76 protein-coding genes and 4 pseudogenes (2 of these 80 only partly in view) are annotated in these 51621 nt (G+C 53.9%); 44 read left to right on the forward strand and 36 right to left on the reverse strand.

Features of this window, described 5'->3' with window-relative positions:
* Positions 1-953 carry the 5' portion of an MFS transporter gene (locus G0034_RS09845; protein ID WP_179120770.1) on the reverse strand. 247 nt of this gene lie to the left of the window's left edge, so the window shows 953 of its 1200 coding nt (coding positions 1-953); its start codon is at positions 951-953; its stop codon lies off the left edge, out of view.
* Positions 954-1003: 50 nt separating this feature from the next.
* Positions 1004-2131 (reverse strand): alpha/beta hydrolase, encoded by a 1128-nt coding sequence (locus tag G0034_RS09850; RefSeq protein WP_179120771.1) that lies wholly within the window; start codon positions 2129-2131, stop codon positions 1004-1006.
* A 153-nt stretch (positions 2132-2284) separates the two neighbouring features.
* Here G0034_RS09850 and G0034_RS23625 point away from each other — a divergent pair.
* From G0034_RS23625 to catA, 3 genes and pseudogenes are all read left to right on the forward strand, one after another.
* Positions 2285-2383: pseudogene (locus tag G0034_RS23625) on the forward strand (LysR family transcriptional regulator); the annotation flags it as partial.
* A gap of 150 nt (positions 2384-2533) precedes the next feature.
* Positions 2534-3129: pseudogene (locus G0034_RS09855) on the forward strand (LysR substrate-binding domain-containing protein).
* A 112-nt stretch (positions 3130-3241) separates the two neighbouring features.
* The gene (gene catA, locus G0034_RS09860) at positions 3242-3916 is read left to right on the forward strand and encodes a type A chloramphenicol O-acetyltransferase (protein ID WP_179120772.1); all 675 of its coding nucleotides are present in this window, start codon (positions 3242-3244) and stop codon (positions 3914-3916) included.
* Positions 3917-3927: 11 nt separating this feature from the next.
* Here catA and G0034_RS09865 read toward each other — a convergent pair whose 3' ends face one another.
* Entirely contained in the window at positions 3928-4242 is a 315-nt protein-coding gene (locus G0034_RS09865; RefSeq protein ID WP_014883646.1) for a YebG family protein, read from the reverse strand.
* Between the two features lie 69 nt (positions 4243-4311).
* Positions 4312-4665: a helix-turn-helix domain-containing protein gene (locus G0034_RS09870; protein WP_014883647.1), complete on the reverse strand. Its 354-nt coding sequence runs from the start codon at positions 4663-4665 to the stop codon at positions 4312-4314.
* A gap of 336 nt (positions 4666-5001) precedes the next feature.
* Here G0034_RS09870 and oqxA point away from each other — a divergent pair, with 336 nt between their 5' ends.
* Together oqxA and oqxB are read left to right on the forward strand one after the other, a co-directional pair.
* Positions 5002-6177, forward strand: a complete 1176-nt coding sequence (gene oqxA / locus G0034_RS09875) for a multidrug efflux RND transporter periplasmic adaptor subunit OqxA (protein ID WP_047344089.1) — start codon at positions 5002-5004, stop codon at positions 6175-6177.
* A 24-nt stretch (positions 6178-6201) separates the two neighbouring features.
* Positions 6202-9354, forward strand: a complete 3153-nt coding sequence (gene oqxB, locus G0034_RS09880) for a multidrug efflux RND transporter permease subunit OqxB (RefSeq protein WP_179120773.1) — start codon at positions 6202-6204, stop codon at positions 9352-9354.
* Positions 9355-9420: 66 nt separating this feature from the next.
* Here the strand turns inward: oqxB and oqxR are convergent, their stop codons facing one another.
* Together oqxR and G0034_RS23630 are read right to left on the reverse strand one after the other, a co-directional pair.
* Positions 9421-9900 carry an efflux pump transcriptional repressor OqxR gene (oqxR, locus tag G0034_RS09885; RefSeq protein ID WP_023330297.1) on the reverse strand — a complete coding sequence of 160 codons (480 nt, stop codon included), beginning with the start codon at positions 9898-9900 and terminating at the stop codon, positions 9421-9423.
* Positions 9901-10115: 215 nt separating this feature from the next.
* A pseudogene (locus tag G0034_RS23630) lies at positions 10116-10301 on the reverse strand (sensor histidine kinase); the annotation flags it as partial.
* Between the two features lie 56 nt (positions 10302-10357).
* Between G0034_RS23630 and G0034_RS09890 the strand changes: the two are divergent.
* A pseudogene (locus G0034_RS09890) lies at positions 10358-10627 on the forward strand (MipA/OmpV family protein); the annotation flags it as partial.
* Position 10628: 1 nt separating this feature from the next.
* Here the strand turns inward: G0034_RS09890 and G0034_RS23535 are convergent.
* From G0034_RS23535 to G0034_RS09910, 5 genes are all read right to left on the reverse strand, one after another.
* Entirely contained in the window at positions 10629-10853 is a 225-nt protein-coding gene (locus tag G0034_RS23535) for a hypothetical protein (protein WP_332908912.1), read from the reverse strand.
* Between the two features lie 149 nt (positions 10854-11002).
* Positions 11003-12121 (reverse strand): aspartate-semialdehyde dehydrogenase, encoded by a 1119-nt coding sequence (gene asd / locus G0034_RS09895; RefSeq protein ID WP_179120774.1) that lies wholly within the window; start codon positions 12119-12121, stop codon positions 11003-11005.
* A gap of 439 nt (positions 12122-12560) precedes the next feature.
* A complete protein-coding gene (gene dmsD / locus G0034_RS09900; protein ID WP_179120775.1) occupies positions 12561-13175 on the reverse strand; it encodes a Tat proofreading chaperone DmsD in 615 nt (204 codons plus the stop codon).
* Positions 13176-13268: 93 nt separating this feature from the next.
* Complete coding sequence (gene ynfE, locus G0034_RS09905; RefSeq protein ID WP_179120776.1) at positions 13269-15707, reverse strand: selenate/tellurate reductase subunit YnfE; 2439 nt, start codon at positions 15705-15707, stop codon at positions 13269-13271.
* A gap of 131 nt (positions 15708-15838) precedes the next feature.
* Positions 15839-16132 (reverse strand): DUF1161 domain-containing protein, encoded by a 294-nt coding sequence (locus G0034_RS09910; protein ID WP_023330302.1) that lies wholly within the window; start codon positions 16130-16132, stop codon positions 15839-15841.
* Positions 16133-16238: 106 nt separating this feature from the next.
* Between G0034_RS09910 and G0034_RS09915 the strand changes: the two genes are divergently transcribed.
* Positions 16239-16949 carry a YnfC family lipoprotein gene (locus G0034_RS09915; protein ID WP_023330303.1) on the forward strand — a complete coding sequence of 237 codons (711 nt, stop codon included), beginning with the start codon at positions 16239-16241 and terminating at the stop codon, positions 16947-16949.
* Positions 16950-17049: 100 nt separating this feature from the next.
* On the opposite strand, the gene speG is transcribed toward G0034_RS09915, so the two are convergent.
* Together speG and G0034_RS09925 are read right to left on the reverse strand one after the other, a co-directional pair.
* Complete coding sequence (gene speG, locus G0034_RS09920) at positions 17050-17610, reverse strand: spermidine N1-acetyltransferase (RefSeq protein ID WP_014883673.1); 561 nt, start codon at positions 17608-17610, stop codon at positions 17050-17052.
* Positions 17610-17948, reverse strand: a complete 339-nt coding sequence (locus G0034_RS09925; RefSeq protein WP_032636712.1) for a DUF1283 family protein — start codon at positions 17946-17948, stop codon at positions 17610-17612. The genes speG and G0034_RS09925 overlap by 1 nt, the downstream gene beginning before the upstream one ends.
* 152 nt (positions 17949-18100) lie before the next feature.
* Between G0034_RS09925 and G0034_RS09930 the strand changes: the two genes are divergently transcribed.
* The 3 genes from G0034_RS09930 to G0034_RS09940 all read left to right on the forward strand — a co-directional run bounded on the left by G0034_RS09930 (position 18101) and on the right by G0034_RS09940 (position 20789).
* Entirely contained in the window at positions 18101-18427 is a 327-nt protein-coding gene (locus tag G0034_RS09930) for a YnfA family protein (protein ID WP_047626287.1), read from the forward strand.
* A 110-nt stretch (positions 18428-18537) separates the two neighbouring features.
* The gene (rspA, locus tag G0034_RS09935; RefSeq protein WP_014883675.1) at positions 18538-19752 is read left to right on the forward strand and encodes a starvation-sensing protein RspA; all 1215 of its coding nucleotides are present in this window, start codon (positions 18538-18540) and stop codon (positions 19750-19752) included.
* A 14-nt stretch (positions 19753-19766) separates the two neighbouring features.
* Positions 19767-20789 (forward strand): Zn-dependent oxidoreductase, encoded by a 1023-nt coding sequence (locus tag G0034_RS09940; RefSeq protein ID WP_179120777.1) that lies wholly within the window; start codon positions 19767-19769, stop codon positions 20787-20789.
* 201 nt (positions 20790-20990) lie between these two features.
* On the opposite strand, the gene G0034_RS09950 is transcribed toward G0034_RS09940, so the two are convergent.
* The 16 genes from G0034_RS09950 to G0034_RS10020 all read right to left on the reverse strand — a co-directional run bounded on the left by G0034_RS09950 (position 20991) and on the right by G0034_RS10020 (position 28555).
* Positions 20991-22271, reverse strand: a complete 1281-nt coding sequence (locus G0034_RS09950; RefSeq protein WP_179120778.1) for a site-specific integrase — start codon at positions 22269-22271, stop codon at positions 20991-20993.
* A gap of 32 nt (positions 22272-22303) precedes the next feature.
* Entirely contained in the window at positions 22304-22552 is a 249-nt protein-coding gene (gene xisR, locus G0034_RS09955) for an excisionase family protein (RefSeq protein ID WP_179120779.1), read from the reverse strand.
* A 108-nt stretch (positions 22553-22660) separates the two neighbouring features.
* On the reverse strand, positions 22661-22933 hold the full coding sequence (locus G0034_RS09960) for a hypothetical protein (protein ID WP_039023866.1): 273 nt from the start codon (positions 22931-22933) through the stop codon (positions 22661-22663).
* Positions 22934-22942: 9 nt separating this feature from the next.
* Positions 22943-23182 (reverse strand): DUF4222 domain-containing protein, encoded by a 240-nt coding sequence (locus G0034_RS09965; RefSeq protein ID WP_179120780.1) that lies wholly within the window; start codon positions 23180-23182, stop codon positions 22943-22945.
* Complete coding sequence (locus G0034_RS09970; RefSeq protein ID WP_116328773.1) at positions 23145-23600, reverse strand: hypothetical protein; 456 nt, start codon at positions 23598-23600, stop codon at positions 23145-23147. Before G0034_RS09970 ends, G0034_RS09965 begins: the two co-directional genes overlap by 38 nt.
* Positions 23600-23818 carry a TraR/DksA family transcriptional regulator gene (locus G0034_RS09975; RefSeq protein WP_179120781.1) on the reverse strand — a complete coding sequence of 73 codons (219 nt, stop codon included), beginning with the start codon at positions 23816-23818 and terminating at the stop codon, positions 23600-23602. Before G0034_RS09975 ends, G0034_RS09970 begins: the two co-directional genes overlap by 1 nt.
* Position 23819: 1 nt before the next feature.
* A complete protein-coding gene (locus G0034_RS09980; protein WP_063308742.1) occupies positions 23820-24245 on the reverse strand; it encodes a hypothetical protein in 426 nt (141 codons plus the stop codon).
* A gap of 91 nt (positions 24246-24336) precedes the next feature.
* Positions 24337-24948: a hypothetical protein gene (locus tag G0034_RS09985; RefSeq protein ID WP_179120782.1), complete on the reverse strand. Its 612-nt coding sequence runs from the start codon at positions 24946-24948 to the stop codon at positions 24337-24339.
* Entirely contained in the window at positions 24945-25163 is a 219-nt protein-coding gene (locus G0034_RS09990) for a hypothetical protein (protein ID WP_179120783.1), read from the reverse strand. The genes G0034_RS09985 and G0034_RS09990 overlap by 4 nt, the downstream gene beginning before the upstream one ends.
* Positions 25160-25819 carry an MT-A70 family methyltransferase gene (locus G0034_RS09995; RefSeq protein ID WP_179120784.1) on the reverse strand — a complete coding sequence of 220 codons (660 nt, stop codon included), beginning with the start codon at positions 25817-25819 and terminating at the stop codon, positions 25160-25162. Before G0034_RS09995 ends, G0034_RS09990 begins: the two co-directional genes overlap by 4 nt.
* On the reverse strand, positions 25816-25968 hold the full coding sequence (locus tag G0034_RS10000) for a DUF1317 family protein (RefSeq protein WP_006809793.1): 153 nt from the start codon (positions 25966-25968) through the stop codon (positions 25816-25818). Before G0034_RS10000 ends, G0034_RS09995 begins: the two co-directional genes overlap by 4 nt.
* An 11-nt stretch (positions 25969-25979) precedes the next feature.
* Entirely contained in the window at positions 25980-26690 is a 711-nt protein-coding gene (locus tag G0034_RS10005; RefSeq protein ID WP_152049096.1) for a single stranded DNA-binding domain-containing protein, read from the reverse strand.
* 11 nt (positions 26691-26701) lie between these two features.
* Positions 26702-27367: an ATP-binding protein gene (locus G0034_RS10010; RefSeq protein ID WP_095907984.1), complete on the reverse strand. Its 666-nt coding sequence runs from the start codon at positions 27365-27367 to the stop codon at positions 26702-26704.
* Positions 27368-27370: 3 nt separating this feature from the next.
* The gene (gene exoX, locus G0034_RS10015; RefSeq protein ID WP_152049095.1) at positions 27371-28027 is read right to left on the reverse strand and encodes an exodeoxyribonuclease X; all 657 of its coding nucleotides are present in this window, start codon (positions 28025-28027) and stop codon (positions 27371-27373) included.
* Positions 28011-28166, reverse strand: coding sequence for a hypothetical protein (locus G0034_RS23320; protein WP_162876078.1), 156 nt, complete (start codon positions 28164-28166; stop codon positions 28011-28013). Before G0034_RS23320 ends, exoX begins: the two co-directional genes overlap by 17 nt.
* Entirely contained in the window at positions 28160-28555 is a 396-nt protein-coding gene (locus tag G0034_RS10020) for a hypothetical protein (protein ID WP_126811183.1), read from the reverse strand. Before G0034_RS10020 ends, G0034_RS23320 begins: the two co-directional genes overlap by 7 nt.
* Positions 28556-28685: 130 nt before the next feature.
* Here G0034_RS10020 and G0034_RS10025 point away from each other — a divergent pair, with 130 nt between their 5' ends.
* A complete protein-coding gene (locus tag G0034_RS10025; protein WP_126811179.1) occupies positions 28686-29000 on the forward strand; it encodes a hypothetical protein in 315 nt (104 codons plus the stop codon).
* A 4-nt stretch (positions 29001-29004) separates the two neighbouring features.
* Here the strand turns inward: G0034_RS10025 and G0034_RS10030 are convergent, their stop codons facing one another.
* The 4 genes from G0034_RS10030 to G0034_RS10040 all read right to left on the reverse strand — a co-directional run bounded on the left by G0034_RS10030 (position 29005) and on the right by G0034_RS10040 (position 30306).
* On the reverse strand, positions 29005-29208 hold the full coding sequence (locus G0034_RS10030; RefSeq protein ID WP_170227485.1) for a cell division inhibitor protein: 204 nt from the start codon (positions 29206-29208) through the stop codon (positions 29005-29007).
* Entirely contained in the window at positions 29205-29369 is a 165-nt protein-coding gene (locus tag G0034_RS23325; protein ID WP_185855120.1) for a hypothetical protein, read from the reverse strand. Before G0034_RS23325 ends, G0034_RS10030 begins: the two co-directional genes overlap by 4 nt.
* A 158-nt stretch (positions 29370-29527) precedes the next feature.
* Positions 29528-29734, reverse strand: a complete 207-nt coding sequence (locus tag G0034_RS10035; RefSeq protein ID WP_045911081.1) for a hypothetical protein — start codon at positions 29732-29734, stop codon at positions 29528-29530.
* Positions 29731-30306 (reverse strand): BRO-N domain-containing protein, encoded by a 576-nt coding sequence (locus G0034_RS10040; RefSeq protein WP_179120785.1) that lies wholly within the window; start codon positions 30304-30306, stop codon positions 29731-29733. Before G0034_RS10040 ends, G0034_RS10035 begins: the two co-directional genes overlap by 4 nt.
* 423 nt (positions 30307-30729) lie before the next feature.
* On the opposite strand from G0034_RS10040, the gene G0034_RS10045 reads away from it, so the two are divergent.
* Complete coding sequence (locus tag G0034_RS10045) at positions 30730-30927, forward strand: hypothetical protein (protein WP_063840716.1); 198 nt, start codon at positions 30730-30732, stop codon at positions 30925-30927.
* A 141-nt stretch (positions 30928-31068) separates the two neighbouring features.
* Here G0034_RS10045 and G0034_RS10050 read toward each other — a convergent pair whose 3' ends face one another.
* The 3 genes from G0034_RS10050 to G0034_RS10060 all read right to left on the reverse strand — a co-directional run bounded on the left by G0034_RS10050 (position 31069) and on the right by G0034_RS10060 (position 33071).
* Positions 31069-31443: a hypothetical protein gene (locus tag G0034_RS10050; protein WP_047345146.1), complete on the reverse strand. Its 375-nt coding sequence runs from the start codon at positions 31441-31443 to the stop codon at positions 31069-31071.
* Positions 31440-32066 (reverse strand): Panacea domain-containing protein, encoded by a 627-nt coding sequence (locus G0034_RS10055; RefSeq protein ID WP_063851988.1) that lies wholly within the window; start codon positions 32064-32066, stop codon positions 31440-31442. Before G0034_RS10055 ends, G0034_RS10050 begins: the two co-directional genes overlap by 4 nt.
* Positions 32067-32381: 315 nt before the next feature.
* A complete protein-coding gene (locus G0034_RS10060; RefSeq protein WP_016042178.1) occupies positions 32382-33071 on the reverse strand; it encodes an XRE family transcriptional regulator in 690 nt (229 codons plus the stop codon).
* A gap of 110 nt (positions 33072-33181) precedes the next feature.
* Here G0034_RS10060 and G0034_RS10065 point away from each other — a divergent pair, with 110 nt between their 5' ends.
* From G0034_RS10065 to G0034_RS10220, 32 genes are all read left to right on the forward strand, one after another.
* The gene (locus G0034_RS10065) at positions 33182-33409 is read left to right on the forward strand and encodes a transcriptional regulator (protein WP_016042179.1); all 228 of its coding nucleotides are present in this window, start codon (positions 33182-33184) and stop codon (positions 33407-33409) included.
* Positions 33410-33438: 29 nt separating this feature from the next.
* On the forward strand, positions 33439-33984 hold the full coding sequence (locus G0034_RS10070; protein ID WP_179120786.1) for a toxin YdaT family protein: 546 nt from the start codon (positions 33439-33441) through the stop codon (positions 33982-33984).
* Positions 33985-34169: 185 nt separating this feature from the next.
* The gene (locus tag G0034_RS10075) at positions 34170-35135 is read left to right on the forward strand and encodes a phage replication protein O (protein ID WP_179120787.1); all 966 of its coding nucleotides are present in this window, start codon (positions 34170-34172) and stop codon (positions 35133-35135) included.
* On the forward strand, positions 35132-35821 hold the full coding sequence (locus G0034_RS10080; protein WP_179120788.1) for a replication protein P: 690 nt from the start codon (positions 35132-35134) through the stop codon (positions 35819-35821). Before G0034_RS10075 ends, G0034_RS10080 begins: the two co-directional genes overlap by 4 nt.
* A gap of 1 nt (position 35822) precedes the next feature.
* Complete coding sequence (locus G0034_RS10085) at positions 35823-36167, forward strand: winged helix-turn-helix transcriptional regulator (protein WP_179120789.1); 345 nt, start codon at positions 35823-35825, stop codon at positions 36165-36167.
* The gene (locus G0034_RS10090) at positions 36164-36361 is read left to right on the forward strand and encodes a hypothetical protein (protein WP_001752692.1); all 198 of its coding nucleotides are present in this window, start codon (positions 36164-36166) and stop codon (positions 36359-36361) included. The genes G0034_RS10085 and G0034_RS10090 overlap by 4 nt, the downstream gene beginning before the upstream one ends.
* The gene (locus tag G0034_RS23330; RefSeq protein ID WP_286079237.1) at positions 36358-37017 is read left to right on the forward strand and encodes a hypothetical protein; all 660 of its coding nucleotides are present in this window, start codon (positions 36358-36360) and stop codon (positions 37015-37017) included. Before G0034_RS10090 ends, G0034_RS23330 begins: the two co-directional genes overlap by 4 nt.
* Positions 37014-37349, forward strand: a complete 336-nt coding sequence (locus G0034_RS10105; protein ID WP_179120790.1) for a hypothetical protein — start codon at positions 37014-37016, stop codon at positions 37347-37349. The genes G0034_RS23330 and G0034_RS10105 overlap by 4 nt, the downstream gene beginning before the upstream one ends.
* Positions 37350-37560: 211 nt before the next feature.
* Positions 37561-38010, forward strand: a complete 450-nt coding sequence (locus tag G0034_RS10110; protein WP_023330681.1) for a recombination protein NinB — start codon at positions 37561-37563, stop codon at positions 38008-38010.
* Positions 38003-38173, forward strand: coding sequence for a NinE family protein (locus G0034_RS10115; protein WP_179120791.1), 171 nt, complete (start codon positions 38003-38005; stop codon positions 38171-38173). Before G0034_RS10110 ends, G0034_RS10115 begins: the two co-directional genes overlap by 8 nt.
* A complete protein-coding gene (locus G0034_RS10120; RefSeq protein ID WP_179120792.1) occupies positions 38166-38456 on the forward strand; it encodes a DUF1364 domain-containing protein in 291 nt (96 codons plus the stop codon). The genes G0034_RS10115 and G0034_RS10120 overlap by 8 nt, the downstream gene beginning before the upstream one ends.
* Positions 38453-38815: a crossover junction endodeoxyribonuclease RusA gene (gene rusA / locus G0034_RS10125; protein ID WP_179120793.1), complete on the forward strand. Its 363-nt coding sequence runs from the start codon at positions 38453-38455 to the stop codon at positions 38813-38815. Before G0034_RS10120 ends, rusA begins: the two co-directional genes overlap by 4 nt.
* Positions 38812-38928, forward strand: coding sequence for a PPVAKH motif-containing phage-derived small protein (locus G0034_RS23335; RefSeq protein ID WP_286079238.1), 117 nt, complete (start codon positions 38812-38814; stop codon positions 38926-38928). Before rusA ends, G0034_RS23335 begins: the two co-directional genes overlap by 4 nt.
* Positions 38925-39614, forward strand: a complete 690-nt coding sequence (locus tag G0034_RS10130) for a bacteriophage antitermination protein Q (RefSeq protein WP_179120794.1) — start codon at positions 38925-38927, stop codon at positions 39612-39614. The genes G0034_RS23335 and G0034_RS10130 overlap by 4 nt, the downstream gene beginning before the upstream one ends.
* 441 nt (positions 39615-40055) lie before the next feature.
* On the forward strand, positions 40056-40457 hold the full coding sequence (locus tag G0034_RS10135) for a putative holin (RefSeq protein ID WP_001514183.1): 402 nt from the start codon (positions 40056-40058) through the stop codon (positions 40455-40457).
* Complete coding sequence (locus tag G0034_RS10140; RefSeq protein ID WP_045259826.1) at positions 40454-40729, forward strand: phage holin family protein; 276 nt, start codon at positions 40454-40456, stop codon at positions 40727-40729. Before G0034_RS10135 ends, G0034_RS10140 begins: the two co-directional genes overlap by 4 nt.
* Positions 40730-40732: 3 nt before the next feature.
* Positions 40733-41173 carry a lysozyme gene (locus G0034_RS10145; protein WP_179120795.1) on the forward strand — a complete coding sequence of 147 codons (441 nt, stop codon included), beginning with the start codon at positions 40733-40735 and terminating at the stop codon, positions 41171-41173.
* Complete coding sequence (locus tag G0034_RS10150; RefSeq protein WP_179120796.1) at positions 41170-41640, forward strand: lysis protein; 471 nt, start codon at positions 41170-41172, stop codon at positions 41638-41640. Before G0034_RS10145 ends, G0034_RS10150 begins: the two co-directional genes overlap by 4 nt.
* 40 nt (positions 41641-41680) lie before the next feature.
* Complete coding sequence (locus G0034_RS10155; RefSeq protein WP_179120797.1) at positions 41681-42208, forward strand: hypothetical protein; 528 nt, start codon at positions 41681-41683, stop codon at positions 42206-42208.
* A 93-nt stretch (positions 42209-42301) separates the two neighbouring features.
* Positions 42302-42520, forward strand: coding sequence for a hypothetical protein (locus G0034_RS10160; protein ID WP_045336322.1), 219 nt, complete (start codon positions 42302-42304; stop codon positions 42518-42520).
* A 3-nt stretch (positions 42521-42523) separates the two neighbouring features.
* Positions 42524-43174 (forward strand): hypothetical protein, encoded by a 651-nt coding sequence (locus G0034_RS10165; protein ID WP_112032432.1) that lies wholly within the window; start codon positions 42524-42526, stop codon positions 43172-43174.
* On the forward strand, positions 43171-44742 hold the full coding sequence (locus tag G0034_RS10170; protein WP_179120798.1) for a terminase large subunit domain-containing protein: 1572 nt from the start codon (positions 43171-43173) through the stop codon (positions 44740-44742). The genes G0034_RS10165 and G0034_RS10170 overlap by 4 nt, the downstream gene beginning before the upstream one ends.
* Positions 44743-44746: 4 nt before the next feature.
* Positions 44747-46150, forward strand: a complete 1404-nt coding sequence (locus G0034_RS10175; RefSeq protein WP_179120799.1) for a DUF4055 domain-containing protein — start codon at positions 44747-44749, stop codon at positions 46148-46150.
* A gap of 1 nt (position 46151) precedes the next feature.
* Positions 46152-47255 carry a phage minor head protein gene (locus G0034_RS10180; protein ID WP_179120800.1) on the forward strand — a complete coding sequence of 368 codons (1104 nt, stop codon included), beginning with the start codon at positions 46152-46154 and terminating at the stop codon, positions 47253-47255.
* A gap of 125 nt (positions 47256-47380) precedes the next feature.
* Positions 47381-48133: a DUF6651 domain-containing protein gene (locus G0034_RS10185; RefSeq protein ID WP_179120801.1), complete on the forward strand. Its 753-nt coding sequence runs from the start codon at positions 47381-47383 to the stop codon at positions 48131-48133.
* A gap of 16 nt (positions 48134-48149) precedes the next feature.
* Positions 48150-49286 carry a major capsid protein gene (locus tag G0034_RS10190; RefSeq protein WP_179120802.1) on the forward strand — a complete coding sequence of 379 codons (1137 nt, stop codon included), beginning with the start codon at positions 48150-48152 and terminating at the stop codon, positions 49284-49286.
* 39 nt (positions 49287-49325) lie between these two features.
* Positions 49326-49619: a hypothetical protein gene (locus G0034_RS10195; protein ID WP_179120392.1), complete on the forward strand. Its 294-nt coding sequence runs from the start codon at positions 49326-49328 to the stop codon at positions 49617-49619.
* Positions 49620-49621: 2 nt separating this feature from the next.
* The gene (locus tag G0034_RS10200; protein ID WP_179120803.1) at positions 49622-50104 is read left to right on the forward strand and encodes a DnaT-like ssDNA-binding protein; all 483 of its coding nucleotides are present in this window, start codon (positions 49622-49624) and stop codon (positions 50102-50104) included.
* Between the two features lies 1 nt (position 50105).
* On the forward strand, positions 50106-50360 hold the full coding sequence (locus tag G0034_RS10205) for a hypothetical protein (protein WP_179120804.1): 255 nt from the start codon (positions 50106-50108) through the stop codon (positions 50358-50360).
* A 1-nt stretch (position 50361) separates the two neighbouring features.
* Positions 50362-50715 (forward strand): hypothetical protein, encoded by a 354-nt coding sequence (locus G0034_RS10210; protein ID WP_179120805.1) that lies wholly within the window; start codon positions 50362-50364, stop codon positions 50713-50715.
* A 2-nt stretch (positions 50716-50717) separates the two neighbouring features.
* Entirely contained in the window at positions 50718-51317 is a 600-nt protein-coding gene (locus G0034_RS10215) for a hypothetical protein (protein ID WP_179120806.1), read from the forward strand.
* Positions 51318-51324: 7 nt separating this feature from the next.
* A protein-coding gene (locus G0034_RS10220; protein WP_286079239.1) for a DUF4128 domain-containing protein crosses the window boundary here: on the forward strand, positions 51325-51621 show its 5' portion. Its footprint extends 132 nt past the window's final position; 297 of the gene's 429 nt are visible here — the first part of the coding sequence; the start codon lies at positions 51325-51327; its stop codon lies beyond the right edge, outside the window.

The following is a 51621-nucleotide window of genomic DNA, read 5'->3' on the forward strand; positions in this document are numbered from 1 at the left end:
GCCAGCATTCCCCACAAGCCTGACAGCAGGGCAACAATCCACACGTTATGCCCGGTCAAAATCAACGCGCCAGCGATGGCGGCCATCAGCAGTGGAATCGCTATTAACGTCAGGTAAAACGCCGCGTTCAGAACCAGAGTAACGAGAAGGGTGCCAACAAATCCGGCAATGCCGATGGCGAGCAAAATCAGCGATAGCCCGGAGGCGCTGACGTGCGTGACGGTCTCGAGAAATGGGCGCACATAGGTAAACAGCGCAAACTGTCCCATAAAGAACAGGCTGCAGGCTATCAGACCGACGGATACGACAGGCTGGCGAAATAGCCGAAAGACGCCTTCACCTGACGCACCGTTTTTACGCCCGCTCATATTTGGCAGGCTAACGTACTGCCACAGGAATGCGGCGATTGCCACGGGCACCAGACAAAGGAAGGCACCGCGCCAGCCAATGGTTGCACCCAGGTAGCTGCCTAGCGGGGCGGCCACGACCGTTGCCAGCGCGTTACCACCGTTGAAAATAGCCAGCGCGCGCGTGACCTGATGATGGGGAACCAGGCGAATAGCCGTTGCCGCCGACATGGACCAGAACCCGCCGATGGCGATACCGATCAGCGCGCGACCGGTCATATACGTCTGATAGTTCTGGGCGAAGGCAATAATGAGCCCCGAGAGCGCCATCAGTATCGTCATGCCCAGCAGAAGGTGTTTACGATTCATATTCCCGGCAAGCCGGGAGAGGAAGAGGCTGGTCAGTACCGCCAGCGCGCCGGAGATAGCAATGCCCTGGCCTGCAAGCCCCTCCGTCACGCCTAAATCTGCGGCAAGCGGGGTGAGCAGGCTCACGGGCATAAATTCCGAGGCAATCAGGACGAATACGCAAAGGGTCATGGCAAAAATGCCTCCCCAGTACGCATGTTCCTCATGCTGTGAAGTGGTGTGGTTTAATGTGGACATCGTCTGATTTCGCTAAGAGCGCCGCCCGTCGAAACGGGCAGCAGGGAGGTTTATTTCAGGCTGTTTTTAAAGAATTGTTCAAACTGAGCGAATGGGATCTTCCCGGCAGCATTGTCGTAGAGATCGACATGGTTTGCGCCCGAGACAATCACCAGTTCTTTCTGCTTGCTGCCGACCGCGTTAAACGCATCTTCGGCGAAATAACGGGAGTGCGCCTTTTCGCCGGTCACGATAAGCGTCGGGATAGCGATCTCTCCGGCATAGCTCAGCAGCGGCATGTTCATGAACGAGAGCGGCATAGTTGCCGTCCATGCGCCGGTTGAGTTGACGGAACGCGCGTGGAAGCCACGCGGCATGCGGTAGTAGTCATAAAACTCTTTCAGCACCGGATTCGGGTTGGCGGGCAAGGCTTCTGGCAGAATACGTTCTGACGCGGTCACTTTGCCGTTCTCGTCAACATAAATGTCATGGCCGCCCTGTGCAAAGGTGCCGTTCCCGGCATCCTTCCAGCGCTGTTCATTCAGGTACTGCAGCACAGCATGGCGATCTGCCGAAGAATAACGATCTTTGCCGTCGCCTACGCCGTGACCCATCGCCCGGCTCATGTCATACATTACGCTGGTGGCGACAGCTTTGATGCGCGTATCCATGGATGCCGCATTCAGCGCCATACCGCCCCAGCCGCAGATCCCAAGGATGCCAATGCGGTTACGGTCGACCTCTTTCTGCACGCCCAGGAAATCAACCGCGGCGCTAAAGTCTTCGGTGTTGACGTCCGGTGACGCGACGTTGCGCGGCTGACCGCCACTTTCGCCCGTCCAGGAAGGGTCGAACGCCAGGGTTACAAACCCTTTTTCCGCCAGGGTCTGCGCGTAGAGACCGCTGGACTGCTCTTTGACCGCGCCAAATGGCCCGCTGACGGCAATCGCTGCCAGCTTACGGTCGCCACGGTTTTTAGGAAGATAGAGATCGCCTACCAGGGTAATACCGTAACGGTTCTGGAAGGAGACCTTACGGTGGTCAACCCGGTCACTTTTGGCAAAGGTTTTGTCCCAGGTTGTGACCATCGAGACGGGGGCGTTAGGATTGGTGGCTTCTGCATAACTCATGGTTGTCACTCCACTTAATGATGCGCATAGCAGCATCGCAACAGACAGTTTTTGGGTGAATGTTTTCATGTATCGATACCCTGCGGTGTTGTGTTGCGGCCATTATAGTTAGCAGAATGAGTGCTGATTAGAGGCCATAATCTGCTAGAATTAATATCAAATTGTTATGAATTGCGGGGCGTAATGGCGAAGCGAGAAAACTACAATGAGCTGTATCTGTTTATGCAGGTGGTGCGGGAGGGAAGTTTCACCGCGGCTGCGCAGCGGCTTGGGCTGGCGCAATCCGGGGTGAGCCGCTCGGTGCGCGAGCTGGAGGAGCGGTTGGGCGTCCAGCTTCTCGTTCGCACCACGCGTAAGCTGTCGTTAACCCACGCCGGAGAGCAGCTCTATCAGACAGCCGAATCCGCGTTCGATGCACTTGATTCGGGTCTGGCGACCCTCGCACATTATCGTCAGACACCGTCCGGCACGGTGCGCATTAACGCCAGTCAGCACGCCATCGACAAATGCCTGCTGCCAAAGCTCGCCATTTTTAAACAGCGTTACCCGGATATCAGGCTGGAACTCATAAATGAAAGCCGCTTCGTCGACATCATTACCGAGCGGTTTGATGCGGGTGTCAGGCTGGGAGCTGAGGTCAGTCAGGGAATGATTGCGGTGCGCATCACGCCCGATATGGAAATGGCCGTAGTGGCTGCACCGGGGCACTTCAGGCGTTACGGCTTTCCCCAGACGCCAGCTGATTTAGTGGCCCATCCCTGTATTGCCTATCAGTTTGCTGATGGAAATGATTATCAGTGGGAACTGGTCGAGGACGGGAAAAAAATCACCCATCGGCCAGAGGGCAGTGGGCATTGTCAGACAGCTATATGGAAGCCCAAGCCGCCCGTCTTGGGCTTGGGCTGGCTTATGTTCCGCTTGAGCTGGTGGCTGATGATCTTGAAAAAGGAACGCTTATCCGGGTATTGCAGCGCTATAGCCTGCGCATGGACGGGCTGTATCTTTATTATCCGCACCGCAACGTATCGCCGGCTTTGAGGGCCGTTATTGATACGCTGAAAATGTAATTTCTGTGAACGTGTTTTTCTTCGACATGTGAACTGCAGGCCCCTGCTTGCTTAAGTCAGGAAAAAAACTTAGGCTAACGTCAAGATCTGCTTGCTCAACAAAGGCTTAAAAATGGAAAAAATAATCCCGGAATATACGGCTGTTGATTTATCCCGTTGGGCAAGAAAGGAGCATTTTGAGGTATTTCAGGGGTTTGCTCAATCGACGTTTAACCAGACGGTATTGGTCGATATTACCGTGCTGCTAAGCCATATTAAAAACGTTGGCTGGAAGTTTTATCCGACGATTATTTTTCTCGTTGCTAAAGTCGTTAACCGTCACCCAGAATTCCGTATGGCCATGAAGGACAATGAGCTTGTCATATGGAATGAAATTCATCCAAATTATACGATTTTCCATAATGAAACAGAGACCTTTTCATCATTATGGAGTCATTACGATGGCGATATACAGCACTTTCAGAAAACCTATTCTGAAGACATGGCTCGCTATGGCGATAAACTTGCGTATTGGCCAAAAGAACAATCCAGGGAAAATATCTTTTTTATATCCGGCATTCCGTGGGTAAGTTTTACGAGCTTCAGCGTTAGCGTGGCTAATATGAAAAACTTTTTTGCCCCTATGTTTACGCTTGGAAAATATTACGAGCAAGAGGGCAGGGTATTATTACCTCTCGCCGTTCAGGTACATCATTCTGTCTGCGATGGTTTCCATGTGGCAAGGTTTTTTAATGAGTTACAAGAGGTCTGCGATGCGTTACCACAGCAGACCGGGCAACAGGAATGATGATGTGGCCATCAGGCCGCTTTAACCGCCCTGATTTTTTTACTGTCAGCTGCACCTGACTCGGTTTTATCGTCAGCAGGGGTATCAAGAGCCGGGAGCTTACTGGTTCGCAAAATATGCTGCACGGCATCTTTCTGCTCGGCGAGATACAGACCAAGATCTTCAGCCTGCGTTTCATCCATCTGCATTCCGCTTTGCAAAAGCCAGTCGGTAAACGCCTCTGCCATATCAAGCAGTTTGTCGTGAGCGTCAGCCTCTTTCTTACTGGCAAATGTCATTTTCTCTTCACCTTTTCTTACGACAACATATTTTGTTTCAACAGCCATCACGCACCTCTCATACTGTATTTATGTACAGTATAACAGAGGCCGGAAAAAGTTGCAGCAAAATGTGCGTTACGTGTGCGCCTGCTGGGTTTCACGGCAGGCCACACTGCGCCGCCATGCGCCTGGAGCCTGGCCATATTGCCGTTTAAAACTGCGGTTGAAGGATTGCTGAGAGTCAAAACCCAACGCGATCGCCACGTTCAGAATCGGTTCGTCGCTGTGGGTTAAGCGCTCAACGGATTTTTGCAGCTTTTGCGCGCGAATGTATCCGGCGAGAGGGTAGCCCGTATGTTCTTTAAACAGTCGCTGAAGGTGCCATTTCGAATAGCCGGAGCGCCTGGCGACGGACTCAATATCCAGACGGCTATCAAGGTTGTTGTCGATCCAGTCGAGTAAATCATGCATAAATGCGCCCGTGTTCATCGGGTTACCTCCACGCAGCCTGTTAAATGGTATCTTTATCTGTTGCATTTAAAGGTGGCGCGTTTTTGCAGTAATTGCAAGTTTTATTGTTGCATTTAAATCCTTACCTGAAACGGGCCTTTTTAACATCCGACCGAATAGCACATAAAGTGCAACAATTATTCTTGCACTTAGTTAAGCGCCTTCCTACAATCGCCGCGAATAGTGTATTCGCAACTGTTACAGTTTTGTGGCGATGAACGACACAAATGGCCTTAAGCCAGCCCGGACAAAGGAAGTGGCGCGGTGCCTCCTGCCGCGTCTTGCCCGGCGGCTACAATTACCGGAATAAAAATAATGAGCCTGCAAAAAACCTGGGGAAACGAACCTCTGCATGCGCTGGGAGCGATATTGCTCTCCCTGTTGCTTGTCGGATGTGATAACAGCGTCGCGCAAAATGCTGCACCCCCTGCGCCCGCCGTCAATGCTGCTGATGTGGTTGTGAAATCCATTAGTCAGTGGGATAGCTTTAACGGCCGGATCGAAGCCGTGGAGAGCGTTCAGCTTCGCCCCCGCGTCTCTGGCTATATCGACAAAGTGAATTTCACCGACGGCCAGGAGGTGAAAAAGGGTGAGGTGCTGTTCACGATTGATGACAGAACCTATCGTGCCGCGCTGGAGCAGGCGCAGGCGACGCTGGAGAGAGCCAAAACGCAGGCCAGCCTGGCCCGAAGCGAGGCTAACCGTACCGATAAACTCATCAATACCAACCTGGTATCCCGTGAAGAGTGGGAGCAGCGCCGTGCGGCCGCCATTCAGGCGCAGGCCGATATTCGCGCCGCGCAGGCTGCGGTAGACGCCGCGCAGCTTAACCTCGATTTCACGAAAGTAACGGCACCGATTGATGGCCGCGCCAGCCGCGCGTTGATCACCAGCGGTAATCTGGTCACGGCGGGCGATAGCGCCAGCGTGCTGACAACGCTGGTCTCGCAGAAGACGGTGTACGTCTACTTTGACGTGGATGAGTCAACCTACCTCCACTATCAAAACCTCGCCCGCAGCGGGCAGGGGGCGTCCAGCAATCACACTGCGCTACCGGTTGAAATTGGCCTGGCGGGTGAGGAAGGGTATCCCCATCAGGGTAAAGTGGATTTCCTGGATAATCAGCTGGCGCCGAGTACCGGTACGATCCGTATGCGCGCGCTGCTGGATAACGCGCAGCGTCAGTTCACGCCGGGCCTTTTCGCTCGTGTTCGCCTGCCGGGCAGCGCTGAATTCCAGGCCACGCTTATTGACGACAAAGCGGTGCTGACCGATCAGGATCGCAAATATGTTTATATCGTGGATAAAGAGGGCAAAGCACAGCGACGCGATATTACGCCAGGGCGCCTGGCGGACGGCTTACGCATCGTGCAGCAGGGGCTGAAACCCGGCGATAAAGTCATCGTCGATGGTTTACAAAAAGTGTTTATGCCGGGTATGCCGGTTAACGCGAAAACCGTCGCCATGACCGCCAGCACCGCCCTCAACTGATCATCTGACCTGAGAATCCTACCCATGGACTTTTCCCGCTTTTTTATCGACAGGCCGATTTTCGCTGCCGTCCTGTCGATTCTGATTTTTATCACAGGATTAATCGCCATCCCGCTGTTGCCGGTGAGCGAATACCCTGATGTCGTACCGCCAAGCGTGCAGGTGCGCGCGGAGTACCCGGGCGCCAACCCGAAAGTGATTGCTGAGACCGTGGCGACGCCGCTGGAAGAGGCGATCAACGGCGTTGAGAACATGATGTACATGAAATCCGTCGCGGGTTCTGATGGCGTGCTGGTGACGACCGTCACTTTCCGTCCGGGAACCGACCCGGATCAGGCGCAGGTTCAGGTACAAAACCGCGTGGCGCAGGCCGAGGCGCGTCTGCCGGAGGATGTGCGCCGTCTGGGCATCACGACGCAGAAACAGTCTCCTACGCTGACCCTGGTGGTGCATCTGTTTTCGCCTGGCGGTAAATACGACTCTCTGTATATGCGCAACTACGCCACGCTGAAAGTGAAGGACGAACTGGCGCGTCTGCCCGGTGTCGGCCAGATCCAGATTTTTGGCTCAGGCGAATACGCGATGCGCGTCTGGCTGGATCCCAATAAAGTAGCGGCGCGCGGGCTGACCGCCTCGGATGTCGTCACGGCGATGCAGGAGCAAAACGTGCAGGTGTCGGCCGGGCAGCTGGGCGCCGAGCCGCTGCCGAAGGAGAGCGATTTCCTGATCTCCATTAACGCCCAGGGGCGTCTGCATACCGAAGAAGAGTTTGGCAATATCATTCTCAAAACGTCTCAGGACGGGTCGCTGGTACGCCTGCGCGACGTGGCGCGTATTGAAATGGGATCGGGCAGCTATGCGTTGCGTTCGCAGCTTAACAATAAAGACGCGGTCGGGATCGGTATCTTCCAGTCTCCTGGCGCAAACGCCATCGATCTGTCTAACGCGGTGCGCGCTAAAATGGCGGAACTGTCCACCCGTTTCCCGGAAGATATGAAGTGGGCGGCACCTTACGATCCGACGGTATTCGTGCGCGATTCTATCCGTGCGGTGGTGCAAACGCTGCTGGAAGCGGTAGTGCTGGTCGTGCTGGTAGTGATCCTCTTCCTGCAAACCTGGCGTGCGTCGATCATTCCGCTGATCGCGGTGCCGGTTTCGGTCGTGGGGACGTTCAGCGTTCTCTACCTGCTGGGCTTTTCGCTTAATACCCTGAGTTTGTTCGGGCTGGTATTGGCTATCGGTATCGTGGTGGATGATGCCATCGTGGTGGTGGAAAACGTCGAGCGAAATATCGAAGAGGGGCTTGCTCCGCTTGCGGCGGCGCATCAGGCGATGCGTGAAGTGTCCGGGCCGATTATCGCGATTGCGCTGGTATTGTGCGCGGTGTTTGTGCCGATGGCGTTCCTTTCTGGCGTCACCGGCCAGTTCTATAAACAGTTTGCGGTAACGATTGCCATTTCGACGGTGATCTCCGCTATCAACTCGCTGACGCTCTCGCCAGCGCTGGCTGCTCTGCTGTTAAAACCGCACGGCGCACCGAAAGATTTCCCGACCCGGCTTATCGATCGTCTGTTCGGCTGGATTTTCCGACCGTTTAACCGCTTTTTCCATCGTAGCTCGACTGGCTATCAGGGGCTGGTGGGTAAAACGCTCGGCAGACGTGGCGCGGTGTTTGTGGTGTATCTGCTGCTGCTGTGTGCCGCAGGCGTCATGTTTAAAGTGGTTCCCGGTGGCTTTATTCCGACACAGGATAAGCTGTACCTGATTGGTGGCGTGAAAATGCCCGAAGGCTCGTCGCTGGCGCGTACTGATGCGGTGATCCGCAAAATGAGCGAAATCGGGATGAATACCGAAGGCGTGGACTATGCGGTTGCTTTCCCGGGTCTGAATGCGCTGCAGTTCACCAATACGCCGAACACCGGAACGGTCTTCTTTGGCCTGAAGCCGTTCGACCAGCGTAAACACAGTGCTGCGGAAATTAACGCTGAAATCAACGCGAAAATTGCGCAAATCCAGCAGGGCTTTGGCTTCTCCATTCTGCCGCCGCCGATTTTGGGGCTGGGGCAGGGGTCGGGCTATTCCCTGTACATTCAGGATCGTGCCGGTCTTGGCTATGGCGCATTGCAGAGCGCGGTGAATACCATGTCCGGTGCGATTATGCAGACGCCGGGGATGCATTTCCCGATCTCGACCTACCAGGCCAACGTTCCACAGCTGGACGTGCAGGTTGACCGTGACAAGGCGAAAGCGCAGGGCGTGTCGCTGACCGATCTGTTCGGTACGCTGCAAACCTATCTGGGCTCGTCTTATGTGAATGACTTCAACCAGTTCGGGCGTACCTGGCGTGTAATGGCGCAGGCCGACGGACCGTACCGCGAGAGCGTGGAGGATATTGCGAACTTACGTACCCGTAATAACCAGGGTGAAATGGTGCCGATTGGCAGTATGGTTAAGATCAGCACCACCTACGGGCCGGATCCGGTGATCCGCTACAATGGCTACCCGGCGGCTGACCTGATTGGCGATGCCGACCCGCGCGTACTCTCGTCCGCCCAGGCGATGACGCAGCTGGAAGGTATGTCTAAGCAGATATTGCCGAACGGAATGAATATTGAATGGACGGATCTGAGCTTCCAGCAGGCGACACAAGGTAATACGGCGCTGATCGTCTTCCCGGTCGCGGTGCTGTTGGCCTTCCTGGTGCTGGCGGCACTGTATGAAAGCTGGACGCTGCCGCTGGCGGTGATCCTTATCGTGCCGATGACAATGTTGTCCGCGCTGTTTGGCGTCTGGCTGACCGGTGGCGATAACAATGTGTTCGTGCAGGTAGGGCTGGTGGTACTGATGGGGCTGGCGTGTAAAAACGCGATTCTTATCGTGGAGTTTGCCCGCGAGCTGGAAATTCAGGGCAAAGGTATCATGGAAGCCGCGCTGGAGGCCTGCCGCCTGCGTTTACGCCCGATTGTGATGACCTCCATTGCCTTCATCGCCGGAACCATTCCGCTGATCCTTGGCCACGGCGCGGGCGCAGAAGTGCGCGGTGTCACCGGGATTACGGTCTTCTCGGGGATGCTGGGCGTCACGTTGTTTGGTCTGTTCCTGACGCCGGTGTTTTACGTGACGCTGCGTAAATTCGTTACGCGCGGTAAAGAGGAAAGGGAGGTTCTGCCTGCATAGGGATGTTGCAGAAAACAAAAAAGCGCCTTCACAGTAAGGCGCTTTTTTTTCACATCAGATCAACCGTTAAAACGTTTCTTTATACTGGGCCATAAGCTCAGGTACCGGATCGCAGCCGCTGCTATCGGCTTTTTTGACCTCTTCCAGCGCGCTTGCCACGGTGTGTCGGGCTAATACCGCCAGCGAAGCCTGCTCAGCTTCTTCGGATACCGATTTAAAGTACCAGCAGGCGTTAGCGCTGACCACACAGCGAGCCGGTACGTCAGGACGCGACGCCCACAACTTTTTATCTTCAGTGACCGAAAGGTAGATGTCACGCAGGGTGATCTCTTCCGGCGGGCGCCCAAGATGAATGGAGCCGTTGCGGCCAAGCGTGGAGACGATAATTCCGTCACGCGTAAGGGGAACCATCAATTTGCGGATAAAGCTCGGGTTGGCTTCCAGGCCGTAGGCCAGAACGCCACTCGTCGAACGTTTACCTAATTGCTCCGCCATCGCTACGCTGAGGACCATCTGCAAAGCTGTCGGGAAGCGGTAATCTAACATTTCTTTGTCCTGGGTCGCGGTGAATCTTGTTCTTTTTGGCACCGCAGAGGTGAATAAGCAATAAACAACAATATAACAAATAGGGTAATTTTTTTGAAGCAATCTGCGGCATTTGCGATCAAACCCCCTGTTCTGGTTTAGCTAAACGTGCGGTTCGGGAAGGCAACCGTCACCAGGAGGCCACCTTCTGCGGACGCACTCAGGGCTGTACTTCAAATGAGATTGTCTATCAGCGATATCAAACTTTGCCTGACGCCGCTAATCCGGATGTTCTTCTCGGCGAAGAATTCCAGTTTAATTCTGCGTGCTGAGGCTAACGGTTCCAGCTCGGCCATTCGCTCTGGTATGAGCGACGTTAGCGGCACGGACTCCGTCGCGGCGTCAATGCGTGCCTCACTGTGCTGTGGTACGGCTTTTAAGGGGGAGAGATCGTCAGGTGTGCGTAAAAAGCGGAGCGCTGGCGCTGACAGGCAGTTGGGGCTCCAGCAAGTATATGCAAACGCATTACGGCGTGAGCGATGCCCAGTCGGCGGCATCGGGGTTTGCCCGACATGACGCCGGTGCATGGATTTACGCCTGGTCGATGGATCTTGACTGGAACCACAAGCTCACCGCCCGCTGGAGCGTGCTTGCCGCAGCGGGCGTAACGCAGTTGACGGGAGAGGCAGGCGATAACCCGATTGTGCAACGAAAAACGTCGCCCACGGGGAGTTTGCAAGTGACGTATCTTATCTCATTAATACCTGAAACAGCTGAACAAAGATATATATTGTCGCTGCCACTTGTATCGTCAGGAACCCCCATCTGAAATAGCGCCATTCATGGCGTTCTCTGGCATCAGCTGCTTCAATAGCGGGGTCAGAACATTTTCTTTTCCTGGCCCTGAATGCACTGATTATCCACAAGATGAGAAGAAAAATGACGATGGTTTTCTCAAGGATTGGATTACCCACCAAATGTGACTCCGTCCTGCCCGCGGTTACAAGCAGGATGGATGAACTACCTTCACATAGCAACCACTAAATGTAGGGGTAATATTCGTTTTCGCTCTGGTGGATTTGCAGTGATTCCGTCACGAGATGTTTTACTCGTAAAATTCGACTTATATTTTGCCAAGCAAAATATTCAACATCCGGCGCAACGGTTCTGCCGCCCCCCATAATAGCTGATCGCCCACCGTCAGAACCGAGTAAATAGGGTCATTATTCAGGGACATTTTTTTGTAACGGCCAACGCCAACCTGTAGCGAACCGCTGATGTAAGCTGGGGTCAATCGACTGACACTTTCATCCTTGTTATTGGGTACGTAGTTAACCCAGGGGTGGGAATGCGTTACTAAGCTTGCGAATTCTTTTTCGCTGACTTCACGCTTGAGCTTCAGGGTGATGGCAGCACTATGGCACCGGATCACGCCGACACGAATACACAAACCGTTTACCGGGATTGTACCTGGAGAAAGCCCAAGAATCTTGTTCGTTTCTGCCTCACCTTTCCACTCTTCGCGGCTATTCCCATCGCCTAAATCGCTATCAATCCATGGAATGATGCTGCCCATAAGAGGTACGCCGAAATTCTGGATGGGCATGTCAGCACTGTTAATAAGCTCACTGACTTTATTGACTAAAGGAAGCACCGATCCTGATGACATGAGTTCATCTGAGGATAAATGCTGGCTGATATATGCGCTTTGAGCGATTAATTCTCTAACATATTTAGCCCCTGCACCTGATGCAGACTGATACGTCATTACGCTCATCCATTCGATTAAGTCATCCTTTATCAGTCCAGCAAGCCCCATAAGACTCAGGGTGATGGAGCAGTTGCCACCAACAAAAAGTTTAATTCCTTCTTTGATTGCACGATCAATATTAGAACGATTGACGGGGTCGAGAATAATACAGGCTTTCTCATCCATCCGTAACGCTGAGGCCGCATCAATCCAGTAGCCTTTCCAGCCATGATCAATCAAATCAGGATATATTGCTTTAGTATAATCACCGCCCTGACAGGTTATAATGATATCCATTTCGGACAGGGCATTGATTGAATTAGCATCTTTTAGCGTATAGCCGACGCCACCAATGACAGGACCGGCGGCACCTGCACTTGAAGTACTGTAAAAATGCACAGAAATACCGTCGAAGTCGTTCTCTTCGACCATTCGCTGTAACAAAACAGAACCTACCATTCCTCGCCAACCGACGATGCCAACCTGCTTCATTTGCTTAACCTTTGTAATGTTATGATATTGTTAACTTGTGTTCGGGGGACGTTATATCGCATCTAAAGTTGAAGGTCATTACGTATGGCATCAGATTTAATCATTATTAAAATGTTTCATACGGCATCAGTGATTTTTATAGCTAAACCAGACAAAAAATTCGCAATCATCTGGTATTAAATAAATAATCATAGGCTGGCGCGTCATACATAAGTAATGAGCGTTAAGCATTTAGAGCAATTGCGGACATACGAGCCACACATATTACGTCGCTTTCATTAAGGGCTAAGAAGGGCTCTGAATGGTTAAGGTTGAGGAAATAAAAATGAGGAATTCGCCTGCCTGGATGAAGAGGTTTATCTGTTATCTTTTTTTAAAAAATCCGCTTCCGGCACAAGCAAGACCGCAAGCGGACAATCTCAACACCTCATCACATCCCTTAGCGATACAGCGTCTTTTCCGCAACAGGGATAACCAGCGCGGATCGCCAGTCCGCCAGCGTCAGCTGCGCAAGCCTGCCCAGCGCGGTGTAAAACGGATGACCCGCATTGTCGACAAATACCGACAGGAAGCGGGTACTCCACGGCAGCAGGTGCCACGCCAGGAGCTGGTCGCACTCCGAATCGCGGCCATTCTCAATCAGCCACGCTACCAGCAGCAGCAGGGTACCGAAATGATCTTCCGGTTCGTTCTGCTGCATCTCAAAAGCGATGCCGTTTTCACGCATCCACTGGCGCAGCGCAAGGGTTGAGTCACCAAACAGCACGGATTCGCGATCCAGCCATACGGAACCCCACGGCGGCGCGGGCAGGGCATAAGGGCCAATAAACAACCGTTGCCAGGCGTCCGTCAGCGGCTCATCGGAAGACGTGGCAAAGGTATCGGCAACGGGCTGCAGCGTTTCCGGAGACAGGGGCCAGTCCTGAACCCATTCGCCAGCGATAAGAGCCTGTACCAGGGGCGCAGTCTGCTCGCTGTCAGGAGCGAAATAAAACAGCGCGCCCAGCACCCGGGCGCTGAACGCGAACGATTCACGCTGTAAGACGTCTTTCATTAAACCTTCCTTGCTTGCGCGGGGCACGCCCGCGCGACTGTGTTAATCAGTAATACACACCATAGAATAAACCACGGCCATCCGTTTCACCCCTTATACCTTCTCAATCTGTACCAGGTTGGTGTGCTGCGGGTTGCCCTTGGCCAGCGGAGACGGGCGATGGGTCGTCAGGATGTTGATGCAGGAGCCGTGGTCGATACGATCGCCATTCATATTGGCGTCATGCCAGGCGCCCTGGCCCATGGCACTCACGCCGGGCATGATGCGAGGCGTGACTTTCGCTTCAATTCTCACCTCACCGCGATCGTTAAACACGCGCACCGTATCGCCGTTCTTAATGCCGCGTTTTTCGGCATCGAGAGGATTAAGCCAGACCTCCTGGCGGCAGGCCGCTTTCAGCACGTCAACGTTACCGTAGCTAGAGTGGGTACGGGCTTTGAAATGGAAGCCAAACAGCTGCAGAGGATACTGCGCGCGCGCGGGGGCATCCCAACCGTCAAATGTTGAGGCATAGACGGGAAGAGGGCTGATGGTTTCGTCTTTTGCCAGTTCCCAGGTCGCTGCAATTTCAGCCAGCTTACTCGAGTAAATTTCAATCTTACCCGATGGCGTTTTCAGCGGATTGGCTTCCGGGTTTTCGCGGAACTTTTTATACGCCACAAAGTGTCCGTTCGGATCTTTGCGCTTATAAATGCCCATTTTCTTCAGCTCATCATAGGACGGCAGTTGAGGGTCTTTTTCGAGCATTTTGGCATACAGATACTGCAGCCATTGCGCTTGCGTCCGTCCTTCGGTGAATTTCTGATGGATATCCGGCCCAAGACGTTTCGCCACTTCACTCATGATCCAGTAGATGGGCTTGCGTTCAAACTTCGGTGCGGTGACGGGCTGGAGAAAAATCAGGTAACCCATGTTCCCGGCGTAATCGTTAGGAATAATATCTTCCTGCTCGACGGTCATTAAATCCGGCAACACGATATCGGCATACTTCGCTGACGACGTCATGAAATTATCGATGACGACAATCATTTCGCACTTGCTCTCATCCTGCAGGATATCGTGGGTTTTATTGATATCGGAGTGCTGGTTGATGATGGTGTTACCCGCGTAGTTCCAGATGAACTTAATCGGCACATCCAGCTTATCTTTACCGCGCACCCCGTCGCGCAGGGCGGTCATTTCCGGTCCGCGGGCGATGGCGTCCGTCCAGCTAAAGCAGGAGATCTGCGTTTTGACCGGGTTTTCCGGCAGCGGCATCCGTTCGATGGTGATGGTGTACGTCGACTCACGCGCGCCGCTGTTACCGCCGTTGATCCCTACGTTGCCGGTCAGGATCGGCAGCATCGCGATGGCGCGGGACGTCAATTCGCCGTTCGCCTGACGCTGTGGACCCCAGCCCTGGCAGATATAGGCTGGCTTCGCAGAACCGATCTCCCGGGCAAGCTTAACGATGCGATCGGCCGGTATGCCCGTAATGCGCGAGGCCCACTCCGGGGTTTTCGCCGTTCCGTCATCGCCCTGGCCGAGAATATACGCTTTGTAGTGCGCGTTAGCCGGCGCGCCTTCCGGCAGCGTTTTTTCGTCGTAGCCGACGCAGTACTTGTCGAGGAAAGGCTGGTCGACCAGATTTTCGTTAATCATTACCCATGCCAGACCGGCCACCAGCGCGGCATCGGTCCCTGGACGAATCGGGATCCATTCATCTTCACGTCCGGCTGCCGTGTCGGTATAGCGCGGATCGATGACAATCATACGCGCGTTGGACCGCTCGCGAGCCTGCTCAAGATAATAGGTAATCCCGCCCCCGCTCATGCGCGTTTCCGCCGGGTTGTTGCCGAACATCACCACCAGTTTGGTGTTTTCGATATCCGAGGTGCTGTTACCGTCATTGCTGCCGTAGGTGTAAGGCATTGCACAGGCGATTTGCGCCGTGCTGTAGGTGCCGTAGTGGCTCAGGAAACCGCCGTAGCAGTTCATCAGGCGCGCCACCAGCGACGCGTAAGGGGAGGAGCGGGTGATATTGCCGCCGACAATCCCGGAGGAGTAGTTGATGTACACCGCTTCATTGCCATATCTGGCGACCACGTCTTTCAGGCTGGCGGTGATGGTGTTGAGCGCTTCATCCCAGCTGATACGCTCGAACTTGCCTTCACCGCGTTTGCCCACGCGCTTCATCGGGTAGTTCAGACGGTCAGGGTGGTTGATGCGACGGCGAATAGAACGTCCGCGCAGGCAGGCGCGAACCTGGTGATTGCCGTAGATATCCTCGCCGGTGTTATCCGTTTCGACCCAGTACACCTCATCGTCGCGGACGTGCAGACGCAATGCGCAGCGGCTGCCACAGTTAACCGAGCAGGCGCCCCAGACGACTTTATCGTCAGCAGGTTTCATGGCGCTTTGCACTGCGGCGGCAACGCGTTTCACGCCAAAAGGCAATGAGACGCTACCGGCGGCGAACGCCAGCGATCCTATCGCCGTAGATTTCACGAGTGTTCGACGGCTAATCCCGCCGTGATGTTCGATATCGGACATGGCTCACCCCACCAATGTAATTGCGTATTATTTTTCCCGAAATGATAACCGGGCTAATGGTGGGGTGAGTGTTACTGATTTAGGGGTAGTAAATATTAATCCTTATCAAATCAAAGGGGATTGAGGGGAAATTACTGCGGTTCAGTTGGCGCATTATCCTGACTGGCGGACGCCGCTCCGCTCCCTGTGCGGGTGTACAGAATTTTAAAGGTGTCGTTGGCACAATGGCCTACCACCTGTGCGTCCGGCTGATCGGCCTGATCGTTCGGCACAATGTTCAGCGTGAACCCTGACTCCGGCACGCCGTTGTTGATGATCTTCTGCTGAATATCGCTTTTCACGCGCTCGCAGGAATCGGGTGCCGCCAGGGCGGCCGTTGAAGCACTCATTAACAGCAGGGCGGTAATCCAGGGTAACCGTTTCATCTGTCGCTCCTTTTCTCTGTGTGTAGACATTAATTTTAGCAGGCTTCGTGTAAACAACTGTATTTGCTAATATGATTGGGAATAATCTCTCTGTACGGTAATCAATGTGAAGAAATATGCAGCGATAACGCTCCTGGCAGCCACTCTCGTGGGGTGTGACAACAACTCCGCACCACTGTCGTTTACGCCGGAGATGGCGAGTTTCTCGAACGAATTTGATTTTGACCCCCTGCGCGGCCCGGTTAAAGACTTTACCCAGACGCTGTTCAACGAGAAGGGCGAAGTGTCTAAACGGGTGACGGGCACCGTGTCGACAGAAGGGTGTTTCGATACGCTGGAACTTCACGACCTGGAGGCCAACACCGGCGTGGCGCTGGTGCTGGATGCGAATTACTACATTGATGCCGAAACCCAGCAGCGCAAAGTGAAGCTGCAGGGGAAATGCCAGCTGGCCGAACTGCCGTCAGCCGGGGTGACGTGGGATACCGACGATAACGGTTTCGTGGTGGCGGCGCACGGCAAAGAGATGGAAGTGAAATACCGCTATGATGCCGATGGTTACCCGTTGGGCAAAACCACCGTCTCCGGGGATCAGCATCTGTCTGTCCAGTCGACACCGTCTAAAGACGTACGCAAAAGGATGGATTACTCGGCAGTGAGTTTGTTAAACGACAAGCCGCTGGGTAACGTGGAGCAGAGCTGCGACTACGATCGACACAACAATCCGGTGAGCTGCGATCTGATCATCACCGATGACAGCGTCAAGCCCGCCGTTGTGCGCAAGTACACCATCAAAAACACGATTGAATACTACTGAGCAATGTATTGATATTATTGCACAATGTAGGCCGGGTAAGCGCAGCGCCACCCGGCAAGAAAGACGGCGCAATTGTTGATGACAGGGGTTGTCATCAAACTCACTGCGCGGTTGGTTTCAGCAGGCTGGCGCCTGAGGGTTTATGCCCGGCCAGGTGCTGATGCTGGAAGATGCACATGCGGATGGTATTGCGGTATTCACCGTTGATAAAGAACTCGTGGATCAGCTCGCCTTCCACCATAAAGCCCAGCTTGCGGTAGATATGGATCGCTTTCTCGTTCTCTTTGTCCACAATCAGGTACAGCTTGTAGAGATTCAGAACGTTGAATCCGTAATCCATCGCCAGCTTCGCCGCGCGTGAGGCCAGGCCTTTCCCCTGGTGCTCAGGCGAAATGATGATCTGGAACTCTGCCCGACGGTGAACGTGGTTGATTTCAACCAGCTCCACCAGCCCGGCTTTTTCGCCGCCACACTCCACCACAAAACGACGTTCGCTCTGATCGTGAATGTGTTTGTCGTACAGATCCGACAGCTCGACAAAGGCCTCGTAAGGCTCTTCGAACCAGTAGCGCATCACGCTGGCGTTGTTGTCGAGCTGATGGACAAAGCGCAGGTCTTCACGCTCCAGCGGACGGAGCTTAACGTCACACGAAGCCGACATTATGGGGCTACCGTACGGCCAGTGCGGCGGTCCAGGCAGCGCAGGGTGTTAGGCTCCCAGTAGGCATTGACGTTTGCACTTTGCTGACACTTATCGCGTGCGTCAAAAGCGACATCTTCTTTATCCCACTCTTTTTCAGCACGTTTGTTGACCTTCTGACGAAGGCTACGGGTGTCATTCCATTGTTCTTTGTCCATGGCGGCGTTCTGGCGGCTTTGCGCGCTGTCACCAGACTCAATAATGAGCTTGCTGGTTTCCGCTGTCGCAGAGGCGGCAAAAGTGAACGATGACAGCGCCAGCAGGGCTGTCAGACAAAGGCGTTTGCTTAATGTTGTCATAGCGTTTCCTTTTAAATGGGTGCAGATAATCAAGTAACCCCCTACAGATTCTACACCAAAGAGAAAAGACGGCATACCCGCAGCGCAGGTATGGAAAAGTTAACGCCATCATCGGGTATGATGTTTAAATAAATCCTCACCTGAAGTGAAATATGCTCAAAACCACGCTGCTTTTTTTTGCCACCGCGCTCTGCGAAATCGTCGGTTGCTTCCTGCCCTGGCTCTGGCTGAAGAAGGGAGGTAGCGCATTATTGCTAATCCCGGCGAGCGTCGCGCTGGCCCTGTTTGTCTGGCTCTTAACGCTGCATCCGGCAGCAAGTGGGCGCGTCTACGCGGCCTACGGCGGTGTATATGTCTGTACCGCGCTGCTGTGGTTACGCGTGGTGGATGGCGTCAGGCTTAGCGCCTATGACTGGGCCGGCGCGCTAATTGCCCTGTGCGGGATGCTGATTATCGTGGCGGGATGGGGGCGGGCCTGAGCCCCCGGTTTTGTGATCGCCAGCTGATTTTATGATCATTATACTTGTATGGTAGTGTTGCAATTGAGTAAATTTCCGACATCACAACGAACGATGTAAGGAAAGGAATTATGAAGATTGTCGCGGCTGACGTGTTTGTTACCTGCCCGGGGCGGAACTTTGTCACCCTTAAAATCACCACCGATGACGGGATTGTCGGCCTCGGTGACGCTACGCTGAACGGACGCGAGCTCTCCGTCGCTTCGTACCTGAAGGATCACCTCTGCCCGCAGTTAATTGGCCGCGACGCGCACCGTATCGAAGATATCTGGCAATTCTTCTATAAAGGCGCCTACTGGCGTCGCGGACCGGTCACCATGTCGGCCATCTCAGCCGTGGATATGGCGCTCTGGGACATCAAAGCCAAAGCGGCCAATATGCCGCTCTACCAGCTGCTGGGCGGCGCCTCCCGTGAAGGCGTGATGGTCTACTGCCACACGACCGGTCACACCATTGACGACGTGCTGGAAGATTACGCGCGTCATAAAGAGATGGGCTTCAAGGCGATCCGCGTGCAGTGCGGTGTGCCGGGTATGAAAACCACCTACGGCATGTCGAAAGGAAAAGGGCTGGCCTACGAGCCTGCCACCAAAGGCGACTGGCCGGAAGAGCAGCTCTGGTCGACCGAGAAATACCTCGATTTCACACCCAAACTGTTCGACGCGGTGCGCAGTAAATTTGGCTTCAATGAACACCTCCTGCACGATATGCACCACCGTCTGACGCCCATTGAGGCGGCGCGCTTCGGTAAGAGCATCGAAGACTTCCGCATGTTCTGGATGGAAGATCCCACGCCTGCCGAAAACCAGGCCTGCTTCCGTCTTATTCGCCAGCACACCGTCACGCCCATTGCGGTGGGCGAGGTGTTTAACAGCATCTGGGACTGCAAGCAGCTTATCGAAGAGCAGCTTATCGACTATATCCGCACCACAATCACGCATGCGGGCGGCATCACCGGCATGCGTCGCATCGCTGACTTTGCGTCGCTCTACCAGGTGCGTACCGGTTCGCACGGCCCGTCGGATCTGTCGCCGGTGTGTCATGCCGCCGCGCTGCATTTTGACCTGTGGGTACCGAACTTTGGCGTGCAGGAATATATGGGCTATTCCGAACAAATGCTCGACGTCTTCCCGCACAGCTGGCGCTTTGATAACGGCTATATGCACCCGGGTGACAAGCCAGGGCTGGGCATTGAGTTTGACGAGAAACTGGCGGCGAAATACCCGTACGATCCGGCGTACCTGCCGGTGGCACGTCTTGAAGACGGTACGCTGTGGAACTGGTAAACGAGGAGCGAACGATGAAAAGCATAGTCATTCAACAGCCGAACCAGCTGGTCATTGAAGCGCGTCCACGCCCGCAGCCAGGCGCAGGCGAAGTGCGTGTCAAAATCTCACTCGCCGGGATCTGCGGTTCGGACAGCCACATCTACCGCGGCCATAACCCGTTTGCGAAGTATCCGCGCGTGATTGGCCACGAGTTTTTTGGCGTGATCGATGCCGTTGGCGAGGGCGTGGATCCGTCCCGGTCAGGAGAACGCGTGTCGGTTGACCTGGTGATCAGCTGCGGACACTGCTACCCGTGCTCCGTCGGAAAACCAAACGTCTGCACCTCGCTGGTGGTGCTGGGCGTTCACCGCGACGGCGGTTTCAGCGAATATGCAACGGTACCCGCAAAAAATGCCTGGCGCATCCCGGATGCGATCCCGGATAAACACGCCGTCATGGTTGAGCCATTTACCATTGCCGCCAACGTGACGGGGCAGGCCAACCCTGGTGAACAGGACGTGGCGCTGATCTACGGCGCAGGCCCGATGGGGCTGGTCACCGTGCAGGCGCTGAAGGGCGTCTATAAGGTGAAACAGGTGATTGTGGTTGACCGCATAGACGAACGCCTGGCAATGGCCAAGCGCAGCGGCGCGGACTGGGTCTTTAATAACGGCGAGCAGTCGTTGCAGGCCGCGCTGGACGAGAAAGGCATCAAACCGACGTTAATCATTGATGCCGCCTGTCATCCGTCCATTTTACAGGAAGCGATAACCCTGGCCTCGCCGGCGGCGCGCATCGTGCTGATGGGCTTCTCCAGCGAACCGAGCCAGATTGTTCAGCAGGGCATCACCGGCAAAGAGCTGGCGATTTTCTCCTCGCGCCTGAACGCCAATAAATTCCCGATCGTCATCGACTGGCTGACAAAAGGACTGATCGACCCGGAAAAACTGATCACCCATACCTTTGACTATCACCATATAACAGACGCCATTGAACTGTTTGAGAAAGACCAGAGGCAGTGCTGCAAGGTCCTGCTCACGTTCAACCCAGAATAATTCACGCGGTGAAGAGCCCGCGAAGACGGGCTCTATGTGGTACGCATCTTACCTTTCAGAGATAGCCATTATGACGCAAGCACAACCTCAAAGAACCACCTCCGATCTGGTGAAAGCCGCCGTTTCAGGCTGGCTGGGCACCGCGCTGGAGTTCATGGATTTCAAGTTTTATTAGGATTAACGTGCTGAAACAGAATGGAATTACACGACTCTTAAAGTTGCATGGGGCACTGATGGGGCAAACTCACTCAATTTTGAGTTCAACAGCGCTACCTGCGCATCGTTATTCTCTGACATCCATTTCCCGTAAACCTGGAAAACCATCTGCGCATCAGCATGACCCATTTGCGAAGCAATGAATGCAGGGTTGGCTCCAGCCGTCAATGACCAACAAGCATATGTGTGACGTGACTGATAAGATTTCCTGTGACGAATTCCTGCACGCTTTACTGCCGTATCCCATATCTGCCTGACCGAATCGACCGTGAAGTGATCGCCACATACACCCGTTCTTGAAGTTACGGATGGGAGAAAAACAAACGTGCATTTGTGCTTCTCTTTTTTACCGTACTCTCGAAGGTGAACATCAATCATGTGCTCATTGCCAAGCCTGGTGATTTCAAGTTGGCTCTTCAGAGCTTCAATTGCAGGTTCGATAAGGTGTATTACCCTGTTTGTGCCCGCCTGAGTCTTGGGAACGGTAAATTTATCCTGCGCCAGATTCCTCCTTATCATCATCGTGCCAGCCTTAAGGTCGATATCCTCCCATCCCAAAGCGCACAGCTCGCCCGGTCGGATTCCTGTGTATACAGAAAGAGACCACATGTTTTTTGCTTGCTGACTGCGACACGCCTCTATGAGCCTGACAAACTCTCCCCTTGATAGCGGATCCGGTACGACTCGTGACTCTCTTAGTGGCGATATTCCCTTGAATGGTGTGTCATCGAGATACCCGTTTTCAACGCCAAACTGAAAGATGGCGAAAAGGTTAGTCATGTAGTTATTGACCGTTACAGCAGAACGCCCTGGCTCAGTAACTACATACTGAGTTTTCGGAAGCTGATAACCGGTCAACAATTCCTTCCTTACCTCAAGAATCCTTTCTTTACTTATCGACGATGCGATTGTCTTCTCACCGAGAATGAGCAGAACGTTTTTGATTATCGTCCGGTATGTCTTAATCGACGTTGATGCGACATCAGTCTCTTTAAGTGATAAATACTTCTCTGCAAGTTCTCCTATGGTTAGCGCCTTACTCACCTCACCAAATCGCTGAAGGTTAGGGGAGTTTGGAAACTGTGATGCATAGTTGAAAGTTCCCGTCTTTACTGCGTAGACAATGCTTGTACGCAGCTCTCCGGCAATCTTTCTGTTCTTCGCCGTATCAGGTACACCAAGACTTTCCCTTACCCTGACGCCGTTATAGATAAACCACAGGCGCAGCGTGCCCCCGTGGTTTTCAACCCCGGTTGGATACTTCATGCATCTTCCTCTTTGGTTAATCGAAGGGGTATTTAAGCAGATTTCTTGCGGGGAATCGCGGGTTGCTGACGCTCAACCCATTTGTCGACTTCGTGGCGGTTGTAGAGGATAGGGGAGTTGTCCTTCGGCTGGCAGTCGCATGAGTAATGGCGGTACTCTTTTCCCTCCATCCATGACGTTTCTCTGGCTAATCTGATCGCGTTTTTGGTCAGGCCGGTAATCGCCATCAGAACCTTCTCTGATACCCACTTATTGGGGGCAAGCTGAATCATATCGCTCATGGTTTTCTCCAGGCAAAAAGAAGCCGCCCGTAGGCGGCAATAACATCAAGGGATGTGAGGCAGTGCTTTCGCACCCAATAGCCAGCTCATAACTGGCTATCAGTTGCGTCAACGCAATAAGCCAAGGTCGTAGTTGAGGTTCTCAAGGCATTCTCGGTCCTGCTCGAAGCAGTAATCCCACAACTCCTGATCGTGCCATTCCCGAACCAGTTGCCATTTCCAGCCACCGTCATGCTTCACTCGGCGGACTTTTCGCTTAACTATGGCGTCCTGGTCGAAAATCACTCCCCAACCTGAACCAATGCCATTGCGTAGCACATCCAGATCAACCTCGATAACGCGGAAAAGCTTAGGTAGCTTCGGTAACTCTTCAATGCGCATAGCATCTCCTTACGCCGCGCGCTGGGCGCGCAGCGATTTAATGTGTTCACTCGTCTCCAGTTCGGCGCGTATCTGTGCCGCCTCACGGTGATCGAGGTGCTCAAAGTAATTGTTGAATCGGTCGATTGAAGCGGTGTTTATCCGGCCCTGTCGCCAGTAGCGGACTATCTGTGAAGTGCAGCTGTGGATGATGACGGGCCAACCTGAATGGTCAGCGTAAATCTGACCCCGTTGAATTAGCTGGAACATTTTGTTGTACCACCGGTATTGAAAGGTCGATACACCAGGAAATTAGTGAAACTTCATCTTCTGATTTCGGATCGCCGTAAACGTAGCTTTTAGCTCCTGGCCTTCCTTTTGCAGGGTCGAAAACTTCAATTCCACGTTCTGCTGTCAGTGAGATGAGAATCTGATGTAGCCCACCAGTTATGTTTAGCGATGGAACCGTAAGGAAATAAATAAAACCATAAAGCAATTCAGCCTTTCGCTGGCTGCCATAGAAATACGGGATTTTGTAATAATCCAGCGCATCATCGAGCCAGTCTGTTTTGTCGTGGAATGCCTGATGCCAACGCGACACAACTTCATCGACGGGCTGGCCGGCAACCATAGCTACGCATGTAGCCATGCAGGTATTGAAGGTCGGTTGTTGTTGATGCTGCAACATTACAGACCCCTCTGCTTATTCTTCAGTTCTTTCACGCTCTGGCACTCCGCGCATGTCTGACAGCCGGGAACGGCAGCGCGCCGCGGCTCGGGGATTGGTTCGTCGCATTCTTCACAACGCTCAGCTGATACGGCGTTGCGGTTTACTCGGTGAGCGGAAAGGGCAGCGTTACGCTGAAGCTCTTCAATCTCTGCTGCGGTGTCGATGATGTCGGCCATGTTAAGCGTCCCAGTTGATGCCAGCAGACACAAGCTGTCGGCAATGCCTAATGATTTGAGCGCGGTTGACGGTGCCAAGGCGCCATGGAGAGCAATAAGGAGTGATGTCTATTTCTTCGTCCCAGCCAACTTTATTGCGGGCATCCATCTCGCCCTCATGGTCGTGCGTCAGCATAATTAAATGGTCGTGGAGTACGAAAAAGGCATCGTAACTATCGCACTCGCCAGTCCAGTAATCAGGGGAGCCCCAAAGGTGCCATTCGTCGTGATAAACCGTTCCATGACGGCCTTCGAAATCACCATACTCAAGGGTGAAATCTGCGGCGTTAATGCTCCTTGGTCTTAGTTGAATAAGCAGCTCCATTGCCGATTTGCTGAACTTCTTTTCAATACGAGCTTTACGGTTTGTGAACTTGTAGCGAGCCATAGTCAATGCTCCCGGAACTGTCGGTTAATTCGGTTGAAGGTGAACGCCAGCAATAAAAAAGGCCGCTTTAGCGACCTGGTGATTTGCAATTTCATGCGGCTCGCTCCGCCATAATTTCGGCCCTTTGCTCGTCGTTGAGCATGTCGTCAGAGACGATTGCCACACGGTTGCTGGCGCTCCACGATACTGGATCACTTTCTTTCAGCGCCTTATTCAGCGCCTCAGCAGCATCGCGCACAGCTTGCGGCAAACAGTAATAGTCATAGCCATCAGGCATGATCTCTTCGCAGTGCTGCTCAAGGTCGAACTCCGGCGGGTAGTTAGGTTCGCAGATCATTAACTGCAACTCGCTCGGCAGCAGGGAGTGCTCATAGCAATAGTCGGCCAGCGATTCAGCATCGAAAAAGTACTGGTCATCATCAAAGATAACGAGCGGCTCTCCGGCCCATACCGCGCGTTCATATGTGGCGAACTTCGCCTGGCGGCTTTCGCGGTGGCATTCTTCGCAATAGCCATGAGTGCTATGAATAGGATGCTCATCAGGTTTGTTTTTACACTTGCGATGAGTAGCGCCACACCAACGCGCCTGGTGTTCATCTTTACCCCAGAAACGGCCGTGGCGGTCCACCCAGCCGGTTATAGTCTGGATGCTGGCCGCTTCATCGCTGTCCATCATCACGATTTTTTCAGTTTTCATATTCATTGCTCGGCTCCAAACCGCCCGTTAAGGCGGCCAGTTTTGACGACGAACTCCAGGAGGCTAACTCCCATAGCTTCAATTTTCTTGTGATGCTTGTTGATGATGGGAGGCACCGTTTCGTTCCAGTTTGGCTTTGGCTTCTTGCGCATGGCCTGCTGGATTTCCTCGGTGCAGCGGCGGCAGGCTGCGCGGATGGCGTTTTCATTTGCTGGCGTCATGCGGCCTCCGTTTTCACGACGTCGATGGCGCAGCCGGGCAGCAGTTCCACCGCGGCGGTGGCGCACTGATTTCCCCAATGATCCCAGCCCGGCGCCGCGCTGCGGCTGAATAACTCAATGCGTGGCACATCACCGTAAAGCAGTTCCAGACGGTGGCGCACTTCCCACGGCTTTTCGCTGTGCGCGCCGAGCGGGCTGTAGACCACCTGCTTAATCCCGGCGTGCTTGCGTTCCAGCCCGGCGCCGCGGGTGGCAATCAACAGGTCTTCGGTATTAGCCCTGGTGTGGTTGCCGCCGTTCATGCGCGTCTCCGCGTTAAGCAGATCGAGGAAGTCGTAAAAGTCGGTGACGTCACCCTTTGCCAATGCCTTGTTGATGCGCAACTCGGCGTTCTGATTCAGCTTCACCCAGGTAAATCCCTTCATCGTGCGAACGGTAAAGCCCCAGGCCTCGGCCAGTTCTATAGCCTCCTGGTTATGCGTGCCGGTGTACCACATCGCCAGCACCGCGTCATCGGCGGCAAGTTCCCACACTGGCAGGCGCTTAATGTCGATTAACTTCATGGTGGAGTAGTGGTCGGCAGCGGCCCCGTTGCTGATGGTATTGCCGTAAGACCATGGTGGATCGACATACAGAAGTGAGTATTTCGCTGTCATGCCGCCTCCTGCCTTTCCCGATATTCCTCAGCGAGCCGCTGCGCCTTTAATGGATTGCTGACCACTTCACCCCATGGCATTAGCCAGCCGTTACCAATGAAGGGAAGGCACAGTGTGCCAACCCTGATGTCGTCGTGAGCGTGAGTCATAGCGATGCCTTTCAGAAGGGGATATCATCGTCGAACTGAGGATGTTGATTGCTCTGCGATACCTGACGGTTGGCCTGCTGCAGGCGCGATTCAGGTACCGCATTCGGATCCTGCTGATTACCACCCCATCCACCACCGCTATGTGATGGTGCACCCCAGCCCCCGCGAGAAGAGTCATGAGGTTTACGGTCGTCTTTGTCTTTCATGGTGCGCTCGAGTGTGGCGATCGCTTCTGCTGGCGTTTTATCGGTGAACTCTTTATAGGTCAGACGACTTCCCGGCTGGAAAACATGTCGGACTTCGAATTTGTAGCTGTCACTGCCATCTGTCTTGGTGGTGAGGATTTTTTGCAGGAACAACCCGACACGCTTACCTTCAAGAGCAGGCAGGCACCATTCAGGACCGCTTTGCACCTGGCGCTGTTGCGCCTGAGCGTCTTTAACCTGCGCTGCCCACATGATGGCGGCGATCAAACCCATACCAAAAGTCTGTGTGCCGTCGCGACCGAGGAAGTTGATGCGCAGGAAGTTTGCTTTCTGGCCGTCAGCGTCGAGCGAAAGAACAAGTGCCTGCGACTGTGATCCATCCTTGCCGAACTCATAAACAGCGGAGGTGATCACCCCTTCATATGCGCCGGTTTCAGAAATGCCAGCGGAGGATCCTGCTTTGAGTGCTGCTTCTGCCGACTGCTGGTTCCAGGTAAAGCTGATTGGTTGGTTCATCGTTATCTCTCTTATAAGTCAGTGAATTCAGAAATTGCGTTGTCGAACGCCGCCAGGTCGTTATCCATGTCAGTCACTTCTGGACCGAACAGGTCAGGAGGACATTTCACGGTGTCGTTGTCGTCGCCCTTCAACAGGAAAAGGTGTTTGCCGTCGCGCTTAATGATGCGCAGAACGATAGGGAAGTAGCCTTCAGGAGTGAGCTTTTCGTTAAGCATCTTGCCGACGGTCTTCATCCTGATTTTTCCTTCGCTCTCTTCGGTGTGAGCGAGAAAATAGACGCGGAAGTCGTCCGGAAGCTGTGTAGCGGCTTCTATGATTCGCCAGGCGTGCTCCGCCATTTCGGTGAACTTGGTGTAGCCAGTCTCGTAGGCCCGGTCCATGTTCTCGTGCTGCATGACGGCCTGAAAATCATCGATAATCAGAATCTTTCGGCCACTAATCGCAGCGTTACGGATCACGTCAAGAAGATGACGGCCATTGCGGATATCAACCACGTTCCCGCGCTGGATTGAGTTATCCGGCAGGCGTTTACCGTGGAGTTTCCAGCCGGTATTACGGAACGGAAGGGCCTTACGAATACAGCGAGCGAGAATGGCATTTTCCGGGTTAACGTTGCGGATGCTGTACGTCTTGCCATACCCGGAGTCGGCAAGGATGAGAGTCATCACCGCCATAAATCACCCCTTAAGCCAGTGTTTGATGGTGAAGAGAATGTCTTCGTCGTCGCTGTTGTTGGACAACCAGCGGAGATAGCCAGGGTCGACCTTCGCAATTTCTTCAAACGTCAGGCCCTTGTGCTTGCCGAACCGGATCGCCTTAATCAGTGACGGGCTGTTTGAAATGGCGCGCATTTCGCCAAACGTCCATTTCGCCAGGCGTCCCATGTACAGAAGCAATTCAGCAGTGACGTAGCAGTCATATAGCGCGCGGTGCGCATACAGGCCTTCCGGAAGTTCAGGTTTCAGGCCCAGGCTGTAACGCAGGTACTGGTTACTGTGGCTTGGGTGATCAGGGAGAAGAGCGCGGGCCAACTTAGCGGTGCAGATCCATGGTGCGTCGATTTGTGGCAGCTTCGATTTATCGAACTTCGCGTTGTGTGCGACGTAAGCCTGCGCGCCAAGATAACGACCGATAACCTCGCCAATCAGCGGGGCGTCAGCGACCATATCTTCAGTGATATGGTGGATGGCCATAGCCTCGAAGCTGATCGCTTCAGTGGGCTTCACAAAGTCGCTCATGGGATTGCAGATAACACCGTCGACAATATCAACGCTGGCTATCTCCAGCACACTGCCTTCCAGGCTGGTAGTTTCGGTATCAATAACTCGCAACATGCTTAATCTCCGTAAGGTGGTCGTTAACTGCGTCAAATTCTGCGAGCTGGTGGGCCAGTGATTCGAGGTCTGCCGGCTGCAGGTCATACAGCAGGCAGAGCATGGCAACCATCAGCAATCCGGTCTGCTGAGTTACCATCGCGTTCTCCGTGATGTTTTGGCGCGGGAAGGGTTCTGGCGGAAGAACTTCTCCGCGCAGCCTTTGTCGGTACAGAAATGCTTTTGTGACGTCGACATGTAGGTCGATACCGTTTGAACAGTGCAATCGCTCTTATGGCGTCGCGAGCCGCAGTAGGCACACATTACAGAGCTGAGATACTCTGTAGCTGAGTCGAGAATGATGCTTTCTGCAAAACTACCGGGAACGCCACGGGAATCGACATACTCAATCATGTTTTCAGTTCGCCCGGCGCTGTTGGTGAATGACCCGCGCCCGGTAAGTTTGATGATTTGCCCGCCGAGTTTGAGTCGGGATCCTTCTGGCAAACTTGCCAGACGTTCAGAGGTTAGTCGCTCGTAAGGTTGCATAAAGACTCCTTAAAAAGTGCGTGCGAAACCCGGCCGCATGAAGCCGGCCCGGTCTAGAAATGTGAAACTTGATTTATCAGAATGCTGGCGCAGAATGTTTCTAGCGAAACGGCAATAACCAGGTGACGAGATGCTGATTGATAAGAAACTGCCAACCCCGATGTACCCAAATGATGAAATGGGCAAGCGCTCTAAGCGTAATCATTGGTTTGTGAGAGAAAAGGGGAGTGACCAGCCGCACGAGCAGTCATGGTATGACTGGTGGAAGTCGCGATCGCTTGGCTTAGGCAAGAATGGTCATATTGCGTGGCGTTCTACGTGTATCGCAAGAAACGCACCTGACCCATTCAATCCGCCGGATTCATTCGAGGTCGACTTCCAGGCACCTGACGGCAAGCTATATCATCTGGAGTTTAAGCTTGCACCTCACGGCCCAAACAAATAATGGGTTATTGACTTAATCCGCCGCCGCGGCCATCAAGATATACCTCAACCAGAAGATCTCTGGTGAAGGTGCGCTCGCAGCCGCGGTGAAGATAGAGCTTTCCGCGCTTATTGGCTGATGCCGTCCACATGCCATCTTTGTGCTTAACCAACATGCCAGGCCGAACTGCGCCGCGGTTAACTTCAACGTACCCGTAGTGGTGCATCATTTTTTACCCTCCACCTGAGCCAATAAGCCAGCAATGTGCATCTGCCAGCGGTTCAGCGTGACCTGCTCTCGCGGATTGGTGAGCAACGTTAGCCGCCATTCGTTATCATTTATGGCGCAGCGCTTTACGGTGTACTGCTTGCCGTTGTGGGTGACTGTCATAAATCCTCTTGGCCTTATCGCGGCGAACGGAACGGTTAATACAAGACTTCAACGCATTTATTCAGTGTTTCAATGGGCGGTGGATGGCCGCCGATTGTCATAACTAAGCCGCCTCGGTGAAGCGACTGAGGTATGAAAAAAGCCGCTTGTTAGGCGGCTTATTTTTGTTTGGACTTGTGCTTTCCAGCCCACTGCTTAGCGATATAAAGGCAGTCGTCGAATATCCTCCCCTTACGGCTTGCCTGAGAGCAGCGACGGTAATGATCCACCGCCATGTCAGCGCCGGTCATCGCGGCGTTCTCGTCGTAACCCAGCCTTATCAGCTCGGAAGTGATATTTTTGTGAATGAACTCCTGCGGGCTCATACCGGTAGCCCTTCTGAGAATTCACCAAGATCTGGGATGCTGAACTGCGTTAACTGAAGCGCGAGGAGAGTCGCTTCCTTAACGCGTTTTTTGTCTTTCTTACGCTGGGCGAGCAACCCGCTGCCTTTTTGTCCGCGATGTTTGAAAGACAACTCGTCGAATGACGCGATCTTATCGTGAATCTGCTGACCGGTAAGTTTGGCAAGTCCTGAGACATTCAATGGGGCGATCTGAATGCCAGATTCTTTTTCTACCAAGTCGAGCATCCAGATACGCAGGTCTTTGGCGACCTTGGTACGGGATACCATGCCGATAAGGTGCGCACCTCTGGGGGAGAAAATACGCATTTCAACTTCACGTAAGCTATTGTTTATTCCATCCTTCCTCACTTTGGTCACGGTAGTCATACTATCCGTGAACTCATCTTTGTGGCGGTTGTAGATGTTGGAAACCTTATTGGCGTTTGCGTAACCAAGAAGGTCGGCCAGCGCTTCTGTTGTGAACCAGATTTTCCCGTCGCCGTTATCAAATGGCACGACAGTGCGATCCTGAAACGTTAACTCGCTTCCCATATTCACCTCTCTTTGTTTACCGTCAGCCCCTCGCAAAGAGCTGCTGGTAAATCTTCCCCGATGTTCGGGAACTGAGCAGCAAACCATTCCGGTGCGGAGTCCTCTTCGTGTGCTATACCCGCCACGCGTTACACACCTGCCTCAATCCCATTGGGCGCCATTTCAATTTGCCAGGAGCGCTCCGGGTGATTTGCTGCTTGACTGAATTCTTAATGAGCAGGCGAGTTGCTTTCCGCCGCTGGCTAACTTCGCTCAGCTGTCGATGTTTCGTTTCGATGGATTAAAGATAACCTTAGTTATGAGTGATGGCAATAACCTAATTTATAATATCAATCACATAAGTTATAAATTAATGATAACTAAATGAATTTATTTTTGTAAATCATGAGTGCTATGCTTAAAAAAACAGCAGGAGGGATGTGCATGGTTCTGGATGAAGAGCGTATAAGCATGAAAATTCAGGCGATGGGGCGGGCGGTGATGGAATTGTCACTGGCAGATTTACCTATGACCCAGCAAAACATCATCGACAAGCTGGAGCAGTACCGGAAGGAAACAGGAAACGTGATAGGGAAGGGTGTGAACAGGGATGCAGCTGAGATAGTGCGGAAAGGGCAATAAAAAAGCCCGCACGGGCGGGCAGGTAGTGTTGCGATAGTTATTGTTATCAGCTTCAGGCTGAATAGTTATCGGCAGAATGGCGGATAGCTTTATGGGTGGGCAATAAAAAACCCGGCGCGGTGGCCGGGTTATAGATAACGGCTAGATAAGGTAAGGAGGAGTGGGGGGCCTGAAAGGTGGGTGAGACGAAAAATCAACTATCTTGATCTCGCCTGGAGTAAGCTCATTCATATAGTGAAGAACATACTCAGACGTTCTATCTCCAAATGGCTTAGTCATATCGTAAGCATCAATCCCGATATGGTAATGCCAGAGTTTATACTGTAGCGCCACCTTCACTTTATTTACGAAGTCTCGATCATCTTTGGATACGCTGTCAGAAGATTTGTTTCTTCCTTCAAGGGCATTAAAGCCGTTGGCTTTAAGATGATCTATGAACGCCTTAATTTTTTTCCTGTCATCAGCAGGAAAGTTTAAGACCTCTTTCGCAAATAGAACTCCCACATCCACTTTCAACTTTGTGACACCTTCCTAAGCCAGTCATCAAAATCGTCAAGGGTTTCAAGGCCATCAGGCACAGTCACAAAGTCCCCAGACACCATTTTTTGCATACGATCTAGTTCAAAGTTGAAGGGGAACTCAGCCTGAGACATAAATCGACCCTCTTCAATTACAATGCATTCTTTCAACAGCTTGTTGTCCAAAACAGCCTGTTCATCACCAGCTTTGGCCCAAGCTGAGCCAGGAAGGTGAGTAAGGCGGGATAAATTAGCAGCTGTCATATGACCATATACAGTAATTATATTATCAATAATGCAGCGGAAATCCCCTACCTCATCGACAAACTCTGGTGTAACTGTTTGGAAACCACCATCTTCTGTGAATTCAAGCGTACTTATTAAGGTAGAGATATGGTGATTTTGATAGTCCTTTACAGCATGGTACAGCTGAGGTTGTACAGGACCATAAGTCCACTTAGCAAAAAAATCTTCCACTAAAGGCTTATCTAATATTTTCAAGCTCCACGACTGAGCAAAAAATACCAGTTTTTGAAGCTTCATAGGCGTAAGATCAGTGATCTTAGCCCCTTTAGCTCTTTCAATAAAGGCATTAGCTACTGCAATTGTTGAGTAAGCCATCACATGCCCCCTTTAACAAAATTATAACGACAAAAATCTTCTCCAAAAGTGAAAGCTTTCAGAGATACTGTATGGATAACCAGTTATTAAAATACACTGAGTTAACCATAACGTCTATCTTAAATGTAATATCGGTTTACGTCACTGCAAACTGGATAGCATATCGTGCTAATGATTAAAAAATGATAGCACGATAGATCTGTATGCTACCCAAACGTCTCTTCAGGCCGCTACCAGCTATGCGTCGACCAGAACACCTTTCCGCTCACACCAGCCGCAGCTTCGTCTCTAACCAAAAGTCTCTTCCGGCCACTGCTACAGTTTGTTGTAAGCTATCGATTCGTGAATAAGCGCTTTACCCATGATGTATAGCTGGTCCTGATTTTCTTCTGTCACATACCAATCTTTGTAAGCCGGATTATCTGAAAGCACGGCTAACTGCAGGCCCTGCATCTGCAGGCGCTTGACATGGAAGTGCTGCCCGAAGACAAATGCGTATACTCCGTCAACCTTGAAGTTCCTCACCGAAACGTCAAAGAACAGGCGATCTCCCGACTGAATCGTTGGGCACATGCTGTCACCGTCTACGGTCATCACCTTCACATCATTTTGAGTGCGGTTCCCGAAAAGAGATCTGGCATGCTCAGTTGTGAACTCAATAGCATGCAGGACCTCAACAAATTCAGAAATCATAAAAGACCCCGGACCAGCGCTTACTTTCAGGTCTAAAACATCAACCCGAAAGACATCAATTGTTTCCGAGACCGGTTGGGCCGCCGATGGCACATTACCATCAATCCGCATTTCCCCCACTCCAGAACTAAGCCATTCCGGCCTTACACCCAGAGCATGAGCTAGCTCGACCATCTTACGGCTGCCGCTCGTTTTACCTGACGTCATCTTTTGAATTGCAGGCTGGGATATACCGACTTTATCAGCCAACTGTCCTTGAGATATGTCAGCGGCCGACATAGCCGCGTTCAGTCGTTCTGCAAATGTTTTCATCTTATCAATATATAACCGAGGTTATGTAGAGTAAAATAACAAAGGTTATGGACAATACCCATAACTTGGGTTATCTTTTCATTAATCCAGTAATCGGATAGGTAAAATCCATGAACAAAGTTATTCAACGAGCTTTAGAAATCGTTGGCAGCCAGAAGCGACTCGCAGATATTTGCGGCGTTAGCCAGCCAGCGGTTCACAAGTGGCTTAACGGTGGTTCCGTATCTCCGGAAAAAGTAACAGCCATCGTAAACGCTACTGGTGGCGAGATTAAGGCACACGAAATTCGACCTGATCTTCCCGACCTGTTTCCACACCCAGAGAACCATGCCGCTTAACGGCGGCCCTAACCACGAAAGGGAAAGCAATGCATTCACTTGCGTATCAACAAGGTAACAAATTTTCGCCAACGGCGATGATTTACCAGAATCGCCGGGAACCTGATTCCAAGGCGTTAAACATCGATGGGATCCGCGCAGCTGTTCGCGCCTGGGCAGCTGATTGCCGCAGTCGTGAATTTGTCGCAGCGCTGATTGTGGAAGAGTGGCGAGCCACTGGCGGCACCGGTTTGGATATCCCGACTGACTCGCACCGACAGATGCAGAAGGTGTTCCGCTGGATCGACGGCGATACCGAATATGCCTCCAACAACATTCGCCAGCTGGCGCCGGCAATCATGTCCGTCCTGCCGCTGGAGTATCGAAACCGCCTGGCGCCGCAGAACGACACGATGTCTCTGATCGCCTCTGCGATGAAAGAGTGTGCTGAAGCTAAACAGGCTGTACTGCTGGACGCTCCAGAGCATCAGAAGCTGAAAGAGGTAAGCGAGGGTATAGCGTCGCTGTTCCGCCTCATGCCGGAGCAGGTAGGGCCATTGATGACGATGGTAACTTCGATGCTGGGGGTTATGTGAGAACTACAGAAATGGCGAAAGCCGCGGTGCTCGAACACCAACGGCTTTCTGGTGCAACAAACGTCAGTCAATTGCGAGGTCATTATGACAAACGCTAATCCAAAACGCCAGGCGCAGGAGGCTTAACTGTGTCGAACGTCGCTTACGCAAATTTCGCGGCGCATTCCGCCGCCAGGAGCAACCGGATGGAGAACCAGAAAACCGGATTCATCCCGTTGTACCGGAGTGTTCTTAAGCAAACCTGGTCGAAGGACGTCTTCCTGCGCACGCTGTGGGAAAACCTGCTGCTGTGTGCTGCTCGCCAGCCATACACGGCAAACTTCAAGGGGCGCCAATGGCCGCTACAAACCGGACAACTGGTAACAACTTCTGCCGATCTCGGGCTGAACTTATGCGACAGGGAAGGGAAGCCATGCAGTCGCCACGCCGTCGACAGGATGCTTGATGTTTTCGAGCGTGAAGGAATGATTTCCCGCTCCGGAGAGAAGCGAAAAGGCTCTGTGATAACAATCACAAATTACGCCGAGTATGCTCAAAAAATGGACGATTTACCCGCGCGTTTTACCGCGCATGTATCCGAGCTTAATGCCGAGCATGGCGAAGCCAGTGCTGGCGCTGCTTCGGAAGATGATGCCGCGCATAACGACGCGCATTTACCCGAGCGTTTCACCGAGAATCATGAACAACAATGTAATAACAACAATAAAAACATTAAAAGATCTTCGTCCGAGAATTCTGACGAATCCTCTGACGCACGTCTGAAGAAATTTTTATCAGCTCATCCAGAAGCTGCGATCTACACACCATCCGGTGCGAAGTGGGGATCGGCTGAAGACCTAAAAACCGCCCAGTGGATTTCCACCAGGGTGAAGCTGATTAACCCAACCTGCAAAGCCCCGGACATGACCTCCTGGTCTAACACTGTTCGCCTGATGCGCCAGATAGACAACCGGTCGCACCAGGACATCTGCACGCTGTATGACTGGGCAAGCAAGCACCACTTCTGGCAGACCAACATCCTGAGCCCGGAAAGCCTGCGCAAGCAGTGGGACAAACTGACGATGCAGCGCAACGCAGGAGGTGAGCAGCGTGCCGCCAAGCCGGATCTTGACTTCAACAACACTGACTGGGCCTACGGGGTGATCCGATGAAATCTCTTGCAGAGCAGATGCGTAACCACGACCGCGAGCAGATGAGCCGTATGGCCCATAACCTGCCAGAGCAGCACCAGGAGCGTGCGCCGGTCGAGCAGGTGGCGCAGGTATTCAACAAGCTGTTCAACGAGCTGCGCGCCGCTTTCCCGGCCAGCATGGCGAACTTCCGCACCCAGGACGACCTGAACGAATTCCGCCGTCAGTGGCTGCTGGCGTTTCAGGAGAATGGGATTCACACCATGGCTCAGGTCGATGCCGGTATGCGTGTAGCTCGCAGCCAGGTGCGCCCATTCCTGCCTTCGCCGGGCCAGTTCGTCGCATGGTGCAAACAGAGTGGCGGGGCGCTTGGTATCACCGTTGACCAAGTGATCGCCGAATACTGGGACTGGCGTAACCGATCGTTCGAATTCACCTCCAGTGAGCAATTCCCCTGGTCGCAGCCGGTCATGTACCACATTTGCGTCGAACTGCGCCACCGCAGCACAGAGCGCCAGTTAACGCATGGTGAGCTGGCGCGCGAGGCGGGCGATCTGCTGGACATGTGGGAGAAGCGCGTTATCGATGGCAAGCCTGTGCCGCCGGTACGCCGGGCGATTGCAGCACCGGCTGCCGAACACGGGCCGACGCCGATCCAGTTGCTGCTGGCGAAGTACAACCGCAACAAGTCGAACGGGATGGTGTGAGATGACCATAACAATCCGTGAGCAGGTGCTGGCAGCACTGCGCAATAACCCAGGACTGAACAACGCCAAACTGGCAGGAATTATCGGCATGGACACCAAAAAGATATCCGGGACGATTAGCACGCTGCTGGCCGACGGCCTGATCGGCTGCGAAGGAAAATACGGCCAGCGCCTGTACAGCCTGACCAGCTACGGCATGCGCTTCGCCCCTGACACGATACCGGGCATGAAGCAGGGCAAGTCGAAGTTAATTCAGCGGACGGACACAAACGTGATCTGCCAGGAGTGCCGCAACAGCGCGGCGATGAAGCGAGTATTGATGGTTTGGGGGAGGGTAGGGGTATGAAAATCGAAGATATCAAAAACGTTGCGGTGTTCTTCAATATGAACGGCAAGACAGTAGCGTTACGAATGGATGCAGAGCAGAAGCGGATCGTCGCATTAATGGCGCTGAACACGGCTGATGCTCGGGCAGAACTGATTGAAGTGCCGCACATGACTTTACCAGCAGACCCAGCCATGCAGGAGGCCGCCCAATGAGCAACATCGACAAACATGCCGTGCAAGCAGTTGCCGATTTGAAAGCTGGTTACAGACTCGGTCACGCTGATGTGGCAATACTGAACGAGCTGGCGCGTATAGCACTGGCATCGCTCGAAGCGGAGGCTGTGTGCGTCATCGACCAGTCCAATCTTGATTATCTCAAATCTGGCTCCGATGCCGATGTATGGCCAGCATCAAGAACAGAGATGGGTGATGTGCTTCTGTATCGCACCGCGCCGCCAGCGCCGGTATCTGTGCCTGATGCGATTGAAATGGATGATGACTTTGACAGCGCGTTTGAACACGGAAAAGCTGTCGGCTGGAACGCCTTCCGCGCCGCCATGCTTCAGGGTGCCGAACCTGTAACGACGGCTTACAAGTTGCGCGATGCGGTTGAAACCATTCGCAACTCCGGCATAGCAATCGACGCCGAGAAAATCCTTGCAGAGTGCGATGCTTTCAACGCTCCAGACTGCTGGTGCCGCACCTGTCGACCTGTAACCATGACTGACATGCGCTTCGTTGTCTGTCCTGATTGCGGAAACAAACGCTGCCCGCACGCCAATGACCACCGGCATGAATGCACCGGAAGCAACGAGCCAGGTCAGGAAGGTAGCGCGTACCCGGCAGCACCGAAGCAGGAGGCTAAATGAACGATTTCGCTAAGCGAGTTGAGCATCTTGAAGCGGAGCTCGGTAAAACCATCACCACTGAGGTTGAGCTTGTTTCTTACGTCAAAGAGCGCAGCACTGGAAACTCTGAGGCTCGCTACTACGTTAAGCATAGCAACCAGCAGACGGTGCTTGAGCAGGGAATGGTGATAAACAGGGATGGTTTTGGCAATCATCAAGCCAGCATCATCATCACTGATTTCCCCGGGCAGAAAACTCCGCAAGAAGCGGCGCTTAAACTGGCTGATTGGTTAAAGCGCCTGGGAGAGTCCATTGAGGCTAATTTCAAAAAGCCAGAGGTGGGTGATGCCTAACCCATTCGACGCATAACTAAACGTCAAGCAACGTTTGATTATTCATTATCACCCAGCCATAATTAAGTCATCGGAGCCTGAACAACTCCGGTGACTTCTGCGCATTTAAGGGGACTTAAATGCGACCACAATATGAACTCCTCACCTTGTCACAGATGCAGAAATGCACCTGCGATTTTCTGCATTCTGCGTTACCTCTCGGAGGTGGCGTATGAAGCAGCAATTCCATCTCGTCAACGACGCCATCAAGCAAAACGCTATCAACTTCATCCGGGAGCTACCGGTGGACGCCAAGCGCCCGTTAGTTCTCGATATCAAGGAGATGACTCGCACCCTCGATCAAAACAAAAAAATGTGGCCGCTGCTTAAAGACCTGTCCGACCAGGTTACGTGGTTTGGCAACAAGTACGATTCTGACGACTGGAAAGACCTGATCACTGCAATGGTCGCTAAGTCAAAAAAGCAGGAGCAGCGCATGGCCCCCGGCCTTGATGGTGGCGTTGTGATGTTCGGACAGCGTACCAGCAAGATGACCGTCCGCCAGATGGTTGAGGTCATTGAGGCGATCTACTGGTTCGGCACTCAGCAGAACGTCAAGTTCAGCGAAAAATCACGCCTCGAAATTGAATGGGCAAAACGCTGGGGTGAGCGCAATGAGTAGCCCACTTTCCCGCGTCATCACAAACGAAATATTCCGCGTCCCGGCGCGCCGCAAGCGTAAGCCCGCGGTTAAGCCGTCCGACATCCCGACTATGAAAGACTACACCGCCCGCCTGGTGGATCAGAAATGGCTGCGCCTCGCGGCACGGAGGGCGCATGGCTAATTTATGCAAAGCGGCACGTGGCCGCGAATGTCAGGTGCGGATCCCCGGTGTATGCAACGGCAACCCTGAAACCTCAGTGCTGGCTCACATTCGTCTTGCGGGCCTCTGCGGGACCGGAATCAAGCCACCTGACCTGATCGCCACCATCGCATGCAGCAGTTGCCACGACGAGATTGATCGCCGCACCCATCTGGTCGATGCGGAATATGCAAAGGAGTGCGCGCTGGAAGGCATGGCTCGCACGCAGGTCATCTGGCTTAAAGAGGGGCTCGTAAAAACATGAATGAATATCGCATCAGCCTCCCATGGCCGCCGAGCAACAACCGCTACTACCGGCATAACCGCGGGCGTACGCACATCAGCGCAGAAGGGCAGGCGTACCGCGACAGCGTCTCCAGAATCATCAAAGACTCAATGCTGGATATTGGCCTGGCCACACCCGTGAAAATCCGTATCGAGTGCCACATGCCGGATCGCCGCCGACGAGACCTGGATAATCTGCAAAAGGCAGCGTTCGACGCCCTGACGAAATCCGGGTTCTGGCTCGATGACCAGCAGGTCGACTACTACAGCGTGAAGAGGATGCCAATCGTCAAAGGCGGCAGGCTTGAACTGACCATCACCGAACTGGAGGCCGAATGAACCACACAGACTTCATGCGGTATCAGGCAGAAAGCGTTAAGCGCGCCAGCATGCCGCCAGTAGCAAAGCACAGCCAGACAAAAACCAACCAGCCACAGAAGGAAGCCGCATGAACAGTCAGCAACTGGAATACGTACGTCAGCAGCTCATTGTGGCGACCGCAGACCTCAGCGGAGCGACGAAAGGGCAACTGGTAGCTTTCGCCGAGAACGCGCAGTTTACCGCGACGGCGCGCAGTCGGGGACGGAAAAAAGTATTCGACAAGGATAAGCAGCGGATGGTCAACCCGGATGGTCCGCCGATGAGTGGCAGCCAGTCACGCGCTAAGGGCTCATCCATCGCGCTGGTTGGCCCGGTTGAGTTCGTGACAGCGTCGTGGCGCCGCGCTGTGCTTTCGCTGGAAGAGCACCAGAAAGCGTGGTTGCTGTGGAGCTACAGCGAGAATATCCGCTTCGAGTACCAGGTGGCGATCACACAGTGGGCGTGGGCAGAGTTCCGGGAGCAGATCGGCACGAAGAAAGTGGCCGGCAAGACGATGGAGCGCCTGAAGAAGCTTATCTGGCTGGCGGCGCAGGACGTCAAAGCGGAACTGTCAGGGCGTGAGACGTACGAATACCAGGCGCTGGCGAAATTGGCTGGCGTGGCGAAATCGACCTGGACGGAAACGTATCTGCCTCACTGGCTGGCGATGCGGAACAGCTTTAAGCGACTCGATAGTGGCGCGCTTATCTCCGTAACGCGATCACGTTCACAACAAAAGGCGACAAATTTAGATGTAAGTCTTGCAAAACCGAACTGAAACGCATATATTTCATGTAAATCTGATATCGTCGCCATAGCTTCGTAGGTCGACAAAGAATTAAGAGCCTGAGGTTAACGCCTTGGGCTTTTTCGTATCTACACAACAGGTAAGAGCATTGAACCCGTAGACCTCGCGGATTGGTGAAAGGTGCCGCGCAGTGCTCTGACCGTTGTGGTGAAGCACAAGATGACAGTGCTGATGAATCGGGGGCATCAAAACCCTTGAGCCGGGTCTAATGGGGACGGCAAAAACGCGACTTCAGCCACCACAAACTAAACCCACTACCTGGGACCCTTCGGCCAGAGAGCCAGCATTGCCTTACCCTCACATTGCCAGCCTGTCGCTGGCTTTTTTATTTTCAGGCCCCGGGAAACATCCTCGACATGCCTTGTTGTTTAACCGTCCCGAGGGCCTGAACCAACTACACACGGAATAAATATGTCTGAGACCTTCACTATCGTAGGCGTTGGTCTTACATCGTCATCAGTCGGTGTAACCTTTGCCACGCTGTTTCCGGAGGCGACTCCAGCAGTGATGCTCGGATCACTCGCCGGAACGGCGCTATACGTTCTGACCTCAGATCCCCATCAACTCTGGAAGCAGGCTATCTTTGCGCTGATATCGTTTATCAGTGGCGTGTTCTTCTCCGTGCCCATGGCGAAAATCATGGCCGGAATCATCAACACGCCGTTAAGCCTGATGAAGCCACCGGCCAGCATTGAAGTATCGCCAGCTGTCGGTGCAATTGTCACTGCTTCCATTTCCGTGGCAGTCCTGCTGCGCATTCTCCGCAAATCCAAAAGCGGGAAGATGCCGGGGCTGGGGGAGGAAGATAAATGACATGGCAGCTTCTTCTGATGGATGCAAACGCCATAGTTTGCCTGTTAATAATGGTCAGGCTGATGTTTTTCCGTAAAGAGGGAAAGCGTCATCGCCTGAGTGTCGCGGTGCTGGCCTATCTGGTCATCCTTGCCGCAGGATTCAACGCCTTCAACATTCTGCTCGGCCACTACGTACAGGTTAACCTAGGCGATCTGCTTCTGAACTCCGTCATCTGCATAGCGGTGTGGCTGGCACGTGGGAACCTGGCTAAGGTCGTTATAACGGAGTAGTCCATGCAAACCAGTGATAAAGGCATTGCCCTGATCAAGCAGTTCGAAGGCTGCAAGCTCACCGCGTACCAGGACAGCGTCGGAGTGTGGACGATTGGCTATGGCTGGACTCAGGCAGTCGACGGCAAACCAATCCGCGCCGGGATGACGATTAAGCAGGAAACGGCTGATCGTCTACTGAAGACCGGACTTGTCAGCTACGAAAGCGACGTGTCCCGACTGGTAAAAGTTGGCCTGACTCAGGGGCAATTCGATGCCCTGGTGTCGTTCACGTATAACCTTGGCGCCCGGTCACTGTCGACATCTACACTGCTGCGCAAACTCAACATCGGTGATTACGCGGGCGCTGCCGACGAGTTCCTGCGCTGGAATAAAGCTGGTGGCAAAGTCCTGAATGGACTCACCCGTCGCCGGGAGGCAGAGCAGGCTCTGTTCCTGTCATGATTGGCGCGCTGGTTAAACGTTACTGGATGCAGTTGCTGGTGCTGGCGTTAATCGGCGTGCTGGCGTTCTTCGTGAACCACTACCGCGACAACGCCATAACCTACAAAGACCAGCGCGATAAGGCTACCGAACAGCTCAGCCTTGCGAGAGCCACAATCAAAGACATGCAGACGCGCCAGCGTGATGTCACTGCACTGGATGCTAAATACACTGGAGAACTGGCTGATGCCAAAGCCACTATCGATCAGCTTGAGCGCGATGTTGCTTCTGGCAAACGTCGGTTGCAGCTCAACGCAAGCTGTCCCGCGAACGGAGCGACCAGCACCGGCAGCCTGGGCGATGCTTCCAGCCCCGGACTTACTGACTCCGCTGAACGGGATTATTTCACCCTCAGAGAGCGAATCGTCACAGTGACGAAGCAGGTCGGCTATTTGCAGGAATACATCAAAGAGCAGTGCTTAAATTGATTGAATCAAGTAAAATCACCTTGATAAATTAGGGGTGATTATGGACGAAAAACAAATTGCATTAGAGGCTATGTTGGCAGCTAAGGACTCTGCACATTGGGCGTGGTGGACAATGGCTGCGACTATATTCAGTGTTCTGATTTCCTTGGGTACTCTAGGTATGGCTTTCAGCGCCTTGGATACTTGGCGTCAGCAAGAGATGTTAAAGCTGAAGATGGAATTCAAGAGGTCTATTCTTGAATTAATTTATGCTATGGACTCTATGCCAAGAAATTGGTCTTTTCATCAGATCAATATAGCTCGGGCAAGGTTACAAGCATCGCCTGAGGTTGCAAATAGAGTTGCTGACCCTGCCCAGATATACATCAATAAAATGGCTCTCAAGGATGCATTCAGTGGCTCAACCAAAGCATGGATCATGTGTGAACATCTCTTCTCTGAAACAGAGATCGAAGTCTTATGGAATAAGTTTCGAGGTGAGTTTCGAGATTACATAATGAGGGGCGGCGATACCAATCGCCTTGCAGGCATTCTCGAATCACTAAATGTAAAACTAAAGGTTTTATAAATCTAACCACCCTCGGGTGGTTTTTTATTGCCATCACCATGAGTAGCCTCATCGTAATGGCATTATCCCCATAAGCGGATAAAGAGGCTCTCAATGTCCGACATCTACCAAATCACCCTGACCACCCAAACAGGCGAAACCTTCACAGGCAAGATGTCACGACGTCAGCCTGAACTGGTTAACGGCTTTGTACCGCTGGCGACCGAGACGGGCGAGTGGCTTTACTTCGCTCCGGCCGATGTGAAACGCGTGCAGTTCACGCCGGTGCCGGAAGAGCAGACCGAACAGCCAGAAGAACAAACAACGGAGTAACGAATGAGCAAACCGGACTGGGAGGCCATCGAGACGGCGTACCGGGCCGGAGTGATGTCCCTCCGAGAGATTGCATCGCAGCACGGCATTAGTGAAGGCGCTATCCGTAAGCGCGCCAAGCGTGACGACTGGTCGCGTGACCTGAATGCGAAGATTCAGCAAAAGGCTGATGATCTGGTACGCAAACAGGAGGTACGCAAACAGGTACGCAACGAAAGCACTTTGACCGAGCGCGTACTGATAGAGGCGACTGCCGAGGTGATTGCCACGGTACGCATGGAGCACCGGGGAGACATCCGACGGGCTCGCGAACTGACAAACATGCTATTCGATGAGTTGGCCGGTGAGTGTGGCGATGTGGCCGCGCTTGAGATGCTCGGTGACCTGATGCGCCGTGAGGACGATAAAGGTCAGGATAAGCTCAACGATCTGTACCACAAAATAATCAGCCTGCCTTCCCGTGTTAAATCCATGAAAGACCTGAGTGACAGCCTGAAGACGCTGATCGGCCTCGAGCGTGAGGCGTACAGCATCGAGAATAAGGCGGAAACGAAAGAGGTAACGCATAACGTCATGCTGGTCCCAACCAGTGACAGCGTGGATGACTGGGAAGCGGCAGCGCAGAAACAACAGGGCGGGGTGCTCGGTGGATGAATTACAAAGCTGTATGGAAGCCACTGCCTGGATCGCAGTCTTTGGCGCTGAGCTGCCCGTGTAACGAAATCCTGTTCGAGGGGACCCGCGGCCCTGGTAAAACCGCCGCGCAGTTAGCCAGGTTCCGGCGCAATGTCGGTGTGGGTTATGGCTCGTTCTGGCGCGGCGTCATCTTCGACACCGAATATAAAAACCTTGCCGACATCATCACTCAGTCGAAGCGTATGTTTCGCCTGTTCAACGATGGTGCGCGCTACCTTTCATCTGCGAGCGAATTGCGATGGGTATGGCCAACAGGCGAGGAGTTACTCTTCCGCTTCGGCAAGGAGGAGGGCGATTACTGGGATTATCACGGGCAGGAATTCCCGTTCATCGGTTTCAACGAACTGACCAAGCAGCAGTCATCTGAGTTTTACGAGATGATGTTTTCCTGCCGGCGCTCATCGTTCCGGCCAGAGAATTACCCGCTGGAAGATGGTTCATTACTTAAGCCGATCCCGCTGGAAACGTTCAGCACTACCAACCCGTTTGGCATCGGGCATACCTGGGTGAAGAAGCGCTTCATTGAGCCAGCGCCGCGCGGAACCGTGCAGCGCGACCGGCAAATGGTGTTCAACCCTCAGACAGAACGAGAAGAGGAAATAACGCTGACGCGCGTGGCCATCCACGGATCGTTTAAAGAGAACCCGTACCTCGACCCTCAGTACATCGCGACCCTGATGGCCATCAAAGACCCTAACCGGCGCAAAGCATGGGTAGAGGGCTCCTGGGATGTGACCAGTGGCGGGCGCTTTGACCACCTGTGGAATGCCTCGCATCACGTCATCAAGCCGTTCCGCATCCCTGATAGCTGGACTGTTGACCGCTCCCACGACTGGGGCGAGTCGAAGCCGTTCTCTAATCTCTGGTGGGCTCGCGCCGACGGTACCGCCGCAGAGCTGCCTGATGGTCGCCAGTTCTGCCCGCCAGCCGGGTCGCTGACCCTGATTGGCGAGTGGTATGGCTGTCCACCTGACGAGCTGAACAAAGGGCTCAATATGAGCTCGACAAACGTCGCCAAGGGTGTGGCCTGGATTGATAAGCGGCTGATGGGCGAAGAGCTGCCTGAACCTGAAGAGATAAAACTCAATGGGATAACTCAGGGGCAACTGAACATCATGCCCGGTATCTGCAAAAAGGTTGTGCCGGGCCCAGCTGACGGTGCCATCTACAACACTGGCGATGACGAGCTCTCTATTGCCCAGAAGATGGAATCGCAGGGCGTTAAGTGGGTTCCATCCAACAAGAAACCGGGATCGCGCGTAAACGGAGCGGCCCTCTTTGCTGACATGCTGGAGGCCGTCCTTGAGGGTAAGAAGCTGGAATCTGGTGTACCTGAGAAACCAGCATTCTACGTCTTCGACTATTGCCGCGGCTGGATAAGCCGTGTACCGGTGCTCGTTCGCGACAGTAAGAACCCTGATGACGTAGACACTCAGCAGGAAGATCACGACTGGGATGGCACTCGATATGCCGTCCTGCATTCACCGCCGAAGAAAGTCGGCAAAGTCACCAACCTACGGATCTAATCCCATGCCTGATATTTCAACCCCAAATCTGGACTATGGGAACATGGTCGAGGCGTGGGATATCAACGATGCCCTGATGGGCGGCACGCTGTATATGCGCCAGCTGGGCGAGTCCTATCTCCCTCGCTGGCCCAAGGAAGACAAAGAGGATTACAAAAAACGCCTCGCCGTGGCCACGCTTCTGCCAGCCTACGAAGAGACCATTAAGCAAAACATCGGGCGTGTATTCGCCGAGCCCATTAAGCTTGCCGAGAATGTGCCTGATCAGCTGCGAGAGTATGCGAAAAACTTCGACCTTGAGGGGACGCGCCTGGACGTATGGGCGCAGGCATTCTTCGGTCTGGCGATGCAGTATGGACTCTCCCACGCGCTGGTGGATTATCCCAGGGTGGACACCGAAAAGGTGAAAACCAAAGCGGAAGAGAAAGCTACCGGCGCGCGCCCCTATGTCACCATGCTCAATCCACGCCAGGTAATTGGCTGGAAGTCGAAAATGGTGGACGGCAAAGTGGTGTTGACTGCGCTGCGTATCAAAGAGGTTGTGGTCGAAGACGGCGACGACTTCGGGCAGACCAAGGTCGAGCAAATACGGCACCTGACACCTGGAAAGGTGGAAATTTACCGCAAGGCCAAAGATGCTGACGGTGCCGAGAACTGGGCGCTATTCGAGGAGTGGCAGACATCCCGCCAGGATATCACTCTGGTCACGCTCTACACCAAGCGCACCGGGTTTATGTGTGGTTCACCTCCATTGCTCAACATGGCCCTGCTGAACATCAAGCATTGGCAGAGCCAGAGCGAGCAGGACAACATTCTGCACGTCGCCAGGGTGCCGTTGCTCACGGTGTTCGGTTTGGAAGAGGGGCAAGAGCTGATAATTGGCTCGTCTTCAGCTACGTCGTTCACTGATCGGCAAAAGCAGGGTCTGGAATACGTCGAGCATACAGGCTCCTCCATCGGTGCTGGTAAAGAGTCGCTGGCAGAACTTGTGGAGCAGATGCGCCAGGCGGGCGCGAAGTTGCTGCGTACAGAGAACACCTCTACCAAATCGGTAGACCAGACCTCTGAAGAGAAAATGCAGGAGCAGTCACCGCTCTACACCATGGCTACCAGCCTTGAAGATGCGATCGACAACATCCTGCAAATCATGGCTGAGTACATCGGCGAGAAAGATGGTGGCAACGTTGATGTTCGCACTGAGCTGGATGTCGAGTCGAAAGAGTTTAACCCGCCTGCGGCGCTGGCTATTCAGTCACTTCGCCAGGGTGGCGACCTCCGCCGTATCGATGCCATTAAGGCGCTGCAAAAGCTCAGTCTGATTGATGCCGATGCAGACCCCGACAAGGTATTGAACGAGTTGCTGGCTGAATCGGCCTCGCTGACAGAACTGCCGCCGGACGAGGTGTGATATGGCCCGCTCCGTCAATGACAGGCTTCAGGACGAAACCATAGCGCACGGGCTTTATGTGAACCGCTACGGTACTGGCGTCGCCCGGCGCATGGTGTCGTTGCTGAACAGGCTGGATGCTGACCTTGCTGCAAAACTGCTGGTGCTGCTGGACGGCAAGCGTGCCGACACCTACAGCGCCCGCCGCCTGGCTTCGCTTCTGGCTGGCGTACGCGACCTGAACCAACAGGCCTACGAACCGGTCAATGATGCGCTGGCGCGGGAACTGACTCGTTACGCTGATTATGAGACCGGGTATCAGTTTGACCTGTTCAGCAGCCTCATTCCCGGCCAGGTGCTTAAGCACGTCCCGCTGCAAAGCATTGCTCCAGAGCAGGTCTACGCCTCTGCGATGGCGCAACCTTTTCAGGGGAGATTGCTGAAAGAGTGGGGCAAGAAACTCGAATCGGATCGGCTGGAAAAAATTACCAGTGCCGTGCGCACCGGATTTCTTCAGGGTGAAACCGTCGAGCAGATTGTGAAGCGGGTCGCCGGCACGCCGCAACTCCACCGCCAGGACGGGGTTATAAATGTTTCACGTCGTGACCTTGCGGTAGTAACCCGCACGGCGGTGAACCATGTGGCCGCTACAGCGCGCCAGGAGTTCGCACAGAGCAACAGCGATATCGTAAAGGCCAAACAGTGGTCTTCAACGCTGGACACTCACACCAGCCAGTGGTGCATCATCCGCGACCGAAAACTCTACTCGCTCGATGGCAAGCCGCTGGGCCATGCAATTCCGTATCTGCGCGGACCCGGCAAAATCCACTTTTGCTGCCGCTCCTGCGAAATCCTGATCACCAAATCGTGGGAAGAGTTACAGATAGCATCAGGCGAACTGAGCAGCGCCACACGCGCTTCGATGGATGGACAGGTGCCATCGCATACCAGCTATGCCGAATGGCTCGTCAGGCAACCGTACGCACGGCAGGAGCAGGTGCTGGGCGTTACTCGCGCGCGGATGCTGCGTGACGGCAAAATCACCGTGCCGGAGATGTTCAATGATGCCGGGGAGCTTCTTACACTGGACGAGCTGCGCCGCGTGGATGCGTCGGCGTTCCAGTAACAAAAAACCAATCAATATCAGGCTGCCTTCGGGTGGCCTTTTTTATGCCTGCCGCTGAGCGGATGCGACGCGGTGACCGGGTCGGATGACCTATTACCAATGGCCGGAAGGCTGGAGCAAAAACAATGAAACTGAAACTTGATGCTAACGGAAATGTGGTCGTTGAAAACGGTATGCCTGTGTACATCCATGATGATGGCAAAGAAATCCCGTTCGACGCAGCCGCAGCGATGACCAAAATCACCTCCCTGAATGGTGAGGCGAAAACGCACCGCGAAGCGAAGGAAGCGGCGGAAGCCAATCTCGCGAAATTCTCTGGCATCACCGACCCGGCCAAGGCGCTCGAAGCCCTGGAGATGATGACCAAAATCGACCAGAAAAAACTGATCGATGCTGGTGCCGTTGACCAGGTAAAGGCTGAAATCACCAAGGTGTTCCAGCAGCAACTGGATGAGGCGAACGGCAAGAACCAGCAGCTGGAAACCCAGCTCTATGACGAGATGATCGGCGGCCGCTTCGGTGGTTCGAAGTTCATTTCAGAGAAGATGGCCATCCCGGCTGAGTTCGTGCGTTCCCATTTCGGGCAAAACTTCAAAATCGAAGACGGCAAGGTCGTGGCCTACGACGGCCAGGGCAACAAGGTGTTCTCCCGCACCAAGCCCGGTGAGCTGGCCAGCTTCGATGAAGCGCTGGAATCTCTGGTCGAGTTGCATCCGCAAAAAGACTACATCCTCAAAGCGTCCGGCAACAGCGGCGGTGGTTCCCACCAGTCGCAGCATCAGGCCGGGCAAAAAACCATGAAACGCGATGCGTTCGATGCTCTGGATAACGTCGGTAAGCAAACCGCGCTGAAAGACGGCGTCACCATCGTCGACTAATCGAAAGGAAACCTGAATGTCCAATACCCTCACTGGTCTGATCCCTACCATTTACACCGCGCTGGACGTTGTGTCCCGCGAGCAGGTGGGCTTCATCCCGGCAGTGGCCCGCAACGCCAAAGCCGATGCGGCCGCTAAAGGCCAGACCGTTACCGCTCCGGTTGCACCGAAGGCCACTACCGTAGATATCACCCCGGCAGCTACCGCTCCGAACGATGGCGACCAGAACATCGGCACCGTGAACGTGACCATTACCAAATCCAAAATGGCTCCGGTCAAATGGAACGGTGAAGAGCAACTGGCGGTCGGCCCGTCCGGCACTTACAACATCATCCTGGCTGACCAGTTCAAGCAGGCATTCCGCGCACTGGCGAATGAAGTGGATGCTGACCTTGCGGCGCAGTATTACAAATCCTCACGCGCTGTAGGGGCACCGAAAGACACTCCATTCAGCATCAAAGACGATCTGTCAGATATGGCGCTGGCGCGTCAGATTCTGGTGGATAACGGCGCACCAACCACTGACCTGCGCATGGTGCTGGGCGGCGAAGCGATGGCATCCATTCGTGGTAAGCAGTCCGTACTGTTTAAAGCGAATGAAGCCGGTACCGACCAGCTGCTGCGCGAAGGTGTTATTGGTCGCGTGATGGGCTTCAACCTTCATGAATCCGCCAACATCAAGCGCACCGCGAAAAGCGCTGCGGCTGGCTACAAGGTCAACGGCGCGAAGAAAGAGGGTGACATCATCGTTGCTATCTCTGCTGGCACCGGAGGGATCGCTGTAGGCACAGCGGTGAAGTTCGACGGTGATGACAACCAGTACATGGTGGTTGCAGCTACCTCTTCGAGCATCACCATCGGTGCCCCGGGCCTGCGTCAGGATCTGGCAGACCAGGCAGCGGTCACTGTGCTGAGTGAGTTCGCGCCGAACATGGCGTTCGACCGTAACGCCTTCCTGCTGGCGTGCCGTACTCCTGCAATGCCGGATGGTGGCGACAGCGCTGACGACGTGATGAACGTGACCGATCCGGTCTCGGGTATCACCTTCCAGATCGCGCTTTACCGCCAGTACCGTCAGGTGCGTTACGAGGTTGGTCTGGCCTGGGGTACCGCGGACATCGCCAACCGTCACGCCTGTATCATCATGGGCTAACCGCTGGGGCTGCGGCCCCTTTGTTATTCAGGAGGCCCAATGGCCGGATTGACCAAAGAGCAGCGCGCACAGCGTGAGGCTGAAAAGCTTGCCGCGCAGAATGGCGCTGAACAAACTCCTGCCCAGCAGGACCAGCAGCAGGACCAGCAGCAGGACCAGCAGCAGGACCAGCAGCAGGACCAGCAGCAGGACCAGCAGCAGGACCAGCAGGGTATTGAGCTGGTGGTGATGGTGCGTGATACCCCAGAGTTTCCCGGCGGCCCGCTCAGCGCTGAGGTTCACCCTGACGAGGTGGATAACTGGCTGGCGCTGGACTGGCGTCTGGAGGAGTAGCCATGCTGGTTGCCGATCCACATTCACCGGGCTTCAACACTTACGCCAGCGTAGTTGACCTGCGCGCGTTCGCGGGGGGGCGCGGCTACACCGTACCTGCCGATGACGGCGAGTGCGGCATGTTGTTGATGCAGGCGATGGACTTCCTGGAAGGGAAGGCCTGGCGCGGTCAGCGCTCCAGCACATCGCAGCCGCTGTCGTGGCCGCGCTCCGGCGTGCGCTTTGATGGCATTGACCTGCCGGATGACGCCATCCCGCAGCGCCTCGTTGACGCACAGTGCCGCCTGGCTATCGAATCGCAGGAGATTGACCTCACGCCGTCGGTCGCTGGTGGCGGGGCGGTGACGATGGAGCGCGTCGAAGGTGCGGTGACAGTGCAGTATGAACCGGGCACGAATAAGGCCTCGCCGTCATTCCCCTGGTTTTATTCCTCGCTGCGCGGACTGGTGGTGGGCGGCAATCAGATCCGTATCGAAAGGGGGTGATATGTCTGACCTGAAGGTGGTTCCCTTCTCCGGCAAAGCGCAACCTGGGCATGACAGCCAGGAGGTGATAAGGCTGCTCGAAGAGGCGCTACATATGGCACGCGACGGCAACTGTCATAGCCTGGCGATTATCATGCTTAGCGATGACGGAGGTGCGATTGATTGCTGGCATAGCGGCGGCAGGCCATATGTCATGATCGGCGCTATCGAAGCACTAAAAGCGGGGTTCATCCATACCAACATTGAGGCGCGCTGATATGCCAATCGACTATCGCCGCATGCGCACGACAGCAACCCGGCTGCTCACCGAGAACGGGAAGACCTATCCCTTAACGCGCGGCGGCACCACTACCCGCGATCAGTTCGGGAAAGAGGTAACCACTACGGCCATTACCGGGACCGTAACCGGTGTTATCACCGAATACTCCTCCCGCGAAATCGACGGCTCCCTGATCGCCACTGGCGACAAGAAGCTGGCGGCCACGTTCGAAACGGAAGTGCGTATTGATGATCGCATCGAAATCGACGGCAAGATGTGGCGCGTGGTGCAGCCGAATCCGGTTAAGCCTGCCGATGTGCTGATTTCCTACAACATCCAACTGAGGGTGTAACTATGGCCGGTTCTGATAATCAGCCGTTCCTGGCTGCCATTCAGTTGTTCGTTGATGGTTCGAAGCAGGAACTGGACGAGGTGGTACGCCGTACGGGTATCAAAATACTCGCTCAGCTGGTGGAGATGTCCCCGGTAGGCCAGCCTGATATCTGGCAGGTCAACCAGACCGCGACGGCATACAACACTGCGGTGCGGGAACATAACGCGACCCTGCGTGATAATCCGGACAACCTGACCAAATCAGGACGGCTTAAGCGTGGCCTGCGAGTTAACGACTCGATGGACATCAAAAAGCCAGATGGCTATGTCGGGGGGCGCTTCAAGAACAACTGGTATGTGGGGTTTGATAGCCAGCCGACCCAGTCCAACGATACCCCGGATGCTTCCGGCCAAGGTTCCAACTCCCGCGGCATGGCGGTGCTGGAGGTTTTCCGCGTGGGGCAAGTCAGCTCGATTTACTTCACCAACAACCTGCCGTATGCCCAGGCGCTGGAAAACGGTCATTCCACCCAGGCGCCGGGCGGGATGGTGGGCATTACAGCCATCGACGCGGCGCAGCTGTTCCGTGAGGCAATGAGTGAGGTGCGCAGTGGCCGATGACCAGTCAATGCGGATAGCTGACCTGTTGGAAGGTCGTGTTGCGGTTATCTGCTCCTCGCTCGGGCTGCCGGTGGCCTGGCCGAACATCCCGTTTACTCCACCGGATAATGCGCCTTACGGGCGTGTTTATGTTCTGCCTGCGCAAACCGTGGGGCAGGATTTGGAAGGCCAGTTGCGCACGTATCAGGGCATTCTACAGCTCAACATCATCGCGCCGGCAGGCAGCGGCGTGGCACTGGTAAGGGGGCTGGCTAAGTCTGTTGCCGATGCCTTTCCTGAAGGGCTGCCGCTGGTGGATGGTGAT

The organism is Enterobacter sp. T2, assembly GCF_010692925.1.
In the GTDB taxonomy this organism is placed as follows: Bacteria; Pseudomonadota; Gammaproteobacteria; order Enterobacterales; family Enterobacteriaceae; genus Enterobacter; species Enterobacter kobei.

What these genes read in the sequence shown, in the direction of transcription:
- G0034_RS10115 (WP_179120791.1), top strand. Translation starts at nt 38,003, where the DNA reads ATGAGTAGCCCACTTTCCCGCGTCATCACAAACGAAATATTCCGCGTC.
- G0034_RS10185 (WP_179120801.1), top strand. Translation starts at nt 47,381, where the DNA reads ATGAAACTGAAACTTGATGCTAACGGAAATGTGGTCGTTGAAAACGGT.
- exoX (WP_152049095.1), bottom strand. Translation starts at nt 28,027, where the DNA reads ATGTTGCGAGTTATTGATACCGAAACTACCAGCCTGGAAGGCAGTGTG.
- G0034_RS10075 (WP_179120787.1), top strand. Translation starts at nt 34,170, where the DNA reads ATGGAGAACCAGAAAACCGGATTCATCCCGTTGTACCGGAGTGTTCTT.
- ynfE (WP_179120776.1), bottom strand. Translation starts at nt 15,707, where the DNA reads ATGTCCGATATCGAACATCACGGCGGGATTAGCCGTCGAACACTCGTG.
- G0034_RS10165 (WP_112032432.1), top strand. Translation starts at nt 42,524, where the DNA reads ATGAGCAAACCGGACTGGGAGGCCATCGAGACGGCGTACCGGGCCGGA.
- G0034_RS10210 (WP_179120805.1), top strand. Translation starts at nt 50,362, where the DNA reads ATGCCAATCGACTATCGCCGCATGCGCACGACAGCAACCCGGCTGCTC.
- G0034_RS10065 (WP_016042179.1), top strand. Translation starts at nt 33,182, where the DNA reads ATGAACAAAGTTATTCAACGAGCTTTAGAAATCGTTGGCAGCCAGAAG.
- G0034_RS10090 (WP_001752692.1), top strand. Translation starts at nt 36,164, where the DNA reads ATGAAAATCGAAGATATCAAAAACGTTGCGGTGTTCTTCAATATGAAC.
- G0034_RS10135 (WP_001514183.1), top strand. Translation starts at nt 40,056, where the DNA reads ATGTCTGAGACCTTCACTATCGTAGGCGTTGGTCTTACATCGTCATCA.
- G0034_RS09980 (WP_063308742.1), bottom strand. Translation starts at nt 24,245, where the DNA reads ATGGCTCGCTACAAGTTCACAAACCGTAAAGCTCGTATTGAAAAGAAG.
- G0034_RS10130 (WP_179120794.1), top strand. Translation starts at nt 38,925, where the DNA reads ATGAACAGTCAGCAACTGGAATACGTACGTCAGCAGCTCATTGTGGCG.
- rspA (WP_014883675.1), top strand. Translation starts at nt 18,538, where the DNA reads ATGAAGATTGTCGCGGCTGACGTGTTTGTTACCTGCCCGGGGCGGAAC.
- G0034_RS10200 (WP_179120803.1), top strand. Translation starts at nt 49,622, where the DNA reads ATGCTGGTTGCCGATCCACATTCACCGGGCTTCAACACTTACGCCAGC.
- G0034_RS10045 (WP_063840716.1), top strand. Translation starts at nt 30,730, where the DNA reads ATGGTTCTGGATGAAGAGCGTATAAGCATGAAAATTCAGGCGATGGGG.
- G0034_RS10005 (WP_152049096.1), bottom strand. Translation starts at nt 26,690, where the DNA reads ATGAACCAACCAATCAGCTTTACCTGGAACCAGCAGTCGGCAGAAGCA.
- G0034_RS10060 (WP_016042178.1), bottom strand. Translation starts at nt 33,071, where the DNA reads ATGAAAACATTTGCAGAACGACTGAACGCGGCTATGTCGGCCGCTGAC.
- G0034_RS09995 (WP_179120784.1), bottom strand. Translation starts at nt 25,819, where the DNA reads ATGACAGCGAAATACTCACTTCTGTATGTCGATCCACCATGGTCTTAC.
- rusA (WP_179120793.1), top strand. Translation starts at nt 38,453, where the DNA reads ATGAATGAATATCGCATCAGCCTCCCATGGCCGCCGAGCAACAACCGC.
- G0034_RS10140 (WP_045259826.1), top strand. Translation starts at nt 40,454, where the DNA reads ATGACATGGCAGCTTCTTCTGATGGATGCAAACGCCATAGTTTGCCTG.
- catA (WP_179120772.1), top strand. Translation starts at nt 3,242, where the DNA reads ATGGAAAAAATAATCCCGGAATATACGGCTGTTGATTTATCCCGTTGG.
- G0034_RS10110 (WP_023330681.1), top strand. Translation starts at nt 37,561, where the DNA reads ATGAAGCAGCAATTCCATCTCGTCAACGACGCCATCAAGCAAAACGCT.
- oqxB (WP_179120773.1), top strand. Translation starts at nt 6,202, where the DNA reads ATGGACTTTTCCCGCTTTTTTATCGACAGGCCGATTTTCGCTGCCGTC.
- G0034_RS10070 (WP_179120786.1), top strand. Translation starts at nt 33,439, where the DNA reads ATGCATTCACTTGCGTATCAACAAGGTAACAAATTTTCGCCAACGGCG.
- speG (WP_014883673.1), bottom strand. Translation starts at nt 17,610, where the DNA reads ATGTCGGCTTCGTGTGACGTTAAGCTCCGTCCGCTGGAGCGTGAAGAC.
- dmsD (WP_179120775.1), bottom strand. Translation starts at nt 13,175, where the DNA reads ATGAAAGACGTCTTACAGCGTGAATCGTTCGCGTTCAGCGCCCGGGTG.
- G0034_RS10010 (WP_095907984.1), bottom strand. Translation starts at nt 27,367, where the DNA reads ATGGCGGTGATGACTCTCATCCTTGCCGACTCCGGGTATGGCAAGACG.
- G0034_RS10080 (WP_179120788.1), top strand. Translation starts at nt 35,132, where the DNA reads ATGAAATCTCTTGCAGAGCAGATGCGTAACCACGACCGCGAGCAGATG.
- G0034_RS23325 (WP_185855120.1), bottom strand. Translation starts at nt 29,369, where the DNA reads ATGACAGTCACCCACAACGGCAAGCAGTACACCGTAAAGCGCTGCGCC.
- G0034_RS09925 (WP_032636712.1), bottom strand. Translation starts at nt 17,948, where the DNA reads ATGACAACATTAAGCAAACGCCTTTGTCTGACAGCCCTGCTGGCGCTG.
- G0034_RS10035 (WP_045911081.1), bottom strand. Translation starts at nt 29,734, where the DNA reads ATGAGCCCGCAGGAGTTCATTCACAAAAATATCACTTCCGAGCTGATA.
- G0034_RS10025 (WP_126811179.1), top strand. Translation starts at nt 28,686, where the DNA reads ATGCTGATTGATAAGAAACTGCCAACCCCGATGTACCCAAATGATGAA.
- G0034_RS10105 (WP_179120790.1), top strand. Translation starts at nt 37,014, where the DNA reads ATGAACGATTTCGCTAAGCGAGTTGAGCATCTTGAAGCGGAGCTCGGT.
- G0034_RS09940 (WP_179120777.1), top strand. Translation starts at nt 19,767, where the DNA reads ATGAAAAGCATAGTCATTCAACAGCCGAACCAGCTGGTCATTGAAGCG.
- G0034_RS23330 (WP_286079237.1), top strand. Translation starts at nt 36,358, where the DNA reads ATGAGCAACATCGACAAACATGCCGTGCAAGCAGTTGCCGATTTGAAA.
- G0034_RS10170 (WP_179120798.1), top strand. Translation starts at nt 43,171, where the DNA reads ATGAATTACAAAGCTGTATGGAAGCCACTGCCTGGATCGCAGTCTTTG.
- G0034_RS10120 (WP_179120792.1), top strand. Translation starts at nt 38,166, where the DNA reads ATGGCTAATTTATGCAAAGCGGCACGTGGCCGCGAATGTCAGGTGCGG.
- G0034_RS09950 (WP_179120778.1), bottom strand. Translation starts at nt 22,271, where the DNA reads ATGAAGTATCCAACCGGGGTTGAAAACCACGGGGGCACGCTGCGCCTG.
- G0034_RS09865 (WP_014883646.1), bottom strand. Translation starts at nt 4,242, where the DNA reads ATGGCTGTTGAAACAAAATATGTTGTCGTAAGAAAAGGTGAAGAGAAA.
- G0034_RS10205 (WP_179120804.1), top strand. Translation starts at nt 50,106, where the DNA reads ATGTCTGACCTGAAGGTGGTTCCCTTCTCCGGCAAAGCGCAACCTGGG.
- G0034_RS09930 (WP_047626287.1), top strand. Translation starts at nt 18,101, where the DNA reads ATGCTCAAAACCACGCTGCTTTTTTTTGCCACCGCGCTCTGCGAAATC.
- G0034_RS09850 (WP_179120771.1), bottom strand. Translation starts at nt 2,131, where the DNA reads ATGAAAACATTCACCCAAAAACTGTCTGTTGCGATGCTGCTATGCGCA.
- G0034_RS10150 (WP_179120796.1), top strand. Translation starts at nt 41,170, where the DNA reads ATGATTGGCGCGCTGGTTAAACGTTACTGGATGCAGTTGCTGGTGCTG.
- oqxA (WP_047344089.1), top strand. Translation starts at nt 5,002, where the DNA reads ATGAGCCTGCAAAAAACCTGGGGAAACGAACCTCTGCATGCGCTGGGA.
- G0034_RS10180 (WP_179120800.1), top strand. Translation starts at nt 46,152, where the DNA reads ATGGCCCGCTCCGTCAATGACAGGCTTCAGGACGAAACCATAGCGCAC.
- G0034_RS10195 (WP_179120392.1), top strand. Translation starts at nt 49,326, where the DNA reads ATGGCCGGATTGACCAAAGAGCAGCGCGCACAGCGTGAGGCTGAAAAG.
- G0034_RS09990 (WP_179120783.1), bottom strand. Translation starts at nt 25,163, where the DNA reads ATGACGCCAGCAAATGAAAACGCCATCCGCGCAGCCTGCCGCCGCTGC.
- G0034_RS09970 (WP_116328773.1), bottom strand. Translation starts at nt 23,600, where the DNA reads ATGTTGCAGCATCAACAACAACCGACCTTCAATACCTGCATGGCTACA.
- G0034_RS23335 (WP_286079238.1), top strand. Translation starts at nt 38,812, where the DNA reads ATGAACCACACAGACTTCATGCGGTATCAGGCAGAAAGCGTTAAGCGC.
- asd (WP_179120774.1), bottom strand. Translation starts at nt 12,121, where the DNA reads ATGAAGCAGGTTGGCATCGTCGGTTGGCGAGGAATGGTAGGTTCTGTT.
- G0034_RS10215 (WP_179120806.1), top strand. Translation starts at nt 50,718, where the DNA reads ATGGCCGGTTCTGATAATCAGCCGTTCCTGGCTGCCATTCAGTTGTTC.
- G0034_RS10155 (WP_179120797.1), top strand. Translation starts at nt 41,681, where the DNA reads ATGGACGAAAAACAAATTGCATTAGAGGCTATGTTGGCAGCTAAGGAC.
- G0034_RS10085 (WP_179120789.1), top strand. Translation starts at nt 35,823, where the DNA reads ATGACCATAACAATCCGTGAGCAGGTGCTGGCAGCACTGCGCAATAAC.
- G0034_RS10145 (WP_179120795.1), top strand. Translation starts at nt 40,733, where the DNA reads ATGCAAACCAGTGATAAAGGCATTGCCCTGATCAAGCAGTTCGAAGGC.
- G0034_RS09910 (WP_023330302.1), bottom strand. Translation starts at nt 16,132, where the DNA reads ATGAAACGGTTACCCTGGATTACCGCCCTGCTGTTAATGAGTGCTTCA.
- oqxR (WP_023330297.1), bottom strand. Translation starts at nt 9,900, where the DNA reads ATGTTAGATTACCGCTTCCCGACAGCTTTGCAGATGGTCCTCAGCGTA.
- G0034_RS10055 (WP_063851988.1), bottom strand. Translation starts at nt 32,066, where the DNA reads ATGGCTTACTCAACAATTGCAGTAGCTAATGCCTTTATTGAAAGAGCT.
- G0034_RS23320 (WP_162876078.1), bottom strand. Translation starts at nt 28,166, where the DNA reads ATGGTAACTCAGCAGACCGGATTGCTGATGGTTGCCATGCTCTGCCTG.
- G0034_RS09975 (WP_179120781.1), bottom strand. Translation starts at nt 23,818, where the DNA reads ATGGCCGACATCATCGACACCGCAGCAGAGATTGAAGAGCTTCAGCGT.
- G0034_RS09960 (WP_039023866.1), bottom strand. Translation starts at nt 22,933, where the DNA reads ATGCGCATTGAAGAGTTACCGAAGCTACCTAAGCTTTTCCGCGTTATC.
- G0034_RS10190 (WP_179120802.1), top strand. Translation starts at nt 48,150, where the DNA reads ATGTCCAATACCCTCACTGGTCTGATCCCTACCATTTACACCGCGCTG.
- G0034_RS09985 (WP_179120782.1), bottom strand. Translation starts at nt 24,948, where the DNA reads ATGAATATGAAAACTGAAAAAATCGTGATGATGGACAGCGATGAAGCG.
- G0034_RS10175 (WP_179120799.1), top strand. Translation starts at nt 44,747, where the DNA reads ATGCCTGATATTTCAACCCCAAATCTGGACTATGGGAACATGGTCGAG.
- G0034_RS10020 (WP_126811183.1), bottom strand. Translation starts at nt 28,555, where the DNA reads ATGCAACCTTACGAGCGACTAACCTCTGAACGTCTGGCAAGTTTGCCA.
- G0034_RS10160 (WP_045336322.1), top strand. Translation starts at nt 42,302, where the DNA reads ATGTCCGACATCTACCAAATCACCCTGACCACCCAAACAGGCGAAACC.
- G0034_RS09965 (WP_179120780.1), bottom strand. Translation starts at nt 23,182, where the DNA reads ATGTTCCAGCTAATTCAACGGGGTCAGATTTACGCTGACCATTCAGGT.
- G0034_RS10040 (WP_179120785.1), bottom strand. Translation starts at nt 30,306, where the DNA reads ATGGGAAGCGAGTTAACGTTTCAGGATCGCACTGTCGTGCCATTTGAT.
- xisR (WP_179120779.1), bottom strand. Translation starts at nt 22,552, where the DNA reads ATGAGCGATATGATTCAGCTTGCCCCCAATAAGTGGGTATCAGAGAAG.
- G0034_RS10000 (WP_006809793.1), bottom strand. Translation starts at nt 25,968, where the DNA reads ATGACTCACGCTCACGACGACATCAGGGTTGGCACACTGTGCCTTCCC.
- G0034_RS09870 (WP_014883647.1), bottom strand. Translation starts at nt 4,665, where the DNA reads ATGAACACGGGCGCATTTATGCATGATTTACTCGACTGGATCGACAAC.
- G0034_RS10030 (WP_170227485.1), bottom strand. Translation starts at nt 29,208, where the DNA reads ATGATGCACCACTACGGGTACGTTGAAGTTAACCGCGGCGCAGTTCGG.